Origin of the sequence: Thalassotalea euphylliae (assembly GCF_003390395.1) — a bacterium.
Taxonomy (GTDB): Bacteria; Pseudomonadota; Gammaproteobacteria; order Enterobacterales; family Alteromonadaceae; genus Thalassotalea_F; species Thalassotalea_F euphylliae_C.
Window position 1 is genome coordinate 2076172 of sequence record NZ_QUOV01000001.1, and the last position, 57671, is coordinate 2133842.

General features: G+C 41.8%; 43 protein-coding genes (2 of these 43 only partly in view). 30 read left to right on the forward strand and 13 right to left on the reverse strand.

Annotation, left to right across the window (positions count from 1 at the left end; all coding sequences use genetic code 11):
- The 4 genes from DXX92_RS09235 to DXX92_RS09250 form a co-directional block, all read right to left on the reverse strand.
- On the reverse strand, positions 1 to 385 hold the 5' portion of the coding sequence (locus tag DXX92_RS09235; protein WP_220347643.1) for a CsgG/HfaB family protein. Its footprint begins 368 nt before the window's first position; the window shows 385 of its 753 coding nt (coding positions 1–385); its start codon is at positions 383 to 385; its stop codon lies off the left edge, out of view.
- 549 nt (positions 386 to 934) lie between these two features.
- Entirely contained in the window at positions 935 to 2305 is a 1371-nt protein-coding gene (locus DXX92_RS09240; RefSeq protein WP_116000193.1) for an alkaline phosphatase, read from the reverse strand.
- Between the two features lie 12 nt (positions 2306 to 2317).
- Complete coding sequence (locus DXX92_RS09245; protein ID WP_116000194.1) at positions 2318 to 3493, reverse strand: endonuclease/exonuclease/phosphatase family protein; 1176 nt, start codon at positions 3491 to 3493, stop codon at positions 2318 to 2320.
- Between the two features lie 10 nt (positions 3494 to 3503).
- Positions 3504 to 4136, reverse strand: coding sequence for a TetR/AcrR family transcriptional regulator (locus DXX92_RS09250; protein ID WP_116000195.1), 633 nt, complete (start codon positions 4134 to 4136; stop codon positions 3504 to 3506).
- 510 nt (positions 4137 to 4646) lie between these two features.
- On the opposite strand from DXX92_RS09250, the gene DXX92_RS09255 reads away from it, so the two are divergent.
- The 4 genes from DXX92_RS09255 (at position 4647) to deoA (ending at position 13355) form a co-directional block, all read left to right on the forward strand.
- Complete coding sequence (locus tag DXX92_RS09255) at positions 4647 to 7778, forward strand: TonB-dependent receptor (protein WP_116002367.1); 3132 nt, start codon at positions 4647 to 4649, stop codon at positions 7776 to 7778.
- A gap of 397 nt (positions 7779 to 8175) precedes the next feature.
- Positions 8176 to 11334 (forward strand): TonB-dependent receptor, encoded by a 3159-nt coding sequence (locus tag DXX92_RS09260; protein WP_116000196.1) that lies wholly within the window; start codon positions 8176 to 8178, stop codon positions 11332 to 11334.
- A 240-nt stretch (positions 11335 to 11574) separates the two neighbouring features.
- Complete coding sequence (locus DXX92_RS09265) at positions 11575 to 11979, forward strand: cytidine deaminase (protein ID WP_116000197.1); 405 nt, start codon at positions 11575 to 11577, stop codon at positions 11977 to 11979.
- Positions 11980 to 12041: 62 nt separating this feature from the next.
- The gene (gene deoA, locus DXX92_RS09270) at positions 12042 to 13355 is read left to right on the forward strand and encodes a thymidine phosphorylase (protein WP_116000198.1); all 1314 of its coding nucleotides are present in this window, start codon (positions 12042 to 12044) and stop codon (positions 13353 to 13355) included.
- A 146-nt stretch (positions 13356 to 13501) separates the two neighbouring features.
- Here the strand turns inward: deoA and DXX92_RS09275 are convergent, their stop codons facing one another.
- From DXX92_RS09275 to udk, 4 genes are read right to left on the reverse strand one after another with little or no spacing between them, the layout of a single operon-like run.
- A complete protein-coding gene (locus DXX92_RS09275) occupies positions 13502 to 14077 on the reverse strand; it encodes a thymidine kinase (protein WP_116000199.1) in 576 nt (191 codons plus the stop codon).
- Between the two features lie 34 nt (positions 14078 to 14111).
- Entirely contained in the window at positions 14112 to 14897 is a 786-nt protein-coding gene (gene deoC, locus DXX92_RS09280) for a deoxyribose-phosphate aldolase (protein ID WP_116000200.1), read from the reverse strand.
- 15 nt (positions 14898 to 14912) lie between these two features.
- On the reverse strand, positions 14913 to 16157 hold the full coding sequence (locus tag DXX92_RS09285; RefSeq protein WP_116000201.1) for a NupC/NupG family nucleoside CNT transporter: 1245 nt from the start codon (positions 16155 to 16157) through the stop codon (positions 14913 to 14915).
- Between the two features lie 8 nt (positions 16158 to 16165).
- Positions 16166 to 16819: a uridine kinase gene (gene udk, locus DXX92_RS09290; RefSeq protein ID WP_116000202.1), complete on the reverse strand. Its 654-nt coding sequence runs from the start codon at positions 16817 to 16819 to the stop codon at positions 16166 to 16168.
- 384 nt (positions 16820 to 17203) lie between these two features.
- Here udk and DXX92_RS09295 point away from each other — a divergent pair, with 384 nt between their 5' ends.
- Together DXX92_RS09295 and DXX92_RS09300 are read left to right on the forward strand one after the other, a co-directional pair.
- Complete coding sequence (locus tag DXX92_RS09295; RefSeq protein WP_116000203.1) at positions 17204 to 18418, forward strand: phosphopentomutase; 1215 nt, start codon at positions 17204 to 17206, stop codon at positions 18416 to 18418.
- 93 nt (positions 18419 to 18511) lie between these two features.
- The gene (locus DXX92_RS09300) at positions 18512 to 20773 is read left to right on the forward strand and encodes a TonB-dependent receptor (protein ID WP_116000204.1); all 2262 of its coding nucleotides are present in this window, start codon (positions 18512 to 18514) and stop codon (positions 20771 to 20773) included.
- A 278-nt stretch (positions 20774 to 21051) separates the two neighbouring features.
- Here the strand turns inward: DXX92_RS09300 and deoD are convergent, their stop codons facing one another.
- The 3 genes from deoD to add all read right to left on the reverse strand — a co-directional run bounded on the left by deoD (position 21052) and on the right by add (position 23055).
- Positions 21052 to 21756, reverse strand: a complete 705-nt coding sequence (gene deoD, locus DXX92_RS09305; RefSeq protein WP_116002368.1) for a purine-nucleoside phosphorylase — start codon at positions 21754 to 21756, stop codon at positions 21052 to 21054.
- A gap of 111 nt (positions 21757 to 21867) precedes the next feature.
- Positions 21868 to 22038 carry a XapX domain-containing protein gene (locus tag DXX92_RS09310; RefSeq protein WP_116000205.1) on the reverse strand — a complete coding sequence of 57 codons (171 nt, stop codon included), beginning with the start codon at positions 22036 to 22038 and terminating at the stop codon, positions 21868 to 21870.
- Between the two features lie 21 nt (positions 22039 to 22059).
- Entirely contained in the window at positions 22060 to 23055 is a 996-nt protein-coding gene (gene add / locus DXX92_RS09315) for an adenosine deaminase (RefSeq protein ID WP_116000206.1), read from the reverse strand.
- A gap of 304 nt (positions 23056 to 23359) precedes the next feature.
- On the opposite strand from add, the gene aroG reads away from it, so the two are divergent.
- The 4 genes from aroG (at position 23360) to DXX92_RS09335 (ending at position 28781) form a co-directional block, all read left to right on the forward strand.
- Entirely contained in the window at positions 23360 to 24409 is a 1050-nt protein-coding gene (gene aroG, locus DXX92_RS09320; protein WP_116000207.1) for a 3-deoxy-7-phosphoheptulonate synthase AroG, read from the forward strand.
- A 140-nt stretch (positions 24410 to 24549) separates the two neighbouring features.
- On the forward strand, positions 24550 to 25476 hold the full coding sequence (locus tag DXX92_RS09325) for an AAA family ATPase (protein ID WP_116000208.1): 927 nt from the start codon (positions 24550 to 24552) through the stop codon (positions 25474 to 25476).
- A gap of 155 nt (positions 25477 to 25631) precedes the next feature.
- Positions 25632 to 26618, forward strand: coding sequence for a DUF58 domain-containing protein (locus DXX92_RS09330; protein WP_116000209.1), 987 nt, complete (start codon positions 25632 to 25634; stop codon positions 26616 to 26618).
- A gap of 6 nt (positions 26619 to 26624) precedes the next feature.
- Entirely contained in the window at positions 26625 to 28781 is a 2157-nt protein-coding gene (locus DXX92_RS09335) for a transglutaminaseTgpA domain-containing protein (RefSeq protein WP_116000210.1), read from the forward strand.
- A gap of 7 nt (positions 28782 to 28788) precedes the next feature.
- Here DXX92_RS09335 and DXX92_RS09340 read toward each other — a convergent pair whose 3' ends face one another.
- Positions 28789 to 29454 carry a DUF2982 domain-containing protein gene (locus tag DXX92_RS09340; RefSeq protein ID WP_116000211.1) on the reverse strand — a complete coding sequence of 222 codons (666 nt, stop codon included), beginning with the start codon at positions 29452 to 29454 and terminating at the stop codon, positions 28789 to 28791.
- Between the two features lie 133 nt (positions 29455 to 29587).
- On the opposite strand from DXX92_RS09340, the gene DXX92_RS09345 reads away from it, so the two are divergent.
- The 6 genes from DXX92_RS09345 to DXX92_RS09370 all read left to right on the forward strand — a co-directional run bounded on the left by DXX92_RS09345 (position 29588) and on the right by DXX92_RS09370 (position 40580).
- The gene (locus DXX92_RS09345; RefSeq protein WP_116000212.1) at positions 29588 to 29929 is read left to right on the forward strand and encodes a DUF4870 domain-containing protein; all 342 of its coding nucleotides are present in this window, start codon (positions 29588 to 29590) and stop codon (positions 29927 to 29929) included.
- Positions 29930 to 30107: 178 nt separating this feature from the next.
- Positions 30108 to 33638, forward strand: coding sequence for an exodeoxyribonuclease V subunit gamma (recC, locus tag DXX92_RS09350; RefSeq protein WP_116000213.1), 3531 nt, complete (start codon positions 30108 to 30110; stop codon positions 33636 to 33638).
- 50 nt (positions 33639 to 33688) lie between these two features.
- A complete protein-coding gene (recB, locus tag DXX92_RS09355) occupies positions 33689 to 37294 on the forward strand; it encodes an exodeoxyribonuclease V subunit beta (RefSeq protein ID WP_116000214.1) in 3606 nt (1201 codons plus the stop codon).
- Positions 37294 to 39327 (forward strand): exodeoxyribonuclease V subunit alpha, encoded by a 2034-nt coding sequence (recD, locus tag DXX92_RS09360; RefSeq protein WP_116000215.1) that lies wholly within the window; start codon positions 37294 to 37296, stop codon positions 39325 to 39327. Before recB ends, recD begins: the two co-directional genes overlap by 1 nt.
- A gap of 93 nt (positions 39328 to 39420) precedes the next feature.
- The gene (locus tag DXX92_RS09365) at positions 39421 to 39942 is read left to right on the forward strand and encodes a DUF3087 family protein (protein ID WP_116000216.1); all 522 of its coding nucleotides are present in this window, start codon (positions 39421 to 39423) and stop codon (positions 39940 to 39942) included.
- A gap of 56 nt (positions 39943 to 39998) precedes the next feature.
- Complete coding sequence (locus DXX92_RS09370) at positions 39999 to 40580, forward strand: GNAT family N-acetyltransferase (RefSeq protein ID WP_116000217.1); 582 nt, start codon at positions 39999 to 40001, stop codon at positions 40578 to 40580.
- A gap of 115 nt (positions 40581 to 40695) precedes the next feature.
- Here the strand turns inward: DXX92_RS09370 and DXX92_RS09375 are convergent, their stop codons facing one another.
- Positions 40696 to 41502, reverse strand: a complete 807-nt coding sequence (locus DXX92_RS09375; RefSeq protein ID WP_116000218.1) for a crotonase/enoyl-CoA hydratase family protein — start codon at positions 41500 to 41502, stop codon at positions 40696 to 40698.
- A 231-nt stretch (positions 41503 to 41733) separates the two neighbouring features.
- On the opposite strand from DXX92_RS09375, the gene DXX92_RS09380 reads away from it, so the two are divergent.
- From DXX92_RS09380 to DXX92_RS09445, 14 genes are all read left to right on the forward strand, one after another.
- The gene (locus DXX92_RS09380; RefSeq protein WP_116000219.1) at positions 41734 to 42870 is read left to right on the forward strand and encodes an isoaspartyl peptidase/L-asparaginase family protein; all 1137 of its coding nucleotides are present in this window, start codon (positions 41734 to 41736) and stop codon (positions 42868 to 42870) included.
- 88 nt (positions 42871 to 42958) lie between these two features.
- Positions 42959 to 43375: a CBS domain-containing protein gene (locus DXX92_RS09385; protein WP_116000220.1), complete on the forward strand. Its 417-nt coding sequence runs from the start codon at positions 42959 to 42961 to the stop codon at positions 43373 to 43375.
- Between the two features lie 325 nt (positions 43376 to 43700).
- Positions 43701 to 47615, forward strand: a complete 3915-nt coding sequence (hrpA, locus tag DXX92_RS09390) for an ATP-dependent RNA helicase HrpA (protein ID WP_116002369.1) — start codon at positions 43701 to 43703, stop codon at positions 47613 to 47615.
- 85 nt (positions 47616 to 47700) lie between these two features.
- On the forward strand, positions 47701 to 48000 hold the full coding sequence (locus DXX92_RS09395; protein ID WP_116000221.1) for a PilZ domain-containing protein: 300 nt from the start codon (positions 47701 to 47703) through the stop codon (positions 47998 to 48000).
- A gap of 572 nt (positions 48001 to 48572) precedes the next feature.
- Positions 48573 to 49061, forward strand: a complete 489-nt coding sequence (locus tag DXX92_RS09400; protein ID WP_116000222.1) for a DUF2878 domain-containing protein — start codon at positions 48573 to 48575, stop codon at positions 49059 to 49061.
- A 46-nt stretch (positions 49062 to 49107) separates the two neighbouring features.
- A complete protein-coding gene (locus tag DXX92_RS09405; RefSeq protein WP_181901732.1) occupies positions 49108 to 49608 on the forward strand; it encodes a chalcone isomerase family protein in 501 nt (166 codons plus the stop codon).
- Positions 49609 to 49675: 67 nt separating this feature from the next.
- Positions 49676 to 50227, forward strand: coding sequence for a DUF3833 domain-containing protein (locus tag DXX92_RS09410; protein WP_245961446.1), 552 nt, complete (start codon positions 49676 to 49678; stop codon positions 50225 to 50227).
- 194 nt (positions 50228 to 50421) lie between these two features.
- Positions 50422 to 52608 (forward strand): fasciclin domain-containing protein, encoded by a 2187-nt coding sequence (locus DXX92_RS09415; protein ID WP_116000224.1) that lies wholly within the window; start codon positions 50422 to 50424, stop codon positions 52606 to 52608.
- Positions 52609 to 52993: 385 nt separating this feature from the next.
- Complete coding sequence (locus DXX92_RS09420; RefSeq protein ID WP_116000225.1) at positions 52994 to 53587, forward strand: LON peptidase substrate-binding domain-containing protein; 594 nt, start codon at positions 52994 to 52996, stop codon at positions 53585 to 53587.
- Between the two features lie 68 nt (positions 53588 to 53655).
- Positions 53656 to 54291, forward strand: a complete 636-nt coding sequence (locus DXX92_RS09425) for a sigma-70 family RNA polymerase sigma factor (protein WP_116000226.1) — start codon at positions 53656 to 53658, stop codon at positions 54289 to 54291.
- A complete protein-coding gene (locus tag DXX92_RS09430; RefSeq protein WP_116000227.1) occupies positions 54284 to 55006 on the forward strand; it encodes a ChrR family anti-sigma-E factor in 723 nt (240 codons plus the stop codon). Before DXX92_RS09425 ends, DXX92_RS09430 begins: the two co-directional genes overlap by 8 nt.
- Before the next feature lie 15 nt (positions 55007 to 55021).
- On the forward strand, positions 55022 to 55987 hold the full coding sequence (locus tag DXX92_RS09435) for a YbgA family protein (RefSeq protein WP_245961447.1): 966 nt from the start codon (positions 55022 to 55024) through the stop codon (positions 55985 to 55987).
- Positions 55988 to 56061: 74 nt separating this feature from the next.
- Positions 56062 to 57441: a cryptochrome/photolyase family protein gene (locus DXX92_RS09440; protein WP_116000228.1), complete on the forward strand. Its 1380-nt coding sequence runs from the start codon at positions 56062 to 56064 to the stop codon at positions 57439 to 57441.
- Positions 57442 to 57498: 57 nt separating this feature from the next.
- A protein-coding gene (locus DXX92_RS09445; RefSeq protein WP_116000229.1) for a nuclear transport factor 2 family protein crosses the window boundary here: on the forward strand, positions 57499 to 57671 show its start. Its footprint extends 286 nt past the window's final position; the window shows 173 of its 459 coding nt (coding positions 1–173); its start codon is at positions 57499 to 57501; its stop codon lies off the right edge, out of view.

Sequence of the window (57671 nt, forward strand, 5' to 3'; positions counted from 1 at the left end):
AAAATTGAATAGAAGGGGATAAGGTATAATCAGCGGCAACCATCTGGCCTTTACCAAAATTACTACCGCCGCGGGACTCACCAGATGACATTAGTTCTCGTTCTGCTTTCATTGCCGCCATTGCTGCCCCGCGTTCAACCACAACAAAACAGTTAGATTGTTGGATCATCAATCGGATAACAGGCACTGTACTGCCTAAGTCAGGTGCTCTGCGTTGATACATTGACCACCAAGGTAGACTGCGATCTTCAAAAACTGACATAGTGCCAAGGGTTTTATCACAGCTTTCAAGTTGGCTGTTTCTATTGTCCGTGTTTGCGCCACCAGCGCCGCCAGTGATAGTACCACCACCTTGGCCACCGCCCATTTTGGGATCTGTACTCATACAAGCGCTTAACATAGTGACAGCGCAAGCCACTGTACTAAAGTATAAAAAGCCTTTTCTCATTATTTTTCTCCCGTTTTTTTAGCTATTGAATTGCTCAATAAAAGTGTTTGCTAAAAACAACTAAGCAAATTTAAACAATGCCTGTTTTCCAAAAAGCACAGTCAAAAAGCGTTGTTGAAACGGCAAGAAACAGCCTAAAGTCCGTTTTCAAAAGGCCACAGCTATTTTTCTGTTAGGAAAAATTCACTATTTATAAACCTTAGTCGGGGATGCAAAAGTTGGCAATAAAATGAGGGAATTAAGGCATTGGTCTGTGGATGAAGGCATTTAAAGGCTGACATTGGTGAAAAACGCTATGCTCGACATAGGGTACTTGTAACAGTGTAACCTTGTAACTTAATTTGTTAATTTGGCTAGCAAGGTTAGGAAGGGGCTGGCTCGGCGCTGAAGAAAGAACGACGATAAAATAAAAGCTTTTAGAAAAACTATGCCAGGACAAATTAAACCAGAGCAAGTTATGCTCTGGCTTATTAGTTACTATTTTCGCTATTTGTTGTATTTGTCTAATAACTTAAATACTTTCTTAGCGATTTGAGTGTTGTCTTGATGGCCAGCAAATTTTTCTGCGTATTTACCAAGTGCAATAACGGGCACATCTATTGCGGTATGACCGCCTGAAGTCCAACCGGTATTTGAACGTGTATCGAGTAATTTCTTAATTGTTTTAGCAACAAGTCTAGAAGTATTAGGTTTACGTGATTTAGCTTGCTCTTCCTTAGACAGCTGTTCAAAGGCGGTTAATTGTTGCTCTGCGTTAACTTTTGCTTTTAAAAGCGCATCGTATTCTTCTTGAGTAAGCGCTAGGTTGAAGAGTTCATCTGCTTGCTGTTTAGTGAATGACTTTTCCAGTAACACTTTGGCAATATGGCCAGGTGAATGTAATTGCTTTTTAAGCACATCTGGCTGCCATTTGTACTCACCGTGAGCCGCAAGCGTTAAACCACCAGTACTGTGATCCGCAGTTAGAATAACTGTGGTGTTAGGGTGTTTTGCAACATAACCTTCCAAGTATTCAATTGTTTTAGCGAGATCATCCATTTCTGCCATGGCTGCACTAATATCATTACCGTGCCCCGCCCAATCTACTTGACTAGCTTCAACGAGTAAAAAGTAGCCTTTATCTTGATTCGCTAGCAAGTTAGTCGCCGCTTTCGTCATTGTCGATAAGCGGTGACGATCTGTATCGTCGAGCGCGTGCGGTAGGCCGACATCGGCAAACAAACCTAATGCCGGTTGCTTGTTGTGTAAGTCTGATAATTGTTGGTAGGCATCAATGTATTGAACACCTTGTGAAGTAAGCTCCTCCACTAATTGGCGATCGTCACGAATAAAATACTGCCAACCGCCACCAAACAGGACATCAAATTTGATTTTACCTTTGATGCGATCGTCAACGTAACTATCGGCAATTTCATTGTAATTTCGTCGATATTCATTATGTGCAAGGTATGATGCTGGCGTTGCATGGTTAACTTGTGAAGTCACCACGGCACCAGTTTTCATGCCATAGTGCTTAGCGCGTTCTAAAACAGTTTCTACTGGCTGTTTGTTAACGTCCATGCCAATGGCACCATTGTAAGTTTTAATCCCTGCTGAAAGAGCAGTTGCGCCAGCGGCAGAGTCAGTAACGTAGCCTGAGACAGGCGCAGGGTAGGTTGACGCCATACCCACTAAGTATTTATCGAAAATTGTCGGTTCAACCGCTTTCGTGCTCGGATCGTCATTATAATAACGGTAACCTGTGGTGTAAGCTGGCCCCATGCCATCAGCTATCACCATAATAATATTGTGCGGTTGTTCTTTTGCTGCAGCACTACATGCTGCTAAAACACATAAAGAAGAGAGTAATTTGCGCATTGTGATTCTCAATTATTTTAACGAAAGTTCGACCCAAACGAGGCGATGATCTGAAGAAGCCGCGCGACTATCAATTAAGCGATATAGCGGCGAATCGTTAGTTGGCCAGAAGACGCCGCTATCTGTTAGTTGCCAACCAAACGTTGATGGCAATACATAGTCGGCGCGCATCCCCCAATGAGCAGTGTGGTATTGTGCATTTTGGTTATCTGGCTTGCTTTGCTCACCACCTTGACTGCTAGGCGCAGGATCGTTAACGCTAGCATGTGCGAGTAAATTACCTATGCCGTCTTTATTGGCATCGCCATCAGTTGTCGAGGCATTTAAATCACCCAAAATAACAAATGGTGCATCAGGGCTTAATGGACCTTTTACGCCTTTGTCATCATAAATGTAGCTGCCTTTAGTACCTGAGATGTAATCTTGCCAAAAGCGTATTTCATCGTGATTACGTTTGCCGTTTCTATCTTCAGGGCCATCAAATACCGGTGGTGTCGGGTGACTAGCTAGTACGTGCACAACTTTGCTGTCGATAATTACAGGCACGTCCCAGTGTGATTTGGATGACAGTCTTAGTTGTTGCCATACCTCATCAGCGTAGTAACCTTTATCTGACTCTGGTTGCATTGGCTTTAATGCATTTGGCATATCTTGCCATTTAAAATTTTGAAACGTTCGAATATTGGTGTGATCAATAGGGTACTTTGATAACAATGCCATACCAAAATGTCCAGGGAAGTAACCAAAGCCATAAGTATCTTGCGGCGTTGTGATCTTACCATCGCCATTGATATCAATCGGCGCTTTTACACCCGTATTAACAGTACCTTGGTAATAGTAGGGGTAGCTAATAGCAGCTTGACCTTGTTGACTTTTAGCTAGGTAATCAGTCAAAAACTTTTGCAATGCAATGGCATTATTGTCGGTACGGTCAAATTCGTTCAACAATAAAATGTCAGGATTAACTCGCTGAATAATTTCGGCGATGTTTTTGATTTGCTGATGTTGGCTAGCCAAAGCTGCCGTTAGTTCGCTTCCTTTTGGGGTTACTTGGCCGCGCTCACCTCTAGGGAGGTAATTAAGTGCTTCCATGCTAACGTTAAAGGTGGCAATTTTGATTGTATCAGCAGCCATAGCCGTCGCCATTGTTGATAGTATTAAGCCAGTACCGGCAAAGAGTTTTTTCATAGATAAGTTCTTATTTTAAGCCACAACCACGAAGTACAAAATCGGTTAAAAACGCAATCACTTGCTGTTCATCTTCTTCTTCGTAGTCAGCCTGATTCATCACCGTTAAGATTTGTGTTTCAAAATCTGCGTAGTGTTGAGTCGTTGACCAGATGGCAAAAATTAAATGATACGGATCAATATCAGCCATTTGGCCACTATCAATCCAATGTTGAAATAATGCAGCTTTTTCTCGAACCCACTTTCTCAAATAGGTTCTTGCAAAGTCTTTTAGATGCTGCGCACCTTGGATAATCTCCATGGCGTAAATTTTTGATGCGCCAGGGTGTTGAAATGACATTCTAACTTTAGACGCAATAAATTTTTCAATCGCAGCAGCAGGTCCATCTTGTGGATCAATATCACCGATGCCTTCGTCCCACATATCTAATGTGCGTTCCAATACGGCATGATAAATATTGTCTTTATTTTTGAAGTAATAAAGGATGTTAGCTTTTGGCAGTCCAGCTCGATCGGCGATTGATTGCACCGTCGCACCTTTGAAACCTTGTAAAATAAATTCCTCTTGCGCAGCTTCGAGGATTTTAGCTTCACTTAAAGCGCGAATAGTTCCTTGTTTTGATTCTTTTTTTGCTACATTCATCCTTTACTAACCAATATTTGACCAATTATTAAAATACGATTTGATTTAACTTGTTAAGTTTACAACAAAAATTGAGCCCAAAATAGAGTTTAACCAGATAGTCAAATTATACGAAGAATAATTTAAGTTGGTCTATGGGGTTATTTTAAACTTTTGTGAACTCCGTATGACCACCTACAAAATGTTCTATTTTGTAAAAATCTCGCAAATCATACCGCAACATTTCGCTCGCATAGCTGAAATATTTTTGTTTATTTAAACAGCATAAAATTCCTCTCAAAGTCACTAGAAATCAGGACTAACTGAGCAATTTAAAGGGGTTAGCTATCTTTTTGGAGTGTTAACAAGTGGTTGTTAGTGCATCAAAAGGCACAAAAAACAACCTGACCAAATAGACAAATTGTAATTAAATTGTAAAATAAAGATGCTTTAATGATGCCAGTCATAAAAGTGTAACAAGTGTTTAGTCGTGAACTTCACATGAGCATTAAAAATAAAACCAAGGAAAATATGATGAAAAGTCATCGTCTCTCACAAATAGCTGGTGCGGTAGTTGTCGCGCTTGGCTTATCAACATCAGCAATGGCGGCTGATACAACATCTGCGGGTTTACGTGGTAATGTTGTGTCGCCAGCAGGTGAATTAGTTTCTGGCGCAGAAATTACTGTGTTTGATACTCGTACCGGTAGCGTTAAAACATTAGTTTCTAACGAAACAGGTAGCTTCAACTTACGCGGCTTACCAGTAGGTGGTCCATACATCGTATCAGTGAAAAGTGGTGCGGGTGATAAAGTTATCGAAGATGTATATCTTTCACTAGGTGATACATTAAACCTTAGTTTAAACCTACAGCAGTCTTTTGAAACGATTCAAGTGACTGGTGCACGCATGCATCAAAGTGCCGGTGAAAAAGGTCCTTCGACAAACTTTGGCTTAGCTGATTTAGAAGCAGCGCCAGCTATCAACCGTGATATTAAAGACTTAGTTCGTATCGACCCTCGTATTTACATTAACGAAAGTCGTGACGATGGTATTCAGTGTGCGGGTGCAAGTTCACGTTTCAACAGCTTCACGGTTGACGGTATCCGTACTAATGATAACTTTGGTCTAGGTTCGGGTGGTTACCCAACAATTCGTATCCCGTTCTCTTACGATTCAATTTCACAAGTTAACGTCGAGCTAGCGCCATTTGATGTTCAGTATGGTGGTTTCACAGCTTGTAACATAAATGCTGTTACTAAATCGGGTACCAATGAACTTGAAGGTGGTTTCTTCTACGATTACACCAGTGATTCACTGCGTGGTGACAGCCTTGAAGGTGAAGATATCGCAACCGGTGACTTTGATGAAAAACGTTACGGCTTTAATGTAGGCGGCGCGTTAATCAAAGACACATTGTTCTTCTTTACTTCATATGAAAAATTAGAAGGCTCTGATTTGTTTGACCGCGGTACAGCAGATTCAAATGCAGCGGTACCAGTAGCAGGTTTATCGCAAGCGCAGTACGAAGAAATTTTAGATATTTCTCGCAATGTATACGGCTATGAGCCAGGTGATTTAATCACCAGCTTGCCAGTTGAAGATGAAAAAATCATGGCTAAGCTTGATTGGGTAATCAATGAGCAGCACCGTGCTTCAATTGTTTACAACTACAATGACGGTAACACCATTCGCGAATCAGACGGCGATTCAAACGAATTTGAATTCTCAAACCATTACTATGATCAATACGCAGAGTTTGAATCATATGTAGCCTCATTAAATTCAGATTGGACCGATAACTTCTCAACTGAGATTCGTATTGGTACGGCTGATTTTGAACAAAGCGTAACACCACTTGCAGGTACTGATTTTGGTGAAGTACAAATTCGTACGGAAAACAATGGTTCACGTGCCACTGTATACTTAGGTGCAGATGACTCTCGTCATGCAAACCGTTTAACTTACGATACAGATACATTCAAAATTGCTGGTACTTATTTAGTGGGTGACCACGTAATTACTGGTGGTTACGAGCAAGAGCGATTAGACGTATTTAACTTATTCGTTCAGCACACTGAAGGTGAGTTCCGTTTCGATTCAATCGACGATTTCCGTAACGGTTTAGCTGCACGTGTTTATTACTATAACGCCACAGGCACAAATAACCCTGCTGATGCCGCTGCTGAATTTGGTTATGAGATTCATACCGCTTACATTCAAGATGAGTACTTCTCATACGAGCATGACTTAACCGTTACCTTCGGTTTACGCTACGACTGGTACACAAGTGATGACTTCCCAGAAGAAAACCCACTAATTGAAGAGTTATATGGCTTCTCTAACCGTCAAAACTTCGATGGTGAAGGTTTACTTCAGCCGCGTTTAGGTATCAACTGGCAACCACGTGAAGATCTAGAAGTACGTGGTGGTATTGGTCTTTACTCAGGTGGTAACCCGAACGTTTGGTTAGGTAACAACTACCAAAACAATGGTGTTGTACAAACACAAACGCAATTCCGTGGTGTTGAGCTATTTAATACGCCTCACACTGGCGATGGTCGACCAATTTGGAACGTACCACAAAATCAATTCGATGCAGTTGCTAACGGCGAAGGTGGTGCTGGTGGTATTAACATCTTAGATCCGGACTTCGAAATCCCGTCAGAGTGGAAATACGCAATTGGTGCAACTTTATACTTGCCAAACGACTACGTATTGATGGCTGACTACTTGTACACAGATGTGAAAGATGCTGCGATTATCAGTGATATCACGCGTCAAGACACAGGTGTTGACGCACCAGATGGTCGTCCAATCTACACTAGTTCAAACGGTCGTAGCCAAGACTTCATGCTAACGAATGTGAAAGGTGACTCTGGTTACCGTAAGTCATTCTCTCTTGCACTATCTAAAACCCACGACTGGGGCTTAGATTGGACGCTTGCTTACGCGTACACAGCAACAAAAGAAGTTAGCCCAATGACCAGTTCGGTAGCTTTCTCAAACTACTTGAACAACACGTCAGATCCAGAAAACCCAGGCTTAGGTACGTCTAACTACGAAATTCCTCATCGTTTCACATTAAAAGTGAACTATACACATGAGTTCTTCGAAGGTTACGAAACTAAGTTCAGCGTGTTTGCATCAGCTAACGAAGGTCGTCCATACAGCTACACCTTCGACGGTGGCTTCCAGTTTGGTGACTCTGTTGGTTTCATCGACCGTCACTTACTATACATTCCAGACGGCGCAAACGATCCTAACGTAGTATTTGGTGATGACTTTGACCAAGATGCCTTCTTCGCATACTTAGATAGCGAGGGCTTGAGCAAGTTTGGTGGTCGAATCATGCCACGTAACTCGATCAACAGCGATTGGTGGACTAAGTTTGATATCAAGATCTCTCAAGAGCTACCAGGCTTAATGGATGGTCATAAAGCAAGTGCTTTCATCGTAGTTGAAAACTTCGGTAACTTATTAAATGACGATTGGGGCGTGTTGTACGAAACTAGCTTCCCACGCGCTCAAGAAATGGTTGCTGCATCAATCAACGATAATGGCCAGTACGTATATGAAGAGTTTATTCAGCCACAAGGTCAAACACGTGTTGCTGATGCATCTCTTTGGGAAGTTCGTGTAGGTGTTAAGTACGACTTCTAATCGACTTCTAGTATAAATTTACAAACCGCACGCCATGTGCGGTTTTTTTTGACCAAACAATTTTACTGCAAAGCCTTCTAGTTTATAAATATGCTCAATTAACAACCTACCAAGTGGTCAGTTCGGCTGAAATTGGCCTGTACAAACATTCGCCTAATAATGTACAAAATAACACCGTAATTCACTTAAGATATTGAAAATAAATAGTATGTGTGTTTTTTGCTCAGTTGGACTGCGCTTAATTAATTGTAATTATCTCTCTAAAAAATACTTGTCCAAATAGACAAAATGTAATTAATTTGTAAAATACACATGCTTTCATGATGCCAGTCATAAAAAGCATAACAAGTGTTTAGTTTGTATTTCACGAACACCAAATAAAACCAAGGAAAAATTGATGAAAAGTCATCGTCTCTCAAAAATAGCTGGTGCGGTAGTTGTCGCACTTGGTATGACAACTTCAGCTATGGCTGCGGATACTGCGTCGAGTATTCGCGGTACTATTTACGGTCCTAGCGGTAACGTAGCGCCGAATACAACTATTGTTGTAATCCACGAGCCGACAGGCACTCGTAAAACGGTAACAACGAATGACAGCGGTAGCTTCTTAGCGAAAGGTCTGCGCGTTGGCGGTCCTTATAAAGTTATTATCGACTCTGATGAATACCGCGACGCAGAAGTTAAGAATGTTTATCTATCGTTGGGCGAAACGCAACGCGTAGATCGTCAACTAGAAAGTGACAATGTAGAAACTATCGTTGTTACTGGTAGCCGTGCATTATTTAACTCGAACGCTAGCGACAGTTACTTCAACTCTGAAGATATCACTTCAACACCAAGCTTGAATCGCGATCTTAAAGACGTGGTTCGTAACAACCCGCTAGTTGTTATTAAGCCGGGTAGCGAAAGCCAAATGACTATTGCTGGTGCTAACCCGCGTACTAACTCAATCAGTATCGATGGTATTCCGTTAAACGATGACTTTGGTCTAAACAACAACGGTTACCCAACACAACGTAACCCATTCCCATTAGATGCACTTGATCAAGTAACAGTAAGTGTTGCGCCAACACATGCAAAATCAAGTGGTTTCACTGGTGGTGCTGTTGATGCTGTATTCAAGTCAGGTACGAACGAATTTCACGGCAACATGTTCTTCGAAAGAACAAGTGATGCTTTAGCGGGTACGCCAAAAAATGATGGTGTTGACGTTCCAATTGAGTTCGAAGAAGAGAACTATGGCTTCACGTTAGGTGGCCCAATTTTAGAAGACAAATTATTCTTCTTTGCTGCCTACGAAAAATATGACTCACCACAAGTATTAGAGTACGGCCCGGCTGGTTCTAGTAAAGGTGCTAACAAAACAACTGCAACCGTTGGTGATGTAGCGGCAGTGCAAGAAATTGCTAGCCGAGTATACGGTGTTTCTGAGATTGGCTCTGCTGAAAGTCAACCACAACTAGAAGATGAAAAATACATCATCAAGCTGGACTGGAACATTAACGATGATCACCGTGCTAACTTCGTTTACATGTTCAACGAAGGTAACGACACGCGTAACACAACGACCAGCGAGCGCGAGCTACGTTTAGACTCTCACTGGTACAACAATACACAAGAGCTAAAGAACTACAGTGCTAAGCTTTATTCTGATTGGACGGCAGATTTCTCATCTGAGATCAGTATCACTCAAAAATCAGTAGAAACAGGCCAAGTTTCACTTCGCAGCGAGCTAGGCTTGGGTGATATCACTATCAACAATATCGATACTGATAATGATGGTGAAACCGGTTCAATCGCTTTCGGTTCTGACCAATTCCGTCACTCAAACTCGTTAAGCAACGACCTAACGATTTTGAAGTTTGACGGTACGTATTTATACGAAGATCACGCAATCGATTTTGGTATCGACTACAAGATCTTAGAAGTTGAAAACCAATTCTTACCTAACTCTCGTGGTACAACGACATTTGATTCACTATCTGATTTCGAAAATCGTTTAGTGTCTGAGTACACGTACGAAAACGGTTTAGGTAATGACCCGCTAGCTGTTGCAGCTAACTTCGAGCGTAAAGATTTAGCGCTATACGTGAACGACACTTGGGACATTACTGACGAGTTAACGTTATCTTTCGGTCTTCGTTATGAGCGCTTTAGCTCAGATGACAAACCTACCTTTAACCAAGGTTTACTTGACCGTACAGGATTCGACAATACTTTCAACCTAGACGGTGTTGACATTGTATTACCTCGTTTCGGTTTCACTTACCTATACAACGATGATGTTACTTTCCGTGGTAGCGTTGGTCGTTTCGCAGGTGGTAACCCGAATGTTTGGATTTCAAATTCATACTCTAATGATGGTGTAAGTGCACAGCGCTTTGGTCAACGTGACTTTGAAGCGCCAGCAAATATCTTAACGACACCAACACCTGATGCGATCGCAGCTATTGATAGCGGTACTCGTGGTAGTGTGACTAACTTTATCGATCCTAACTTCGATATCCCGTCACAGTGGACTTACATGCTTAACTCAGACGTGACGTTAAACATTCCTTACTTAGGTGATGGTTTCGCTTGGACAACAACAGCAATCTACACTGAGAAAGAAAACTCTGCAGAGTGGATTAATGCTGCATTGCTTCAAGAAGGTGACGTAGTTGGTTCAACGTTAAGTGGTGCACTTCCATTCTACGACACACGTGAACTAGAAATTATGCTAACCAATGCGGATCGCGATGGCCGCTCAGTTATCTTAAGCACAGGTATTGCGAAAGAGTGGGATAACGGTTTTAGCTTCGATATGTCTTACACAAACCAAGACATTACAGAAGGTAACCCAGGTGGTTCTTCGACTGCACGCAGTAACTACCGTTTCGGTCACTTCTTAGATCACCAAGAAACGCAAATTGGTACTTCACCATACGAAACAGAGCATCGTTTTGTGCTTAACTTAGGCTTCAAAACTGAGTTCTTCGAAGGTTATGCAACACGCTTTAACTTATTCTTCGAACGTCACTCAGGCTCTGCGTACAGCCACTTAGTTGACCTAACTAACCTACAAGGCGGTCGATTCTTCAACCAAGACTTGATCCAACCTTCTGGTTTCTTCACAACATTTGGCGGTAACTACTTAGCATACGTACCAACGGCTAACGATCCTAACGTAAGATACGAAGGTGTTACTGAGCAAGAAGTACTAGCTCACTTCGATAGCTTAGGCCTTTCTGGTTTTGCTGGTAGCCACGTAGATCGCGGCCAAGCGCAATCTCCATGGGTAACTAACTTAGACCTATACGTATCACAAGAATTACCTGGCTTAATGGATGGTCACAAGGGTGAAGTTTACTTCGTAGTAAATAACTTATTAAACCTAATTGATTCATCAAAAGGTAAAGTGTACCGTCAGAACTTCGATACTCGTGAAGTTATCGAAATGGACATCGACGCTTCTACAGGTCAGTACATCTACGGTGATATCTTAAGTGATGACTTCACTTTTGAAGCACGCGATTCAGCATACCGCATTAAGATTGGTGTTAAGTACACTTTCTAAGGTAATCTGTATGTAAAGCGTTAATGCTTTAAAATGATAAAAACCGCGCTAATTAGCGCGGTTTTTTGTTTTTGGCTACTTTGTTTTCAACTAGATATTTGAACTAATAACTTTTAACTAGTAATTATGCAAACAGTCATTTATTATGTAACCTGACCATATGGTCAGTTATTGAGTTAGTCAAACTAGCACAATGAGCCCCGTAATCTAATACAAAAACACAGCAAGTGGTACACAACAATGACAAAAGAAACTTGGCATCAATTAAAGCAATCAGCCAAGCTAGGTTTTGACCGCGCTTACGCCCCGTATAGCAAGTTCCACGTTGGCGCAGCGGCACTAGACAATCAAGGTAACGTATTCTTTGGCTGTAATGTAGAAAATGCATCTTACGGCTTAACCGTTTGTGCAGAGCGCAATTGCATTGCGCAGGCAGTGATTAATGGCAGCCAAACACTTAATCAATTAGTGGTGTATACCGAGCAAGAAAAACTTACGCCGCCATGTGGTGCATGTCGCCAAGTTATTGCTGAATTTATGGCACCAGAGTGTGAAGTTAAGGCAATGAATCATCTAGGTAATGAGAAAACATGGACGGTAGCGCAGTTATTACCTGATGCCTTCACGCCTAAAGACCTTTTGTAATTGACTCAAACTGAAGCAAGTAAAATTAAGCAAACAAAATTAAGAATTTAAAGGGAATAAGTATGTTACTTCCTCAAGAAGTTATTCGCGTTAAGCGCAATGGCGGCGAATTATCAAAAGAACAAATTCAGTGCTTCGTTGATGGCATCACCAATGGCCAATTCAACGATGCACAAGTTGGCTCTATGGCAATGGCCATTTTCCAACAAGGCATGGCAACGCAAGAAATTGTTGCATTTACTCAGGCGATGATGCACTCAGGTACGGTATTAAGCTGGCCAGAATTAGATCGCCCAGTGGTAGATAAACACTCTACCGGTGGTGTAGGCGATAAAGTTAGCTTTATGTTGGCTGCAATTGTTGGTAGTTGCGGCGCATATATGCCGATGATCGCTGGCCGTGGTCTAGGGCATACAGGTGGTACGGTTGATAAATTGGAAGCCATTGCTGGCTTTAACACACAGCCAACGATTCCTGAATTTAAAGCATTGGTGAAAGAACTGGGTATCGCGATTATCGGTCAAACTAACGACTTAGCACCGGCCGATAAACGCCTTTACGGTATTCGTGATATTACCGCAACCGTAGAATCTATTCCGCTTATTACCGGCTCGATTTTATCGAAGAAGCTTGCCTCAGGTTTAGATGCGTTAGTAATGGACGTTAAAGTGGGCAATGGCGCCATGATGCAGAACATGGATGATGCTATAGCACTTGCACAAAGTATTGCCAATGTTGCAAATGGCGCGGGTGTAAAAACCCAAGCAATTATTACCGATATGAATCAAGTCTTAGGTAACAGTGCTGGTAATGCGGTAGAAATTATCGAAACAGTCGATTACCTAACAGGCGCATACCGTGAAGAGCGTTTGCACAATGTGACTGTTCGTCTTGCGCAAAGCATGTTGATTAACACAGGCATTGCTGACAATGAAGCACAGGCACTAGAAAAAATTAACCATGCATTAGACTCTGGCGCAGCGGCTGAATTATTTAGCCGTATGATTCATCGCATGGGCGGCCCAGCTGATTTGCTTGAATCACCTTGGCAGTCGATGACAAAAGCGAATGTTATTCAAGACGTAACTGCACCAGTAGATGGTTATATTGCTGGTATGGATACTCGCGATATCGGCTTAACGATTGTTGGCATGGGCGGTGGCCGTACAGCGAACGATCAACAAATTGATCACAGTGTTGGTTTTGATCAGATCAAACCTATCGGCACTAAAGTAGCAAAAGGTGACGTGATTGCTCGCGTTCATGGTAAAGATAAAGCACAAGCCGACTCAGCGAGTCAGCAGTACCTTGCGGCGTTTAGCTTTAGTGAGCAAGCTGTTGAAACTTCACCAGAGATTTATCAAGTTATTGATTAAAAAATAAAAGTTGATAAGGCTTTTAGTTTAATTAGCAATTTGAGCAAAATAAAAAACGGTCACTTAAAAAGTGACCGTTTTTGTTTTAACTAGTTAAAAAACTAGGTCAAAAGTTAACTGAGATGCAGTAACTTTTGAAATTCGATTTACCAAACCAGTGCTTTAAAATGCTTACGACATAACGACTCGTATCTGTCGTTACCTCCCACTTCAACTTGCTCACCAGCGGTAACGGCCTTGCCAGACTCGTCGATTCGAGCGACAAAGTTTGCTTTTTTACCGCAGTGACAAATGGTTTTTAATTCAATGAGCTTGTCAGCCCAAGCGAGTAGGGCAGCGCTTCCTGTAAAGGTATTGCCTAAAAAGTCGGTGCGAATACCATAGGCTAAGACAGGAATTTTTAACAAATCAACTACATCGGTCAGCTGCTTAACTTGTGCCTCGGTTAAAAACTGTGATTCGTCAACAAGCAAACAATCTACTTTTGCCGTTTCATTTGCGTGACAAAGTGCTTGATATAAATCGGTTGTTTCATCGAACAACTGTGCATCGGCATCAATACCTAGACGCGATGTGATTTTTCCTTGCTGATAACGGTCGTCAAGTTTAGCGGTAAACAATACACATTGCATACCGCGCTCATTGTAGTTATAGGCTGACTGCAATAAATGAGTAGATTTACCCGCATTCATCGCAGAATAGTAGAAATAAAGTTGTGCCATAGCGTTAACTTACAATTACTAAAAATACTAGCGCTTAGTAAGCGCTAGTTGATGTAGTGCTATCGTCGCTATGCCCAAGCGTGGCTAGCAGGTTGTTAAGCAAGCCGCTTGCGCCAAAACGAAAACGTTCTGCATTAACCCAATCTTCACCTAACAGTGATGATGCCATATCAATGTACACTTTCGCATCTTCTGCGCTGCGCACACCGCCAGCGGCTTTAAAACCAACCTTAGGATTTGTTGCTTGGATTGCTTCGAGCATTACTTTTGCAGCTTCTGGTGTTGCGTTAACGGCTACTTTACCGGTTGATGTTTTAATGAAGTCAGCCCCTGCGTTGATGCAAATTTCACTAGCTTTGCGAATCAGCGCATCTGTTTTAAGCTCACCGCTTTCAATGATCACTTTTAAAACAACATTTGCTTGTTGGCACGCTGCTTTACAAGCCTTTACCATGTCAAAGCCAATCTGCTCATTACCAGAGATTAATGCTTGGTATGGAAATACCAAATCAACTTCATCTGCGCCGTACGCAATCGCTGCATTTGTTTCAGCTACCGCAATGGCAATGTCGTCACCACCTGTTGGAAAGTTAGTGACTGTGGCAATTTTAATGTTGGCTGCACCGAGGGCCGCTAGCTTCTTTTTCGCGTGTGGAATAAAGCGTGGGTAGATACAAATGGCTGCGGTGTCACCGGCAGCGCTATGTGCTTGCTCACATAGATGTTCAATATCAGCAATGGCTTCGCTATCGGTTAAGCTGGTTAAATCCATTAACGCTAAGGCTTTCTCTGCGTATGTATTTAGTGTTTGTTCGCTCATTGTAAAACTCTTTAATTATAAACTGATAAATACACCGGCAATGGCGGCGCTCATTAGGTTGGCTAAGGTTGCAGCAATCATTGCACGAACACCTAAGCGGGCAATATCAGGGCGTCGACTTGGCGCCATTGAACCAATACCGCCTAATAAAATGGCAATCGATGACAAGTTAGCAAAACCACATAGTGCGAAAGTAATAATAGCTTGTGTGGTAACACTTAAACTTTCTTTAACCTCAATAAACTGTGCATAAGCGAAAAATTCGTTAACGACAATTTTTTGCCCGATAAAGCTACCGGCTTGCAGCATTTCATCAACAGGTACACCAACGATAAATGCGATAGGGGCGAATAAATAACCTAAGATCCACTCAATCGTTAAGCCTTCAAAACCAAACAATCCGCCAATGCCTTGCACTATGCTGTTAAGTAGGGCAATTAACGCAATAAAGGCAAGTAGCATTGCACCCACATTCACCGCAAGTTTTAACCCTGATGCAGCGCCTGATGCCGCGGCATCGATAACATTCGCTGGCTTTTCTTCACCATCATTAAAGGCAACATTTTGCTCTAGTTTTTCGCGTGATTCAGTTTCTGGCATGATGATTTTAGCCATCAATAAGCCGCCAGGTGCTGCCATAAATGATGCTGCGATCAGGTATTTAAGTTCGACACCTAAACCGGCATAGCCAGCCAAAACAGAACCAGCTACCGAGGCTAAACCGCCAACCATAATGGCGAATAGCTCTGAATTGCTCATGTTTTTAATGTATGGACGAACAACTAGCGGCGCTTCGGTTTGACCAACAAAAATATTTGCTGTTGCCGATAAAGACTCAGGCTTACTGGTGTTGAGTAACTTTTGTAGGCCGCCACCAATAACTTTAATCACTTGCTGCATAATGTTTAAGTAATAAAGTACGGCAATTAGTGAAGAGAAGAAGATGATGACTGGTAACACACGAACAGCGAAAACAAAACCGACACCATTCTCAAACATGGCGTCAGTACCTAACCCGCCGAATAAGAAGTCGATACCGGCTTTCGCTGAATCAATTACATGTTGAACACCATTTGACATTGATGCCAAAACATCTTTACCAAACGGAATGTAAAGTACAAAAGCACCAAGCAACACTTGCAAACCGAAAGCTAAGCTAACAGTTCGCCAATTAATGTCTCGACGTTTGTATGACAGTGCATAGGCAATTGCGAGCAGCGCAACAATACCCAGCACGCCACGCAGTGCTGTTAAATCCATAAATTCCTCTAATTATTGTTATAGGTAAGTTGGCGAATCTTGGCTTTTAATACTTCTATTGCCATTCTGTTTTTTCCGCCACGGGTTATGACGATATCAGCATGAGCCTTAGCTGGCTCGATAAACTGATAATACATAGGTCTTACTGTTTCCAGATATTGGTTAGTAATTGAATCAATGCTGCGACCACGCTCTTGGGTGTCTCGCTTAATACGACGAATCAAGCAAATATCCAATGGCGTGTCCATGTACACTTTAATGTCAAAACTTGAACGAAGTTGTTCATTAGTCAACAACATAATCCCTTCAATCAAGATGATCTTGGTTGGATTGATCGTTACTGTCTCTGCTGTACGGGTATGGGTTTTATAGCAATAGGTAGGGCACTCAATTGCTTTACCTGCAGTTAAATCACTTAAATGTTGATGTAATAACTCATGTTCAAACGCATTGGGGTGATCGTAGTTAGTACGAATACGCTCTTCCATTGGCAAATCATCTTGCGATCGGTAATAAGAATCTTCCTTAATAATAGAGATACCTTGCTCTCCTAGCTCAGGTAATAGTTCATCATATATGGTTTGAGCAAAAAGTGTTTTGCCTGAGGCCGATGCACCAACAACAGCGATAATAGTTGGTTTTGCTAATTGATCAGCATTCACTTGGTTAGAAATCCCACTAAAAAGAAAGTTTATGGCAGCTATAAAAACTACTCTGTTAATTGTCGCGTATTTTGACGCTTTTTTCTCAATTTTGATAGAGCTTGAAGCGTCTGTTATCAAATTCGAACAACTATTTTGTCATTTTGATTGAAAACTAAGCGATTAGCGCAATATTAAACTTGTCTTTGCTTAAAAAGCTGATAAATTACCACATCCTGACCAAACGGTCATGTTTATTTGGTTTTATTACGTGAAATTTAAAGCAAGACTGGCTGCTTTAAACTAAACACATTTTATTAATGTTTATCTTCGAAACGGATATAATTTAAACATTAAATTTCTTTAATGCCCACGTTTGGGATTTAACACAAAGTTGAGGTTGTAATGGCGCGCGTCATTTTAATGGTCATTGATGGTTTTGGTGTAGGTCATGCACCTGATGCTGAAAAATTTGGTGATGTAAGTGCTAATACATTTGCTAATTTAGCACGTGAATTTGAGGCACAAGAAGAGCGTCCATTACATTTACCTCAATTGGCGAGTATGGGCTTGCTGGAACTGGCAGAGCAAGCAAGTGGTGCTCGAGTAAACCACGCAACGGTTGAACAAATTAACGGTGCCTATGGTTACGCTGCGGAATTAAGTACTGGTAAAGACACGCCATCAGGTCACTGGGAAATGGCAGGTGTACCTGTACTTTTTGATTGGGGCTATTTCAGTGATAAGCAAAATAGCTTCTCTGCTGAGTTAATGGCAAAAATTAATGAAGCGACAGGTTTTGAAGGCATGTTAGGTAACTGTCATGCCTCGGGTACTGTGATTATTGAACAGCTAGGTGAAGAGCACGTTAAAACTGGCTTACCTATTTGTTACACCAGTGCTGACAGCGTCTTCCAAGTGGCTGCACATGAAGAGCATTTTGGCTTAGACAACTTATATAAGTACTGTGAAACAGTACAAAAAATTGTTGAACCAATGAATATTGGTCGTGTTATTGCTCGTCCGTTTGTTGGCGATGATGCAAAATCATTTACTCGCACAGGTAATCGTCGCGATTATTCTATTTTACCACCGGCACCAACCATGCTTGATAACATTACTAATGCCGGCGGTACGGTAATTAGTGTTGGTAAGATTGCTGATATCTACGCCCACCAAGGTGTTTCAATTAAAACAAAAGCCACGGGAATTGATGCATTAACAGACGCTACGATTGAGCATATCAATACTGCAGAAGACAATTCATTAATCTTCACTAACTTAGTAAATTTTGACCAAGACTTCGGTCATCGTCGTGATCCTGTAGGATACGGTAAAGCGCTTGAAGCGTTTGATAAACGCATTGCGGATATAAAAGCGGCAATGCAACCGGATGATTTGCTCGTTTTTTCAGCAGATCATGGTTGTGACCCAACTTGGCAGGGTACAGATCATACTCGCGAATATGTGCCAGTTCTTGCTTACCACTCTTCAATAAATTCAGTAAATCTGGGCGAAAGAACAACATTTGCTGATATAGGCCAAACAATAGTTGAAATATTTGAGGTCAAAAAACTTTCCTACGGGACAAGTTTTTTAGACGAATTAAAATTTAGCTAGTAGAATGTTTACTCGAAGTCGGGGCTCGCGCACAAAAAAATAACAGCTAGTCCCGTTTTTGCTTATTACTTACGCAACCTTCGGGAGAATATAATGAAACTGTTGAAGCAGTCTTCACTCGCACTTTGTGTGCATGCCGCTCTTTTTTCCACCACTGCGATTAGTTTTAATGCTCAAGCTGAAGAAGCTGAAGCAGAAAAAGTCGTCGGTGTTGAAGTTATTGAAGTAACCGCTCGTAAAAGAACTGAAAACGTAAAAGACGTTCCAATTGCGGTATCAGCATTAACGCCTAAAAAACTAGAAGTGTTAGGTTCATCTGGTATGGATGTACGTGCACTTTCAGGTAAAGTACCAAGTCTACTTATCGAATCTTCTTTCGGTCGTACTTTCCCGCGTTTTTATATTCGTGGTTTAGGTAACACGGATTTTGATTTACTAGCCTCTCAACCTGTTTCTTTAGTTTACGATGATGTTGTACTAGAAAACGCATTAACTAAAGGTATGCCAATGTTTGACATTGAGCGTGTTGAAGTTTTGCGTGGTCCACAAGGTACACTTTTCGGTCGTAACACGACTGCGGGTATCGTTAAAGTTCAATCTAAAAAGCCAACGCAAGATTTTGATGCTAACGTGTCTGCATCATACGGTACCTATGGTTCAACTGACCTACGTTTAGCAGTAGGTGGCGGTTTAACTGATACATTATCTGGCCGTATTGCACTTCTTCAACAAGATCGTGACGATTACATCGACAACGAAGCGCCTGGTTTTGAAGCGAAAGATCAGCTAGGTGGCTACAGCGAAACAGCTGGTCGTGTTCAGTTACTTTGGGAACCAAACGACGAGTTTAGTGCGTTGTTTAACTACCACTTCCGCGATGCTGAAGCAGATGCTCGTATTTTCCGTGCTAACATCATCAAGCCAGGTACTAATGACCTGATTGACGGTTTTGATCGCGACACTGTTTTCCAAGATGCGGCAAGCCGTAACGAACAAACTGTTGACATGAAAGGCGCAAGCTTAAAGCTTGAGTACGACATGGGCGATCACACATTAACTTCTGTTAGTGGTTACGAGTCTGCAGAAATTTTCTCTGTTGGTGATATCGATGGTGGTTACGGCGCTGCGTTCTTACCTAGCGGTTCTGGCCCAGGTGTTATTCCATTCCCATCAGAAACTGGCGCAAGAATGCCAGATCACAAGCAATTAACGCAAGAACTTCGTATTTCAAGCAATGAGCTTGGCAAGTTAGATTACCAATTTGGTTTATTCTACTTTGACGAAGACTTAACCATTAACAACTTAAGTTTCGACACCTTAGGTGGCGGCGCTCAAAATGGTATTGCTGTTCAAAACATGGAAACTACAGCATGGGCGGTATTCGCTTCTGTTGATTACGAAATTTCTGACCGTGTAAATGTTAACGGTGGTATTCGTTACTCTGACGATGAACGTGAGTGGGACGGTACTTTAGTTCAATCTCCATTTGGCGCACCAGGTTTTAGCGAAGCTACAAGTGTTGATGACTCACAAGTTTCAGGTGACTTAAGCGTTAACTACCGTTACAGCGATGAGACTAACTTATACGCACGTATCGCTCGTGGTTACCGTGCACCGAGTATCCAAGGTCGTAACTTATTGTTCTCTGGTAATGCAACAACAGCAGACTCAGAAACTGTTGCGTCAATTGAAACTGGTTTCAAGTCAACGACTGCTGACCGAATGGGTCGTTTAGACGGTTCTGTATTCTACTACGAAGTTAGCGATCAACAATTAACTGCGGTTGGTGGTACTGGCAACTTAGCATCACTATTAAATGCAGACAAAGCAGTTGGCTACGGTTTTGAATTAGACGGTGAATACTTCATCACTGCTGATTTAGTCGTTGCTGGTAGCTTGAGCTACAACAACACTGAAATTCAACAAAGCGATTTAGGTGTAGCACCTTGTGGCGCAAACTGTACTGTTAAAGATCCAATTAACGATCAAGGTTTCGCGCTAATTGATGGTAACTCATTACCGCAATCTCCTGAGTGGATCAGCAACTTATCTGTTCGTTGGTCTAAAGAGCTAGGTGAAGGTGAGCTATACGTTTACTCAGATTGGTCATACCGTAGTGAAGTAAACTTCTTCTTATACGAATCTGTTGAATTTGAAGGTGATGCATTACTTGAAGGTGGCGTTCGTGTAGGTTACGAATGGTACGGTGACGATGCAGACTACGAAGTAGCTGTTTTCGGTCGTAACATTACTGACGAAGAGCAACTAACTGGTGCAATCGACTTTAACAACTTAACCGGTTACATCAACGAAGGTCGCTTCTGGGGTGTTGAGTTTAAAGCGAACTTCTTCTAAGTTTTACATTACTTAGTTGAGCAGCTTTTACGTTTGATAGTTTGTGTTCATAGCTCTTTGGACACAAACTTAAATGGATACAAACCCAAATAAACTCAAAATAAATATAAAACTGCTCTAGATAAACAAAAAAGCCGAACATTTAGTTCGGCTTTTTTGTTTGCTAACTTTTTTATGTGTTAACTTTTTTATTTGCTAACTTTTTTAAGTGTTAACTTAACACGTGCAAACAGATGTTAGCTTAAAAGTTTAGTCAAAGACAAAACCGTCTTTATCACTTAAAGTACGCTTTCCAACGTTAATTCCATCATATCTTTAAAGGTGTTTTCACGCTCATCGGCGGTGGTTTCTTCACCAGTTTTGATGTGATCACTAACCGTTAATACAGTTAATGCTTTTTTACCGTACTCTGCTGCAACGCCGTAAAGGCCAGCTGCTTCCATTTCTACGGCTAAAATACCTAAGTTTTCCATTTTAGCGAACATTTCTGGTTTTGGTGTGTAGAACAAATCAGCAGTAAAAATGTTACCAACGTGAACATCTTTGCCTAGTTTCTCTGCTGTATCTACAACATTTTTTAATAAACCAAAATCAGCCGTTGCTGCAAAGTCACAATTGTCTAGGCGATTGCGGTTTACATTTGAGTCTGTGCTTGCTGCCATACCAACAACAATATCACGAACCTTAATATCGTCACGTACTGCGCCACATGAGCCAATACGAATAATTTTTTCTACGCCGTATTCTTTGTATAGTTCGGTCGCGTAAATTGAAATTGATGGAATGCCCATACCAGAGCCCATCACAGAAACTCGCTTGCCTTTGTATGTGCCGGTAAAACCGAACATGTTACGTACGCGAGTGACGCATTTTACGTCTTCTAAGAAATTGTCTGCAATAAACTTGGCGCGTAGTGGGTCGCCAGGCATTAGTACTGTTTCGGCGAAGTCGCCGACAGCAGCTTCAATATGTGGTGTTGCCATAATAAAACCTTGTGTTGATGAGGTTTCAGTAAGTTTCAAGCCAGAATCGGTTCTGCTATCAAGGATTTTTTACTGAAGCGTTTAAAAAATAATAATGTGCTTTGTTATTTGTTAGCTAAAGAATCGTTCGACAATCCAGTGATAGCCAACGCTGCCTAAGTAAATACCAAAAATACCTACAATGCCTGAAATTACTGGTGGTGCAGGTAATGGTAGCTTAAACAGGGAAAAAATTACCCCAACTAAAGCACCTGTGCCTAAAGATAAAAGCACTTCACTCATAAATGCTCCTTAGCGCATAGTTTACTTTGTACGCAGTGCTCGCTTTTCACTGTCGGAAAGAAAACTCATGGTAATGGCGTTTTCTTGCAGTTTGGTGAACTGCTCAGCGGAAAAATCAAACAACTGCTTCGCTAACTCGAACTCATGCTTAATTTCTATTCCTTCAACAGCTGGATCGTCAGTGTTCAAACACACTAAATTACCATTTGCTAAGAAAGTAGTAATAGGGTGTTGACGTAAATCACTGACCGTACCTGTTTGAAAATTAGACGTCAGGCAAGATTCGAGGCCGATATTATACTTGGCCATATGGTCAAGTAAATCTTTATCTTGATAACTGTTCACACCATGGCCAATTCGTTCTGCGCCTAATAGGTTGATTGCTTGCCAAACGCTCTCTGGGCCTTGGGCTTCACCCGCATGCACAGTAATCCGCATGTCTGCGTTACGCGCTTGCTTAAATAAATCAACAAACATTTCGCAAGGAAAATTGGTTTCATCACCAGCCAGATCAATGCCGGTAATGTGTTGCTTATGAGTAAGTAGGGCGTTTAACTCAGTTGTACAGTGTTTAATGCCAAAGGTGCGACTGAGGATACCGAGTAAATTAATTTGAATGTTGTAATCTTGTTGACCTGATTTAATGCCATCGACGACTGCAGCAACAACGTCTGCCACCGGCAGCTTATTGGTCATTGCCATATAAAAAGGAGAAAATCTAAGTTCGGCGTAACTCAACCCTGCATTGTAAGCATCTTCAACATTTTCATAAGCAACGCGTTTTACGTCATCTAATGACGTTAGCACTTTTACCCCCCAATCCAATTTAGCTAAGAACGAGAGTAAATCAGGTTCACTTTCTTGGATTTGTACATGAGGTAAAAAGTCTTGGAGGTTTGCAGCAGGCAATTGAATATTGTTTTGCTGAGCAAGTTCCCAAGTGGTTTGCGGACGAATGTTACCATCGAGATGGCGATGCAGATCAATAAGTGGCAGGTTTGGGTTGTAGCTGGTCATATTTTCCTTATTTTTATCAGTACTTAATAGGTACGTAAGTGTACTTGGCTATGGCTTAGCAAATGATGATTGTAGGTTGCTAATTAGCCAGTCTGTTATGCAAGTTGCAATTGCTCAACATTATACCGCTTTTTTCGTAGTGAATGGGGGATTTTCGTTTGGTTATTGCAGTTATTCCTGCTAGATTAACTGCGGGATTAATTATTTAGGCGTCTAGACGTAGAAATAGTAATTAAAATAGACAAAGACGTTAAACAAAAGTTTGTTTCAAGCAAAGCAAACGTTAAGTAGTAAGAGAATACACATGTACCAAACCGACGATATCCGCATTAATAAAATCAAAGAGTTATTACCACCAGTAGCGTTAATCGAACGATTTCCAGCTACCGAGCAAGCGTCGGCAACGGTATTTGAGGGCCGACAAGCAATAAGTAATATTTTTAATGGTAAAGATGACCGTTTACTTGTCGTTATTGGTCCATGTTCTATCCACGATACAAAAGCGGCAATTGAATACGGCCAACGATTAGTTAAGCTTCGCGAAAAGTATAAAGCTAATCTTGAAATTGTGATGCGAGTTTATTTTGAAAAACCGCGCACAACGGTTGGTTGGAAAGGGCTTATTAACGATCCATACCTCGATAACAGTTTTAAGTTAAACGACGGCCTGCGCATGGGGCGAAAGTTGTTGCTTGATCTTAATGATATGGGTTTACCCACTGCCGGTGAATTCTTAGACATGATCACCCCGCAATACATGGCCGACTTTATGTGTTGGGGAGCCATTGGTGCTCGTACGACAGAAAGCCAAGTTCACCGCGAATTAGCCTCTGGCCTGTCGTGTCCGGTTGGTTTTAAAAACGGTACCGATGGCACTATCAAAGTTGCCGTTGACGCCGTTGGTGCAGCAAGTGCTTCACACCACTTTTTGTCAGTGACTAAATACGGCCATTCAGCTATTGTTGAAACTGCAGGTAACCCTGACTGTCATATCATCTTGCGCGGCGGTAAAGAGACTAATTACGATAAAGACAGCGTTAAAGAGGTAACAGACCAACTAGCGAGTGCTAAGCTGAACACTAAAATCATGATTGATTTTAGCCATGCTAATAGCAAGAAAAAGTTTGAAAATCAGATGCTAGTGAGCGATGACGTCGCTGCACAAATTGCGCAAGGTAACCAAGATATTTTTGGTGTTATGGTAGAAAGTCATTTAGTCGAAGGTCGTCAAGACTTAGTTGATGGTAAAGCTGCTAACTATGGTCAAAGTATTACTGATGCTTGCATCGGTTGGGAAGACACGGAAAAGCTGCTTGCTCAACTAAATGATGCGGTTGCAACCCGTAACAAATAGATTGCCAGTTTTTATTTTTAAACAATAACATTTACTATCTCTAAAAAGCCGCTAACTTGAACAGGTAGCGGCTTTTTTTGTGCTTGTCTAATAATTCTGCGATAGTGTGCACAAGCTTTAATCGTTAAATACATAGGTATATGGATCAGTTAATTAATCAAGTTATTAGCCAAGTAAATAGTGTGGTGCTAGGCAAAGACAAAGAGGTTCGCCTTGCAGTAGCGTGTTTGTTAGCTAAAGGGCATCTGTTAATTGAAGATTTGCCGGGCATGGGGAAAACCACGCTTGCTCAAGTATTAGCTAAAGTATTTGGCTTAAGTTACCAACGTTGCCAATTTACCAGTGACATGCTGCCATCCGATGTAACGGGTATTTCTATTTTTGACGCTGAGCAAAAGCAATTTGTACTTCATCATGGTCCTATATTTAACCAACTCGTGCTCGCCGATGAAATTAATCGGGCAAGCCCTAAAACACAATCAGCACTTTTGGAAGCGATGGAAGAGCATCAAGTGAGCATTGATGGTGTTACTCATGAATTACCTTCGCCATTTTTTGTGATCGCAACACAAAACCCACTATTTCATGCCGGTACAAACCCATTGCCGGAATCTCAGCTTGATCGATTTATGATGCGCTTATCGCTTGGTTTTCCTGATGTTGAAGCAGAAAAACAAATATTGTTAGGGGAAGGGTTAAAACAAAAAGTCGAACAAGCAGATTGTGTACTTAATCATCAGCAACTAGCTGACATCCAAAAAGCAGTTAATGAAGTGAGCGTGTCGGAAGCTGTACTGGAATATATTATCGCGCTCAGTCATGTATCACGCTCAAGTGATTTTAATGCCAACCCTTTATCACCTCGCGCTGGTAAAGCCTTGCTCAATGCAGCTAAAGCTTGGGCTTTTATCCATCAACGTAATTACCTGTTACCCGAAGATGTACAAGCGGTTTTTACTAGCGTATGTGAACATAGATTAGATGCAGGTGTCACTGAGTTGGCGCGCGATGGCGGTTTAGCGTTAGAAGTGATGAAAAAAGTAGATGTACTATCACCATTATCGTGACCATATCAGTAAGCATTATTAGTTAGTGTCAAAGATCAGGTTATTAAATTTGGTGTTGCGACTAATGAAAAGTTTAAACCAAGTTGATTAATAACCCTTGTTAATTAATAGCTTGAGTTAATTAATAGCTTGAGTTGATCTATAAGCGTAGCTAGATGATAAATACCTTTAAACAATACTGGGCAAATAAGTTCAATCAATGGCTGACAGTGCGAGTGCCTGTCGCAAGTGAATTTGAATTATCTAATCGTAATATTTTTATTTTTCCTACTCGTTTTGGCTTAGTTTATATCCTTGTTTTATTGATACTTTTCTTGCTTGGGACGAATTATCAAAACAATGTCATTATTTTGCTGAGCTACTTAATGGGCAGCTTTTTTATTACGGTAAAACTGACTGCTTTTTTTAATTTAAAAGGCTTAGTGATACGAGCAGAGCGCTATGCACAGGGCTTTCAAGGGCAAGATATACCGGTAAAAATAACGCTTGATGCCAACTCAGCAAAATATGGCTTGACGCTCGGGTTTAAAGATCAATCAACCACACAGGTTAAATACGCAGGTAAAACATCAAATTCAAACCCTCAAGACCGTCAAACAGAGGTCACCATTTACTTTCATGCAAACAAGCGCGGCATCATCTCACCTGGTCGTGTAAAGATCTTAAGCGAACATGCGTTTGGTCTGTTTCGGGTTTGGTCTTGGCTAGACTTTGGTCATGAGCTAGTGGTTTATCCTCACCCTAAAGCGATAGCCAGCAAACATTTATTGGAAATGCCAAGCGTGGCTGAAGATGGTGAGCTGGCAGTGAGTCATCGTGAGGGTGATGAGTTTAAAGAATTGGCATCATTCAAGCCGGGCGAGTCAATGTCACGTGTCGCTTGGAAACAGTTAGCACGCGGACAAGGCAAACTTACTAAACACTATCATCAATTAACTGGGCAACGGCGACATTTGTCATTAGACATGCTACCACCGGTATCAATAGAGCAAAAACTGTCCTATTTATGTTACTTGGTGTTGCAATATAGCCAAGCCAGTTACTCTTTTGGTCTGTCGCTTACACAAAAGCATATTAACGCCGATCACGGTGAGCAACATAAACAGCAATGCTTACGCGCATTAGCTGAGTTTAATGGGTAGTGGCTAATGTTGGACTCAATCGTCAAAACTAACCCCAACAAACGACCAAAAAATTTAGCGCAACTTGTAAATGAAAAGCGCGTGAATTTTTCGGTATTTGATTTTAAAAATCGCTCAGGTGCAGAGCATTATCAGTTAAGTTTGCTTAATTGCTGGCTACTTCTGTTAGTTCAAACCTTAACATTAGCCTTGTTCGTTACCGAGTTAACAACTTGGATGCTAGCACTTATCGCACTAAGTCTATTATGGCAAGTTGCCCGAATTAGCGCAGCTAAACATCAAGCTAGTCGCCTAGTTAGAGGTCAGGGTAGGCAAGGAAAAATACAAGCAACGCCTCGACTGATAGTTGCGTTATTTGCTTTAACTGGTGCAGGGATCATTATTCTTAACGGTCAGTCGTTGGGGCTACTGTCAAGCATGGTGCATTTAATTTGCTTTGCTTATGCCATCAAAGCTTTTGAAATTCGCAAGCGGGCTGACTTCTTTCAACTGATTCTCATTGGTCTTTTTTTACATGCATGCGCATTAATTTTTACGCAAAACATTTGGTTCGCAGCCCTTGTTGTCATGTTAGTAACCTTAAATTTCGCGTTGTTATACCGAGTCTTTGCCAGCGCTATTGGCATCCCTATCGCTTATCGCGAAACGGGTAAGCTGCTATTGCTAAGTATTCCACTTGCCGTTGCGCTATTTGTTTTTTTCCCGCGTTTGTCACCATTTTGGCAAGTACCGCTAGCAAATACGGCTAAAACTGGGTTGGGTAGTGATGTAAGGCCTGGTGATATTGCGAAACTCGCGTTGTCAGATGAGTTGGCATTTCGTGTCCAGTTTGAAGGCGCGATACCCGCCAAAACACAAATGTATTGGCGCGCGATGACTATGCCATTTTATAACGGTCAACGATGGAGCCGAAGCCAAAATAACAAACCACCGCTTTATTTAGCCAGTGAGCCTGAATATCAGATATCTTCGGATGATCGGCGCGCTTACACTTATCAAGTGATGGCAGAGCAAAGCAATCAACATTGGCTATTTGCCCTAGATACAGCTTTGGCGCCGGGAAACGATGCTAGGCAGCTTAACGATTTTTCGCTAATTAATAATCAGCCATTAACCAAAACAAAATCTTATCAGGTAACTAGTTTTCCGAATGCGATACGTGAGCCTGAAATGTCTGAGGCATTTCAACGTTTCTATAAGCGCATACCTGATGATGCTAACCCGCAATTACAAGCGCTAGGACGCGAGCTGGCAGCGCAATACCAAAATCCGCAAGCGCTTATCAATCATGTCTTAGCGCAATTTCGAGAGCAAGCGTATTTCTATACGCTAAGCCCGCCGTTACTTTCGAATAACAGCCTTGACCAGTTCTATTTTGATACCCGATCAGGTTTTTGTGAGCATTATGCGAGCAGTTTCGCCTTTTTAATGCGCTCAGCGGGTATACCAGCGAGATTGGTGACCGGATATTTAGGTGGGGAACGCAATGAACAGGGTAATTATTACGCCATTTATCAATATGATGCACACGCGTGGACAGAGGTGTGGCTTGAAGGTCGTGGTTGGGTAGCGGTTGATCCAACCTCTGCGGTAAGTCCAGATAGGGTCAGTGATAATATGGCTGACGCCCTTAGGGAACAACGAATTAATTTAGCAGGCGCATTTAGTTGGCAAGCATTTTCAAGTGCTGCGTGGTTAGCCAATATTCGCATGCAAATAGAAGCAATAGATTACCAATGGAATCGCTTGGTACTGAGTTACAGTGTGGATAAACAATCACGTTTTCTTCGCGAATTACTCGGTAGCGGCAGTTTTTGGAAATCAACCGCCATTGTGATGAGTGTGTTTCTATTAATGTTTTTACTGCTCTGGTTGCGGGGTATATATCAGCAACCATCAGTTAAATTGCCTCGCTGGCAACGGCAGTTTAACAAGTTGTTAGTGAAATTAGCCGAACAAGGTGTGGAACGAGCACCTCATCAGGTACCTAACAGCCTAGTACCGCTAATTGCGGCTCATCATAATGAAGCGAGTATCTTGTTCGCTAAGCTTTGTAAGTTACATGATCTTCTAAGTTATCAAACGCTGTCTCATAATGAATTTAAAACGCAGGAAAAATTGTTTATTCGGACTTGTCGCGAGTGTAATAAAAAGCTTGGCTAAACGTTTGTTATGGCGAGTATTGATGACGGTGTGCTTGGCATTGCTTTAATAATTGTATAAATTCTTCGCCGCTTCGGTCTAATGCAGACAGTGGTAAATACACATGATAGCCATACGCTTTTGCAAGTGCTTGCGTGTGGTGCATGTATAACGCAATTGGCCCTTTAAGTAAGTCGTCATGATGCTTATAAGGGGAAAAATTAATTTGTGCTTGTTCAATAGTTAACAGTGATTGCGTTATTGCCATGGTTAACAATGGTCGCTGCTCATGAGGAAGTCGGCTTGCCAGCCTTGGGGTAATTGATTCAACTAAACTGTCGCAATTGCTTAGCCTGATGCCTATGTAGGGTAAAATTCGGCGGTCTAAACCAACTTGCACATTGAGTTGGTCAAAACGCAATACATCAGTCCACGGCAGTTTCCAACCACCATATTTGTGCGAAAACTTGATGCCTTGCGGCGATATTAACAAGCTGTACTCAGGTTCAAATCGCTTTGTTAAGCCAATAAATAAAGTCACTAAACTTGCCAGTAATAACAAGGTGAACACTAGCCTTAACTCACTCCAAAAGTGATGGCTAATGGCTATTGTTACGAGTAAACCTATGACCCCGACTAGGGTTAAAAACTGCCCATGATTGTTGGCTATCGGTTTAATTTTTATTTCTGGCATAAATTGCGAATAAATTCAAAAAACTAAGGTTAAATTAACAAAGCAAGTAGCGATTAGCACTTATTTTTGGCTTGTCGCCGAGTTATTTTCTGACTAACTTTAAAGGTGTAGCAGTAGTAACAGGAGCTTAGTTATGCATTTGCACACCAGTACTCATACGGACCATGATTATGCGCGGATGATTGCTTTTTTAAGTTATATCACGATTATTGGTTGGCTCGTTGCCATTGTGCTATACGGGCAACACAAGCAAGGTATCAACAAACGCCAATTTACCAGTTTTCATTTACGCCAATCACTAGGGCTCATTATCACGGCAGCGATTTTGTCGTTTATTCCTTTGATTGGTTGGATGATGAATCTAGTTGTCGCAGTGTTTTGGCTGATTAGCGCTTTTTATGCGTTTAAAGGGGAGTATTATCGGGTGCCTTGGCTCGGCAATGAATATCAAAATCAATTGCGCTTTATCACCTAGTATAAGCGTACAGGCTCAGCATAATTCGACTCCATTTGCTCTAGGTACATTAGTTGCTTGAGTTTAATAGAGGATTTATCAAAAATTGGGCAAACAAACATCCCTAACAAAATTAGACTAGTGTTAGCAGGTAGCGTGTGATTAAATTTAATCATCATCGGTTACCTGCGATAACACATTGATTTATATCTATCCTGCTAACAAAATGGAAAATTTGTTAGCGCTGTTTAACAAAATCCAACAAGTTTCTCCGCTCTCTCTTTTTGAACAAGAGCACATCATTGTCCAAAACGCTGGTATGCAACACTGGCTTAATATGTCGATTGCCCAATCGCGTGGCATTGCCATGAATATCGAATTTGCGCTGCCTGCTCAATATTTATGGAAATTATTGAGAGAAATAGCCAGTGAAGATGAAGTACCAGAGCAATCTTTGTATTCAAGAGAAGTGCTGGTATGGCGAATCTACCAGTTACTAAGTGACGATATCATTGCGTTAGATCCCACGTTTGAACAGGCAACACAATACTGGCAAGCAAGCAGCAATGCTAGCGAACAGCAGCAAAAACGCTATCAACTGGCGATGAAAGTTGCTGACTTATACGAGCAATACCTTATTTTTAGACCCAATTGGATAGACAATTGGAGCCAACAAGACTTTGTCTTTGCTGATGAAGATAATGTTTCAGACGATACCACAAAGCAAACCTATTATTGGCAAGGGAAGCTTTGGTATTTGTTGCAACAACGTCAAGAATATAACCCTGTTGCTTTGATGTCTGCAGCAGCGCAGCGAATTGCAGAAAAGGCAGGGCAGTTACCCAAACGCGTTTCATTTTTTGGCATTAACGCGCTACCACCAATGTGGATAAACTTTTTAGAGATGCTAGGTGAGCATATCGATATCCACTTTTTTCACCTTAACCCTTGTGCTGATTATTGGGGTGATATTCAAACAGAAAAGCAATTTGTTAAACAGTTGTTTGATGAGCGCTTAAGCCAATGGACCGATGAAGTTGAGAACCTTGCCAGTGCGGTCGGTAACCCGTTACTTGCCAACTGGGGGCAGCAAGGTCGTGAGTTTTTAGCTCAGCTACAACAAGTTAGTACCGTCAATATTGATGTTTTTGAACAGCACACACCAGATGAACAGTTTGTCGATAACGATAAAGGCTTGCCATTACTAACGCAGTTACAACAAGATGTGCTGAATTTAGCTGATGCAAGACAAGCACCGAGTCAACTGGTAGATGACAGTTTAACTGTGACTAGCTGCCACAGTGCGTTTCGGGAAGTGCAGGCCCTGCATGATTGGTTATTGCATCAGCTAAACCAAGATCCCTCGCTAACACCAAAAGATATTTTGGTGATGTGCCCAGAAATAGAACAATATGCACCATTTGTTCATGCGGTATTTACTCGAGGCTGGCAAGACCTAGCGGATGATGTGCCACCGCTCCCATGCTCGATAGCCGATCGCAATGTGCACAATGCTGATCCGCTAGTCGCAACATTTGTCGATTTACTCACGCTGCCAGACAGCCGTTTTCACGTCACCTCTATTATCGCAATGTTGCGCCTTGAAGCCGTGCAGCAACAGTTTAACTTAACCAGTGAAGACGTCGTTAAACTAAGTGCTTGGCTAGAACATGCTGCCGTTCATTGGGGGTTATCGAAAAATCACAAAGAACAGGTGCTTGGTGCTAGTGGCTTAACCGATGCATTTACTTGGCAACAAGGCTTGAGCAAATTATTGCAAGGATTTGCTTATGGTGATGAATTAACGGTTGCTGGCGAACAATTACTCCTGCCAGATGTTGAAGGCCAAGACGCCTTTATTCTTGGGCAGCTAATGCTCTTTCTTGAGCATTTAGCAGACAGTAGTCAACAATTAAACCAACCTAAAACACCTGAAAAATGGCAACAATATCTCGCAGAGTTAGTTGCTGAACTTTATCACCCAGCAGCCGCGCAAAGCATTGATATTATTTATCAGGCACTTGGTTTACTAACTGAATACACGCATACCGCCGAATTTAACCAAGCGTATAGCACAGGTAAAGGCGTACCAGAAACACTGGATTTACTTGTTGTACGTGAATTCTTAACCGCTCACTTTTCAACGCCAGACACTGGCCGACAATTTATGATCGGGCAAGTAACGTTTTGTTCTATGTTACCTATGCGTAGTATCCCTTTTAAAATCATTGCGGTACTTGGTCTTAACGATGGCGAATATCCACGTCAGCGCCAACCACTGGCATTTGATTTAATGAATAGCACACCAGCCAAACTCGGCGATCGTTCAAGGCGTGGTGACGACAGATATTTATTTTTAGAAGCGCTAATTTCAGCCCGAGACAAGCTGTACCTAAGCTACCAAGGGCGAAGTGTACAAAATAACAAGGTGCGTGAACCTAGTATTATCTTGCAAGAGCTTTTTGACTATCTAACGGCGGGCTATGGTTGGCAATGCGATCTAAAAACCGGCAGCCATATTCGTCAAATGCCGTTGCAAGCATTTAGTTTAGATAACTATCGCGGCCCATATCCGAGTTTCGATGCCCATTGGCTTAAATTGGGTTCAGCCAATACAACTAAAGTTGAAGACACTGTACCTTCAAGCCTTGTCGGTAAATGGGATGTTACTGGTGATAACGAAAAGAGCTATGACAACGGCGAGCAAATGCTGCAACTGTTAGAAGAGGACATTGAAATCGAATTAAACGATTTGATCCGCTTCTATCAACACCCGAGTCGTTGGTATGCGCAACGGGTATTAGGCATTTATTATGAACAAACAGAGCCAGCACCAAGTGATGTTGAGCAGTTCAGTTATGACCGTTTAGCAAGTTATCAGTTAAAACAAGCGCTATTAACGGCGAGCTTATCTGAATCTAGTGAATTAGCGAACGAGGAAAAAGCGCAAGCGTTAACTGCAACGGTAAATGATGTAAGAACACAAGCAAGGCTATCTGGTCGATTTGCTGACACGCCACTTACCGCTCAGTTGTTTGACAAATGGCAAGAAGACAATGATGTATTTAGCCAAGCGATTGTTGACGCAGAGCTTGGCGACACAGAGTTAACGGCTTTTTCGCTACCGACAACAATTGATATAACACTAGGGCAATTAAAATCCCAAGAACAGACTAATGTACAATTCCTAGAAAAAGAACAAACCAAGCTAAATTGCATTATCCGAGGTAGCTTGCCGACAAATGAACAAGTGATTGGTTTTTATCGACCATCAACAGCTAAAGCCAAAGACTTATTCAGCTTGTATTTGGCTCGAATTATTTCAACCATTGCTACTGACAATGGACACCTTGAATTTGAGAACAAACCCGTAATTGGGCTTTATTTCGATACTAAGCAGCAAAAGGTCAGCCAGTACCTATGCCAAAATAGCCAACAGATAAATGATGCCAAAGCACAACTAAATAACATTGTTAACTTTTACCTGCTTGGTCAGCAAAAACCTTTGTTGATCAATGCAGATATTGCGCACAAAGCGTTCAATGCGCGCAAGTTTGAGCAAGCTCAACTTGAAAACTATTGGTACGATGAAAACAACATGCTTGCGCCTGGCTATGACCCTTATATGCAATTTTTCTGGCCTCAGTGCCCAGCTATTGATGACATGATGCCAATGCTCAACACTATTTATGAGCCCATGTATCAAGTGCTATCTAAATCAAAACGATAGTGAAAATGCTCTAGTTAGCGCACAGAATTTAATGAAAAGAATTTGATGTAATGAAGCTACAACCATTATTTGCAGAGCACCTTCCGCTGTCTGGGCGACATTTAATTGAGGCCAGTGCAGGAACAGGTAAAACCTTTAACATCACGCGAATATACTTGCGGTTGTTATTGGAAAAAGGTCTAACCGTCGAACAGATTCTGGTAATGACGTTTACCAAAGATGCAACGGAAGAAATTAAAAGCCGGATAGGGCAAACGTTGCGAAATACCATTGCTAAGTGGGATGAGTTAACAGCGACAGAGCCGTTTTATCAGGAAGTCGCTAAAGATTTAGTTAAAACAGAAGCAATGGCAAAACTGCATCGCGCCTTGTTGTTTTTGGATGATGCGGCAATTTTTACCATCCACGGTTTTTGTAAGCGGGTATTGAGCGAGTTTGCCTTTGACAGTGGCTTGTTGTTTAACTTAGTGATGGAATCAAGCTGCCAAGAGCAGACGTTAGAAGCGGTGCAAGATTGGTATCGTTTGATTGCGAAACAAGATCCTGATAGCTACTTAACCATCGCTGAATTTTGGCCTGAACCTGAACAATTTGTACAAGTATTCTCTGGGGCGATTGATAAGCACCATAGCATTACTACGCCATCTACGGCAGAACTTTGTCAGCAGATAAATGCACTAGCAGTTGATGCAGCGAATTCGCTCTCAAGCCACCAATCATTTTTGTTTGAGCATTTAGTCAACAATCAAAAAGGGGCCAAAAAAGAGGAACGTATTAGCGAGTATGAACAGTTAGCTTCTTGGCTAAACAATGCAACTACTGCTGAATTATCACAATTACTGGCAATGCCTTCAATGCCTGCAAGTTTTATTGATGGCCGCCGCTTTGGTCGTTCAAAAGCAAAAGCCGAGATAGTAGAAATCGTTTCGCCAGTTAATGAATTAAAACCAGTGATTGTTGATATAGCAGGACAAGTTAAACGAATTCAGGCTTATGAAATTATTGCGCGCAGCCTTAAATCGATTGCAGATGCTGTGGCCGAGAAAAAACAGCGTCTAGGCCTATTAAGTTTTGATGATCTGATTGCCATTTTAGCCCAGCAACTATCGTCGGGTGACGCTGGTCGTATATTGGCTAACAAGCTTGCAAAGCAATATCCCGCGGCCATGGTTGATGAATTCCAAGATACCGACCCCAATCAATTCGATATTCTTACGAATATTTACCAAAACACTGACAATGCAGCCTTGTATTTAATTGGCGATCCGAAGCAAGCGATTTATGCGTTTCGAGGTGGTGACATTTTTACCTATTTATCGGCACGAGATTTTTGTCAGTACTTTTGGGTAATGGACACTAACTGGCGATCTAGCGCTGAAATGATCCAAGGTTACAACCGCTTGTTTTATGGCACGGCATTAGATCAGAGCGCAAAGCACATTTTTGGTAAAAACATCCCTTATTTTCCTGTAGCGGCGTCAAATACGGTTGAGCCCGTGGCGCTGGCGGACAATGATTTACCGCTACAGTTTGTACACTTTCCATTTGATGATGAATCCGCAACAGCTAAACCTGCCCAACGCGCTGAAATGGCCCAGTGGTTAGCGCAAAAAATTGTTTCATTGCTCAATGACAACCAACAGCAAGTATCAGCATCAGATATTGCCATTCTAGTGCGAGATGGAACAGAAGCCGCCATCGTTAAACAAGCATTAACCGAACATCAGCTTGCCAGTGTTTATTTAAGTAACCGCAGTAATTTATGGCATAGCGAGCAAGCTCAACAGTTATTATTGGTGCTTAAAGCAGTCTTGTTTTTAGAGCAAGATCGCTACTTTAACGCCGGCTTGGCTTCGGGCTTGTTAGGACATACGCCGTCTAGTTTATTGGCGCTGTCGGCAAACGAGCTAGCATGGCAAGAAGTTAAATTTTCGTTTAAAGCTATTCGTGACGAGTGGCAGTACAAAGGCTTTATTTCTGCCGCGCTCAAACTACTTCATGAACACGTTGCAGTAAATGGCGAGCACAAAGAAAGGGCACTGACGAATTTATTACATTTGTTTGAATTACTGCAAGCGGCGAGCGCTCGTTACCATCAACCGCTGGAGTTGCTTTATTGGTTTGAGCAACAAATTAGCACCGATAGCACAGAATCAGACGCTGAGCTTAGATTAGAAAGTGATGAGCAGCTAATTAAAATCGTCACCCAGCATGGTTCGAAAGGGCTTGAGTATCCTATCGTTTTTGTTCCTTTTGCTTCGCGTCATAAAAATCCGAGTAAGATTGGCAATCGCAACGTTACCGTAATTGAATATCACGATGAACAAGGGCAGCTTCACACCAGATTATCTGGGAATAAACAGCAAGTTGAACAAATGGCAGAAGAAGCATACGCCGAATCTATTCGCTTGCTTTATGTGGCGGTAACCAGAGCTGTGCAACGTTGTTATTTACTCGTTGCCAATTTTGATAAGGTTGAAAATTCTCCGTTGGGTAAAACTTTAACTTGGTCTGCTGATGTCGTGATAAGCGGTGAACTACAAGCCCTGTCTCAGCAGTATCCTAACGCCATAGGTTACCGTGCCATTGGACACAGTGCCTTTGAAAAAAGAGCGATTGCTGATGATAAGATTGGTGAACAAAACACTGAAATCGCAGCCATAAATAATGTGGGCGCTAATACTAACATTAACGCTAACGCAAAAGCCTCCCCCGAGCTTGCTACTTTCACCAGTAAAATCGAGCGTGACTGGTGGCTAAGTTCGTTCACCGCCTTGAGTAAAAATTTACGCCATGGTGGTGTTTCCCTGCCTGATAGGGATTTAGATCAGCCAATGGCAGTTTCAGCTCCTGGGGTTAATCGCATAGGGTTTGATTTAGCCAAAGGCGCACAAACAGGTAACTTATTACACGATTTGCTTGAACAAGGAGACTTTCATCAAGGTGATTGGCGTAGCTTGTCTGCGGCGATGAAAATAAAATATGCTGCTTTGCTTGAGGGCTGGTCTGGCGAGGAACTTGCCGCTTGGTGTGAACAACTTGTCACTTGTGAAATCGCTGAAGATCTAAGCTTGGCGAATATCGCTCCCAAGGCAGTATTAAAAGAGCAAGAATTTTATTTTCCGATGGAACAAGCCAGCAGTCAAAAACTCGCGGTATTGGTGTATCAGCACCGACAACGACTACTCGCACGTTCAAACTCCCAGTCAAAAGCAGTTAAACTGCCCGCTTATCAAGCATTGAAAGGCATGATGCACGGCTTTATTGATTTAATTTTCGAATACGAAGGCAAATATTACGTTTGTGATTATAAATCAACGCACTTAGGTGATTCATTTGAACATTACCATGGTGAGGCATTGCAGCAAAACATTGCAGACAACTATTATGATTTGCAGTATTTTATCTACTGTTTGGCGCTGCATCGTTTATTAAAAAGTCGTATTGATGATTACGATCCAGCGCAACACTTTGGCGGCGTATTTTATTTATATTTACGAGGTATGAAAAACAAGCAAACAGCGGGTGAACGTACCGGTGTATTTTTTAGTGATATTAGTAGTGAGGAACTTGATGAACTCGACGCGCTATTTTCAAACCACGTATCTTTAAACCAAGCAACTTCAGACCAAGTATCAGTACAGAGTGTTGAGTGATGAGTGCAGAAATAGATAACAATCAAAAGCTAAGCTGTCAAAGGCCGATCCGTCAAACAAAAAGCTATCGAAAATTTTCTGAGGCAGCAGCACGTATCTCAGGTATCGCGCCAATTGATTACTTTTTTGCGAACGAACTTAGCTCGGCGACAGCAGCGAATGAACTGACTGCTGATGAAAAAGAGGTTTGGTATCATTTGCTAATCGCGCTTAGCGCTTCAGTGCGCGATGGTCACACTTGCTTGCCGCTAACGCATGTTGCAGGTCAACAATTTGGCTTGGCCAGTGACGACAATGTAATTACTCATCATGGTTTTTCCTTTCCGAATGAAAAACAACTACACACTTTGCTCGCAAAAATTCCTTTCTTAGCGGCTTCGGAGCTAGGTGTAACTAAACCAAACATCTCAAACGCTGAAAAAACGGAAATAAATGTTGGTGGCACGTTAGCCGTGGTATTTGAGCATAACTGTTTGTATATGCGTCGCAACTATCAATTTGAGAAAGAACTGCAACTAGCGTTAGTAGAAAAAACACAGCTAACGCTCGAGTATTCGCAAGCGGCGATAACTGATGTTGTTGATTCGTTATTTCCAGAAAACGAAGCTACAGAACCTACTCAAGCTAGCCAACCTCATCAAGTTCCGGAAGTTGATTGGCAAAAACTAGCGGTGGCAAACAGCGTAAATAAAGGGCTTAGTATTATTGCTGGCGGCCCTGGTACAGGTAAAACCTATACGGTCACAAAATTGTTAGCAGCGCTATCAATGCTTAGCCAATCGCGATTAGACATTGCACTAGTCGCACCAACAGGTAAAGCGGCGCAGCGATTATCTGAATCGATTCAAAATGCCGTAACCGGTTTTCGAGGCGTTATCGCAGACAATGTGCTTGATGTTATTCCAAGCAAAGCACAAACACTGCACCGTTTGTTAGGGGTGATCCCAAATCAAGTGAATTTTCGAAAAGGAAGCGATAACCCCTTAGATTACGACGTTATTATTATTGATGAAGTCTCAATGGTGGATTTGCCGCTTATGGCTAGGCTATTTCGGGCAATCCCCGCTAAGTGTCAAGTGATAATGCTAGGCGACGCCGATCAATTGCCTTCTGTTGCACTTGGCTCGGTATTAGCTGATATTGCACTCAGGCCTCATCTTGGCTATAGCAAAGCAAACCTTAACTACCTAGCAAAAGTATGCCAACTATCGAGCGAACAAGCTAAGCAATTACCAAAAGCAAAAAAACAGGTTGCTGATCATTTATCAATGTTGCTTAAGAGCCGTCGATTTGACGGTGAAGGCGCCATCGGTAATATCGCAATGGCAACAATTGCGGGTGAAGCGCTGCAAAGTTGGCAGTATATTAGTGTTAACAGCACAAGTCGTGACGATATTACGTTATTGCCACCTGTGATGACTCAATGGATCAATCAGTATGTTAAACGCTACTATCAGCCAGTATTGGAAGCTGAAAACATTACACAAGCATTTGAGCGAATGAGTCAGTTTCGTATTTTGTGTGCCACAAGAGTTGGAAACGAAGGTGTTGAGGCAATTAATCAGCAAATAATCTCGCTGTTAAAAGGCAATTACCAGCAAGATAAGTTGTTCAATGGCTTACCTATTATGATCAATGAAAACCATTACGGGCTTGGGCTGTACAATGGTGATATTGGTATTATTTGGAAAAATGCGCAGGGACATTTAGTGGCGTATTTCGAGGATACTGCGGTAAGTGAAGGAGGCGTATCTTCGAACAACCGAACGCCTGGTTTCAAAACCATTATTCCGTCACGTTTACCGAGTTTTGAACCGGTCTTTGCCATGACCATTCATAAAACACAGGGCAGTGAATTTGAACATGTTGCAATGGTTCTGCCCAGTAAAGCTGATAATCAGCTACTGACGCGTGAGCTAATTTATACTGGCGTTACCCGCGCAAAGAAAAAGTTAAGTTTAAGTTGTAGCGAGCCAATTTGGTATCGAGGTGTTGATGCTAAAGTTGAACGCTACTCTAATCTTTCAATCTGACAATACAAGTCAATGCACATTTAGATTGATTATTGAACTATTTGTGTAGAGTTATTTTAAGAACTATTTATTAAGAATTATTTATTAAGCACTATGAAAATCCAATCTGTAAACAAAACTGATTACCGTAAAAAGCTAAATCAATTCACCATCGCTTTTGTTATTGCATTTGCCTTATTGGCACTTATTTTTGGTAGCCTATTTATCGCGTTATTCGCGGCGCCAATCGTGGACCCTGAAACGCAAAGCAATTTTCGTTACAACTTAGGTGGCGTTATCCTAGCGCTTGTTACCATGGCGATGATAATCAACAGTATAAAAAAGCATGAGTTTTTAAAAGATATTTACTATGTTTGGCAACTCAAACAAGTGCACAACTCTATCTATCGTAAACTTGCTAAAATCAAAGCGGCACAAGCCGAAGGTGACGAAAATACACATGTTATACTCGCATTTTACTATCAAACACTTAAGCAGGTTTATGAGCTTGACGACAATACGTTAACGATTAACAACGTAAATTTAGAAATTGATAAATTGAAGCAGAAGTTAGGCGATGAAACGTATGAACAGCATGTTCATCAGTTCGAAAAAAACATGCTAAATGCTTATTAAGTAAAACTGCATTCAAGTTGCCGAATTTTTGAATAAGAATAACAAGGAGGTTTAATATGCTAGAAACAACAACTTTAACGTCTAAAAGCGTAGTACTTGCGCCGCTTGGTGTTGAACATAAAGATGCGCTACTCGACGCTGCGTCAGATGGTAATCTATGGGAGCTTTGGTTTACTTCGGTACCAAACAAAGCAACCATTAATAACTATATTGAACAAGCACTCGCTCAACAGGAAAAAGGACTTTCGCTGCCTTTTGTCGTCATTGAAAAACACACTCAAAAAATTATCGGCACGACACGGTTTTGTAATGCAGATAAGGTTAACCGACGACTTGAAATTGGCTTCACTTGGTATGCAAAAAGCTATCAACGCACCTCAGTAAACACCGAGTGTAAACTGTTGTTACTAACTCATGCGTTTGAGCATTTAGATGTGATAGCCGTTGAGTTTAGAACTCATTGGCATAACTTAAAGTCGCGCAACGCCATTGCGCGCTTGGGAGCAAAGCAAGATGGGGTGCTACGAAACCACCAAAAGATGGCCGATGGCTCTTATCGTGACACAGTTGTTTTCTCGATTACTAATACAGAGTGGCTAGCAGTTAAAAACAACCTTGTGTTTAAGTTGAACACTTAACCTTTGCTCTTAGTAACCTCAGCTCTGAATAACCAATGTGCTTTTAGCGGCTATTTTTGACCAGAGCCTGAGGTTAAATAAGGGAAAAGCACAGTAAGAGTTAACTTTGTTAACACTACCATTTACCGCGCATTTTAAACGGTTTTTCACTGCTCGGGTTCATTTGGTTGTAGGTTTTTATTCGCTGGTTTTTGCCTGCGATTATCTTAATTTGGTACCAAGACTCTCTGGCAAGCGCAAACGCTTTGCTATGCCACCACGCGTTTTTGTATAGCTTCTTAACTGCAGCAACCGCATCGGGTGATTGCTGACTAATTTCTCTAGCCAGTGTCATCGCTGCTTCAAACGGCACATCACTGACTTTAGTGATCAAGTTCAGTTTTTGTGCTTGCTTAGCGGTAATTTCTCGCCCCGTCATTGCTAGTAATTTAGCTTTGTCGGTTGGTAGGTGCTCTTTTAGCGCAAGCGTACCGCCCATATCAGGAACCAAGCCCCAACGAGCTTCCATAACCGATAAAATAGCTTCTGGGTGTGCAATTCTAAAGTCTCCACCGAGCGCTATTTGTAAACCTCCACCCCATACTCTGCCGTGCAATACCATAATGACGGGAACAGTGATTTCTTGCCAACCAGTTGATACGTATTGGGCAAGGTTAGCGCTACCTGGGCGCCACTTAAACAACAAGGTCACGAAGTTTTTGGCTGTGCTCATCACCGACTTAACATCAAGCCCTGTACAGAAATCAACACCTTCACCTTGCACAATAACCGCTCGAATCGCTAAGTTTTTCTTGAGTGTTTCTATTGTTGTGCGAATAGCCTTGAACATTTCAACATTCAAAGCATTGTGTTTGTCTGGGCGGTTCAACGTCACAATCGCGATATTTTCTTCAATACTGGTGGTAACAAGTTGCTGATTCATAGGCGGTTTTAATTGTTGTTAAGTTAAAGATGACTTATTTTGTTTTATTTAAAGTTCGAAATCATCAGGTAAGACCACTCAACATTAACTAAATCATGTCGCTAAGTAAATCATGCGATAAGTTAAATATAACTAAACCTTAGGATACCGGAGCTTGTGAAGTTAGATTATTAGGTGTAAAACCTGATAACTACCGTACACACTGCGATGATGCATTATTTAGGAATGATTATGCGAGCGAATAAGTCAGTTCATGAGTATATTAATCAAAAAACAACGACGAATACCTACGCTAGCAATGCCACTAGCAATAAGCCCAACGCCTCAAACGTATATGGCAGGTTAGCTAAATACTTTCTTGTAGCGGCAAGTTTGAGCGCTGTGCCAACAACTTACGCCTACGCAGAAAAACCCATAGCAATTGCCATTCACGGTGGTGCAGGCACTATCGATAAGTCAAAAATGACGCCACAAAAGCGCGCACAATATGACGCTGCTTTATCCGCAGCTGTTAACAAAGGCTACGAATTATTAGCACAAGGTAAAACGAGCCAGCAAGCCGTTATTGCTGCTATTCAAATACTTGAAGATTCGCCGTTGTTTAACGCTGGTAAAGGGGCGGTTTACACGTTTGATGAAACGCACGAACTAGATGCATCTATTATGCATGGCAGAACACTCAATGCTGGCGCGGTTGCTGGTGTAAAAACGGTAAAAAGTCCAATAGCGCTAGCACAAGCAATAATGGAAAAGTCTGTCCACGTTATGCTGTCAGGAGAAGGGGCAGAGCAATTTGCTAAATCACAAAACCTAATGATGGTTGAAAACAGCTATTTCGACACAGAGCACAGATACAAAGCGTTGATTAGGGCGAAACAAAAGTTAGCGAAAAAAGAGCAAGAGCTTAAAGACTTTCAAGCAGCTCACCACGTATTAGATGCTGAGTATAAATTTGGTACTGTAGGTGCCGTCGCTTTGGATAAGTATGGTGATTTGGTCGCTGGCACTAGTACTGGCGGTATGACTGCTAAACGCTACGGTAGAGTGGGTGATGCGCCAATTATTGGTGCTGGCACTTATGCCAACAATGCGAGCTGCGCCGTATCAGCAACCGGTCACGGTGAATATTTTATTCGCTATCACGTTGCCGCTGATATATGCGCGCGAATGCAATATCAAGGGGTAAGCCTCAAACAAGCTTCAGATACAGTGGTCAATAAAGTGTTGGTAGAGGCGGGTGGTGATGGCGGTGTTATTGCGATTGATCGCAATGGTAATATTGCCATGCCGTTTAATAGTAAAGGTATGTACCGAGCAAGTCGTAAGCATGGTGAGCAAGCAAAAGTTGCTATTTTTAAAGATGAATAAAAATCTTCTGATAATGGTATGAAATCTTGAGTTTTTATGTCTAAAGTTAAAGTGAAACTAGGAAGTAATTACGCAAAGAAGGTCAGTTATGGAATCAGTACAAATAAAAGAATATATGAACCATTACCCCGTGACATTCACTCCAGATATGGTGATCGAAGAAGCATCGTTTAGGTTATTAAAAACCAAACAGCTTGGTGGGCCTGTTGTTGATGAGACTAAAAAGTTAATCGGTTATTTATCTGAAAGCGACTTGCTCAAGAATATGCTGGCATCAAGCTATCATCGAGAGCATATCGCTAACGTTGCCGATATCATGCAATGTGATGTGTTATCGGTAAAACCTTATGGCAGTGTGGTCGAACTTGCTCAGCAAATGCTTGATGAAAAGCCTAAGATTTACCCTGTAGTTGACGACGACGGCATTTTGCTTGGTACGATAAGCCGTAATGATGTATTACAGGCGGTAGATCGTCATCTTAGGGTTATCTACGCTGCCAGTTAACGGCTCTAACAAATAATTAAAGATAAATCATAAAAGCGGGAACCTAGTTCCCGTTTTTGATTTTGATGCCATTTCAGGTTACTAAAGCAATTTAGCGCACACTTTGGTACTATCGCTTCCCAGTAAACAATTCGATAGTAAACGTGCCGAACGCCATTGACTAATTTAACCTAGTGTTAAGCTAAAATGGCCAACTAAACGCTAAGAAAATACTTAGTTTTGCACAACAAATATAATTCAAACTCAGCAATTCAGATTAATGACCAGCAATAATCACTCGAAGCCCAGTCAGTCATCACCGAATCAAAAATCGCCTAATCAATCGATGTCTCAACTGCACAGTCAGCTACTGACTCAACTTGACCTTGTAAAACTTGCCGACAAAGGCAGGCTAAAAAAACGCATTTTTGGTACCAAAAAAATCAAAGATGTAAGTAAACGAGAAAAAGCGCTAGAAAAAATCTCGCATGCAATTGAAAAATCGATTGCCAGTAAGCAAAACAAAATAGCGAACAGGCCACAGATTAGTTATGCCCAAGGTTTACCTGTTTCTGAGTCCGTTGATGAAATTTCACAGGCAATTGAACACAATCAAGTGGTTATTATCGCCGGTGAAACCGGTTCTGGTAAAACTACTCAAATTCCCAAAATATGTATGGCCTTAGGTCGAGGTGTCGAAGGCATTATTGGACACACCCAGCCACGTCGAATAGCGGCCAGAACCGTGGCCAGTCGAATTGCGGAAGAGGTTGGCTCTGAGATTGGCAAAGCCATCGGTTATAAGGTGAGATTTAACGATCAAGTCAGTGACGATAGTTACGTTAAGCTGATGACTGATGGTATTTTGCTTGCCGAAATGCAGCAAGATCGCTTATTGCGCCAGTACGATACAATCATTATCGATGAAGCACACGAGCGAAGCCTAAATATTGATTTTATTCTGGGCTATCTAAAGCAAATATTGCCTAAGCGCCCTGATCTTAAAGTGATCATTACCTCAGCTACCATAGATCCTGAGCGTTTTTCTAAACACTTTAATAATGCTCCCATTATTAGTGTATCTGGTCGTACTTACCCAGTAGAAATGCGCTACAGACCACTTGTAAGGGGTGATGAGTCAATTGATGTGATTTCAGGCATTATCGATGCCGTTGATGAAGTCTCAACATTGAGTAACGGCGACATACTCATATTTCTCAATGGCGAACGAGAAATACGAGATACTGCCGCTGCACTAGAAAAACAAAATTATCGCAATACCAACGTACTGCCCCTTTATGCGCGATTAACGGTAGCAGAGCAAAACAAAATATTTCAATCCCATGCCGGACGAAATATTGTGTTAGCGACTAACGTTGCTGAAACCAGCTTAACTGTGCCAGGCATAAAGTATGTGATTGACCCTGGTACTGCCCGTATTTCTCGATATAGCTATCGAACGAAAGTACAACGATTACCGATTGAGCCGATATCGCAGGCCAGTGCAAATCAGCGCGCTGGTCGTTGTGGTCGTGTATCGGCAGGTGTATGTATACGCCTTTATTCAGAAGATGATTTCCTTTCAAGGGATGAATTTACTGATCCAGAAATACTTCGTACAAACCTAGCAATGGTTATTTTACAAATGTTGTCGCTTGATTTAGGTGATGTTCAAGACTTTCCATTTGTACAAGCACCTGACAATCGCAATATCAATGACGGTGTGCGTTTGTTAGAAGAGTTAGCCGCTATTTCACCTGCGCCCAAAGGGGCTAGTCAACGCAAGTTAACCAAAACGGGGCAACAACTAGCACGTTTCCCTATAGATCCGCGTTTGGCAAAAATGGTGCTTACCGGTATTGAACTTGGCTGTTTAGAGCAAGTGTTTGTTATTGTAAGTGCACTGAGTATTCAAGACCCGCGCGAACGTCCTCATGAGAAACAGCAAGCTGCTGACGAAAAGCACAGCCGTTTTAAAGACAAACAATCTGATTATAAATCGCTTCTAAATTTATGGCGTTATGTACAGGCGCAGCAGCAGGCGTTATCAAATAACCAGTTTCGTAAACTGTGTCAGAAAGAATACCTTTCCTATATTCGTATTCGCGAGTGGCAAGACATCATAGCTCAGCTAAAACAAACAATTGCTGAAATGAATGTATCGCTAAGCCGCATTGATGAAGAAGACGAGAGCCAAATGGCGATAGTCCATCAAGCGCTGCTTTCTGGGCTGTTAAGCCATATCGGCCAGTTAGACGAAAATCGCGAATTTAAAGGCGCACGAGGCAGTAAGTTTTATATATTCCCGGGCTCGCCACTTGCGAAAAAGCCGCCTAAATGGCTAATGGCAGCCGAGCTAGTAGAAACCAGTCGTTTATTTGGTCGCATGGTGGCGAAAATTGACCCGACTTGGCTTGAATCTATGGCTGACCACTTGATTAAGCGCAGTTATAGCGAACCGCACTGGGAGAAAAAACAAGGGGCTGTTATGGCCTATGAGCAAGTATCACTTTATGGTTTGGTCATTGTGCCAAAACGCAAAGTAGTGTTTAACCAAATTGAGCCCGACACTTGCCATGAAATTTTTATTCGCGAAGCGTTAGTTAATGGTGATAGCACCATCAAAGCGAAGTTCTTAGTGGCTAACCAAAAGCTGGTTGAAGAAATTGAAACGCTCGAGCAAAAAGCCCGTACTAAAGGCTTTTTGATTGACGAACAGCTCATGTTTGAATTCTACCAAGCGCGCATTCCACAAGAGGTTATTTGCCAGCGCAGTTTCTTGTCTTGGTGGAAAAAAGCAGAGCGTGATAACGACAAACTACTGAACTTTACCAAAGCATTTTTATTGCAAGAAGACGAAAGTAAAGTCTCTAAAACACAGTATCCTGATGTTTGGCAGCAAGACAACCTGATCATGCCGCTCACTTACCACTTTTCGCCGGGCGAAGAAGATGATGGTATTTCGGTGCACATTCCGATTGGTATATTAAATCAGGTTCAAGCAGTAGGGTTTGATTGGCTAATTCCGGCGCTGCGTGAAGAACTTGCAATAGCGATGATCAAGGCGTTACCTAAAACGCTAAGACGAAACTTTGTACCAGCGCCCAATTACGCACAAGCAAGTTTGGCGAATATGGATGCCAATATGCCGAAAAATCAGTTAAGTTTCGCTGATTCTTTAGCGAAACAATTGCTACGTATGACGGGTGTGCGTCTGCCTGAAGATGTTTGGGAACAAGTTCAACTGCCTAAGCATTTAACTATGAACTTTAAAGTGATTAGCGATAAAGGCAAGTTGATTAAGCAGGGGCGTGACTTGGTAGAGTTACAACAAGCACTGCAAGGAAAAGTTAAATCAACAATAAAACAAGTGGCAGAGAAGGGAATAGAGCAGGCTAACTTAACCGAATGGGATTTTGGCGATCTACCGACGGGTTATGAAAAGAAAATGGCGAATATCACTGTTAAAGCCTTTCCCGCACTCGTTGATAAGAAATCTTCCGTTGCTATTGAGTTATTCGAACAACAAAACAGTGCCGAGCAAGCCATGTGGTTAGGGGTGACTCGATTGGTGTTAATCAACATACCGTCGCCGATAAAATATTTGCAAGAAAAGCTGCCAAACAAAGCCAAACTTGGCCTGTACTTCAATCCATTTGGTTCAACTGCCGATTTACTGCAAGATTGTATTCAAGCGACGGCAGGGTATTTGATCAAGCAGCACAAGATTCCTCGCTCACAACAACAATTTAATGAACTACGTGATATTGTTCGCGCAGACATTGCTGATCATGTGTTAGCTGCCGCTATCAAACTAGAGCGCGCGCTGAATCTGCATCACGACATACGAAAGAAGCTAAAGGGCTCAGTGCCGCTTAACATGATACAAAACCATGGCGATGTGAAAGATCAGTTAGATAAGCTTATTTTTAAAGGGTTTGTCACCACATCTGGCATTGATAAGCTGGACGATTTAATACGTTATTTGAATGGCATATTGCGCCGCATGGAAAAAATGCCTATCGATCCTAATCAAGATCGACTAAAAATGTTGGAAGTTGAAAAGGTTGGTAAGGCGTTGGAAGCGCTGATAGCTAAGCAACGTAAAGACCAGCCGCTTGCTCCAAGCTTTATCGAATGTCGTTGGATGATTGAAGAATTACGGGTAAGTTTGTTTGCCCAAAACTTAGGAACGGCTTACCCAATATCAGTGAAACGAATAGAAAATCACCTCAAATCAATAGAATCTGACAATAGCTAAATTGACAGCTATTATCATTAACAAGTATAACTAAACTGCAACTTCGAATATTTACAGAATTTATTTCGAATAAAAGGGAGAACCAATGGTTAATTTTGACGATAAGCGCAATTTTTATCGCATGCTACTTAATAGTGAAGTGAAGGTCACTATTATCGATGACGAAATTAACAGTGAATTTGTGGCGACGTGTCGCGATTTAAGTGCAACAGGCATGGCAATTGAAATGAGTCATCCGCTTGAAATGGGCACTCGTGTTAAAGCGAAAATCGAATCGGCAAATGCGTCAGTTCAAGCATTAGACGTGAAAGGCAAAGTCGTTCGCATCGAAGAAGAAGCAACGGATTTATACTTAGTTGGCATCGCCATTGACGATATGGACTAGCCAGCATCGTCGATATTCACTCAGGAGCCAGCGCGCGAGCCAATCGTTAGCTAAGGCTGTTAACTCATTGTGTTAACATGGTCAGTTAACACAATGAGTTAATGACAAGCGCTTCTGAGTGATTAGATTTTTAGTGTAAGCTTTTTTCAATGGTCTGATATTTGTCGCTGCATTCTAGTGCTAGATCGGCTTGTCACGTAAGTATTTGTTTCGTAAATCACTCAGTAGACACTCAGTATAAAAGTGCAAAGTCACTTCGATTATTATCTACTTTGAGTACTCTTCATTTAACACCTTTCTTTTATCAAATTATAACTATGTAGGCCCAAGTGCCAATTGTTTAGCCTGGTATGGTTCAGTCTAGTAAGTCCTATTGCTGTTAACTCATCTTGAGGGCAGGAAAAAGAACCGCTAGCAGCTCATTAGCCATACAAAACTGAGATTTTGTAAACCCGATACAAATTTTCCACGTAGATACACATACAACTAACGTCGTGCTCTAACGCGCCTGCTTTTTATGCGCTCAGGTTTAACACCTTTTTGTGATGCCTAAGTGAAAGGCATAATTGTTTATGATACTTAACGCCTTGTTATTTAATGTGTGCTGGTTTGGCCTTATCTTTTGGGGCAACTATTTTATACCTGTCGTTTTTATTTGGCTGGCATGGCACTTGAAAAACTGTCCAAATCCCAAACAAGAGTTTCAGTTGATTTTTCAAGTAGCCGCAATCGGGCTGATTATCGACTCATCGTTAATGCATGTAGGCATATTTAGTTTTGAGCAAGAGTCGTTAATTATCCCTGCTTGGCTATTGGTTCTTTGGGCAGCGTTTGCTGCGACTTTGAATCACAGCATCAAACTTATTTGTCGAAATGTCACCATCAGCCGCTGTATCGGAGCGTTTGTGGTCCCGATGAGTTACCTTGCTGGGGAGCGTTTAGAAGCGGTTTATTTCCAATTCTCCTATCTAGCGACTGTCGCTACCATATCCATCGTCTGGATGTTACTTCTCCCATATCTGATGTCTTTGACGGTTGAACAAAAACAAGGCTACGCATAACGCTATGCTGAAAAAATTATTCATTTTACTCATTGGGCTACTAACTATGTTATCGATAGCAAGTAATGCTGCGGCGATGTCTACTCATTCAAATAGCTTCCCACAAGAGCTAACCGAAATAAAACAACCACTCGTACTCGTTGGTAAAGCAAAGTTTAGCGTTTTGTTTTGGGACATCTATGATAGCGCGCTGTTTACTTACGATGGAAAATACCAAGCAGACGAAGCGTTTTTATTTGAGATAAATTACTTGCGAGATATCAGTCGTGACGATTTAATCGAAAGAACTGTGGAGCAGTGGCAACACCTAGGTGTCGATTCTATAAAGTACCAACCTTTTCTAGCCGACTTGGCCAATATCTGGCCTAACATAAGTAAAGGCGATCAACTCGCCATGTGGACAGACGGGCGTTCGACGGCATTCTATTTTAATCAAGCCTTTCGGGGGCAAATAGCTGATCCCGCATTTAGCCAATTGTTTGCAAGCATTTGGTTGTCGCCGCAAACAAGCCAGCCCAAACTGCGCAAAAAATTACTAGGCAACTAATTGCCATCAACTAATCATCATCAACGGCTAGTGAAACCATCTGTGCTCAAATGCTAAGGAATTCCGTTTGAAAATCACGATAGCTAAAACCCTATTTGCCATTGCAACCTTTTCATTCATTACGGGGTGTGGTCATCACATCAAAGACTATGATGCTACTCAGCCAAAGTTTGAGCTCGATACCTATTTTGATGGCTCTGTAACAGCCTGGGGCTTGGTGCAAGACTATACCAATAAGGTAACTCGTCGATTTTGCGTTGAAATAGAGGGTAGTTGGCAGGGCAATAAAGGCACGCTGGTAGAAACTTTTTATTTTAATGACGGCGAGCGAAGCTACCGTACTTGGCAATTAGTGAAAGACGGCGATAATTATCAAGGAACCGCTGAAGATGTGACGGGCACTGCCATGGGAATGACCCAAGGTTTCGCATTTCAATGGCAGTATCACTTGCAGTTGGCCATTGACGGTACAGACTATGAGTTTTTTCTTGACGATTGGATGTACCAAGTTGATCAATCGCGGGTTTTTAACCGTACCTCGATGAAGAAATTTGGGATAGAAGTTGCAGAGCTGACATTATTCTTTGACAAACAACAACCAGTTCGAGGCTGCCAGTAGGCACTAAACGTTAATTTTTATCTACTTTTTCTTGTCAAACATATCAAGACGCTTGGATGCACAATCTAAGGGGATTTCTTTTTCTTTTATATCTTAAATATTTGAATAATAAAGCAAATAGCTGATCAAAAAGTAATCTGTTGTGAACTCGTTGGCGTAACTATGTCGTCACTAATAAAAATGAGGGCATAACATTGAAAGCGTCAACTTTATTAATCACGGCATTTGCCAGCCTACTATTTTTGCAGGGGTGCGACGATGATGACGATCGTCCTAATGTAGTAATCCCTGAACCTCCAGCTGCAGAGCCAAACACCGTAGTCGATGTTGCGGTGGCAGACGGTAACTTCACAACCTTAGTTGCTGCATTACAAGCAACAGGCTTAGACCAAACGTTAGATGATGCAACTGCAAGCTTTACAGTTTTTGCACCCACAGATGCTGCGTTTGAACTGCTAGGGCAAGATACCATCAACGCCTTACTAGCGGATACCGATACCTTATCAGACATTCTAACCTACCACGTCATTGCCAGTGAAGTTGATGCGGCTGCGGCGATAGCGAGTGCCGGCATGAAAGTAGAAATGGTAAACGGTGACCAAGTTGGTTTGTCACTTAGTGGTGATAATTTGTTAGTCAACACTTCAACGGTAACAACAACCGACATTATGACGGACAACGGGATTATTCATGTAATTGACGCTGTACTGATACCCCCGTCAGACCCTGGTATGCCAACGGAAAATATTGTTGATACCGCTGTCGCCGCGGGTTCATTTACGACATTAGTCGCGGCGCTGCAAGCGACTGGATTAGATGCAACGTTATCAGATGAAAGCGCGACATTTACTGTTTTCGCGCCGACCGACGATGCTTTTGCAATTCTTGGTAGCGATGTCATCGCCACCTTATTGGCAAACCCAGATGTTTTATCAAGTATTTTATTGCAGCACGTTGTTGCGGCCAGTGTAGATTCTGTTACTGCTTATACCTTAAACGGACAATCTGCTACGACAGCATCTGAAGCTATGATTGATATCCTTATTAATCCTGACACTGATATGCTGACGGTAGGCGGTGCAAATGTTGTGATGAAAGACATCTACACGACCAATGGCATTATCCATGTCATTGATGCCGTTATAGTGGGAGACGTTGAAGTGCCAACACCGCCAGGCTCAATTGTTGAGGTTGCTGTTGGTGCAGGTTCATTCACGACACTAGTTGCTGCACTGCAAGCAACTGGGCTGGATACTGTATTAGCCGATACTGACACTGATTTTACGGTATTTGCGCCAAGCGATGCTGCTTTTGCAAAATTGGGTGATGCAACTATCGCAGCACTATTAGCTGATCCAGACACTTTATCTGATATTTTGCTGTATCACGTAATATCAGGTAGTGAAATTAAGCGAGATGCTGCGTTAACTGTTGCTCAATCGGCGGATAAAAAAGTTACCATGGCTAATAGCGATATGGCTGCGCTTTCAATTTCAGGTTCAGACTTATTTATCAATGACAGCGTTGTCAGCACTGCCGATGTCATGGCAAGTAATGGTGTTATTCACGTGATCGATTCTGTTATTTTACCGCCTGCTATGCGCGGCGAACCAACTCAGTCGATTGTTGATGTTGCGGTCGCTGATGCAAACTTCTCAACCTTAGTCGCTGCGCTAACAGCAGCAAACTTAGTATCATCACTTGCTGATGAGAACGCGACATTTACAGTATTTGCACCAACAAATGATGCATTTGCAAAAATTGAATCAGGTGTGCTATCCGCATTACTGGCTGATACCAGTGCATTAAGCGCAGTATTACTCAAACATGTAGTGTCGTCTCAAATTGGCTCTGTTGATGCGTTTGCAGCTAATGGCGCTATGGTTGAAACGGTGGGTGGTGATAATGTGTCAGTCAACTTGGTAAATTATGCAAGTTTTACTGATAGTGAAAGTGAAGAAGTTGCATACGATGCCGCTAATCAGCGACTAGTCGGTGGCATGGGATCATCAATGGCAGGAATGTCATTGTATGTATTTAACAATGACCTAGGCAGCGCAGGTAGTAATTGTAATGGTGACTGTGCGACAACCTGGCCACCACTACTGGTAACTGACGGTTCAGTATCCGATATTCCAGGTGTGGGCACGATAATGCGTGATGACGGAAGTATGCAGGCAAGCTTTTTAGGTCGTCCTCTATATTTCTACAGCGGTGATACAGCTCCTGGCGATACAACCGGTCAAGGGCTTGGTGGTGTTTGGTTCCTTGCTGAGCAAAACCAAACGACGCTACAAATTAACGGTAGCAACGTGATAGTAAAAGATATTTACACGACAAACGGCGTTATCCACGTTATTGATACCGTGATCACGAATTAACGACGTCGTAAATGGTTATTACTAGTGGTTTTTACTAGGGATTATTTCTAGTCTTAGTTACCAATAATAACCGATGCAGGCTCACCTAGTTCGGATGAATTAAACCAGAGTTCGGGTGAGTCAAACAAGACTGGGGCATTGAAATCAAGGCGCTAACATCCCTTGTTTCAATGTCCCAGCTTTTTAATTAAGCACTTATCACAATAACCATGTAGCGCCAAATATGCTGTCGCATATAATCTCTATTCCTCGTTAAAAACACCGCGTCAACTTGCATTAAAACTCCTTTTCATACGCCATTACCGTGAGGCTGATCAATAACCGAGAGAGCTACGTAATAACAAACAACAGAATACTTTGTTACTAGAAATATTTGTGACTATAAATGATTTTACCGATTTTTCCTTTGCCTGTTTATTTGTTGCCTAATGGCATTACCCAACTGCGCATTTTTGAACAGCGCTACCTTAACATGGTAAAGAACAGCCAGAATACCCAAGGCTTTGTTATTGTTCACACACTACGTGATGGACAAAAAAGTAAATACAAAACCAATGCCAAAACACGTTTAAGCGAGTGGGGCAGTTGGGTTGATATTGTTGACTTTGACAGTGGTGAAGATGGCATGCTGTTGATAACAGTTCGTTGCAAATCCTTGGTCAATATCGCTGATGTCCATCAGCAAGAAGACAAACTAAATCTCGCGACAATTTTGCCCAAACCACATTGGCAGGCAGAAGTTGAAAATGAGCGTTGTTTATTACTTAAAACGCAACTTGAACGCCTGTTTGATAGCCACGTTGCGTTGCAGAAACTTTATCCAAGTCCTGACTTTGACAGCGATAACTGGGTGTGTGCTCGTTGGCTTGAATTGCTACCTATTGAGTTTTCAGATAAACAGCACTTTTCGCAAGATAACAGTTTTGTTGAAGCTGTAGACTTTCTCACCACTATCTTCGTTAGTGAAACTTCGTCATAATTTAAGTGATCTCCTGTCACTTGCTGCACGTAGTGATTTTTTAGTAATTCTTGTCTTGGAACAATAATATGGGTCAAAGTACCAACTCTGTGTTGCAAAGTGCTAAACCAAGCGCTAAAGCTATACAGATGAATGAGTCAATTGAGCACCAAACCTTAGCCCAGTTTTTAGTCGACGTTGCCGAGCGCAGAGATCGACAATCATTTACTGAGCTTTTCAAATTTTTTGCCCCGAAAATACAGCGTATTGCCGCCAGTAAATACGGCAATGAAGTCTTAGCATCGGAAGTTGTCCAAGAAACCATGACGAATGTCTGGCGCAAGGCACACCTCTTCGACGTTTCAAAAGGGTCTCCAACTACTTGGGTTTACACCGTAATGCGTAACGTCACGTTTGATTTGTTACGCAAAATTAAAGCCAAAAAAGAAGATAACCTTAGCGACGACTTCTGGCCTATGGTGGAAGGTATCGCTGCTGAAGATGAAAAAAGCGTTTTCTCAGATCACCTAGCGTCAAAAGAAGTGCTCGCGTGTATCGACAAGCTACCAGAGAACCAACAAAGTGTAATCAAAGGCTTTTACTTTATGGAAATGTCACAAGAACAGTTGGCTGTTCACTTAGACATTCCTCTTGGCACGGTAAAATCCAGATTGCGTTTAGCCCTTGCCAAATTAAAGCAGCATATTGGAGAGCAACATGATTAAGCATCACCCAGACGATATTATGTTGGGTAAATTTGTTGAAGGTGATTTACCCGCTTCAATTGCTGCAGCTGTCGCAGTTCACGTTGATATGTGCCCTAAGTGCAAGACGAAATGTGAAGCATTAACTGAGCAACAAGCAGAGCATGTGTTTTCATCAAACGGGCATGTTTTTAGTACTCATTCAGAAGAAGGTTCACAATCACATACGAGTGAACATAACGCGTATGAGACTGCAGAGTTTGGTTCAAGTTTATCAATAGAACAAATGATCAGTGAAATAACTGAAAATGATGAAATTGATCTTGCTGTTGAATCAAGGGAAGAAACAATTTCCGTGCAAGGTACGCAGTACAAGCTTCCACGAGCATTAACAAATCTTGCGATGGGTAAATGGACGAGTTTAGGTAATTTAGCAAGAGCTAGGTTAGCACTTGACGAAGAGCCTATTCGCGCAAGCTTATTACAAATACAGCCGGGTGGTTCGGTGCCAGAGCACACGCACAAAGGGTTTGAATTAACGTTATTGCTAGAAGGCCACTTTAAAGACGATATGGGCGAATATGGCCCGGGCGACTTTATCATGTTAGACGGCAGTAAAACGCATAGTCCAATAACTGATGATGGCTGTCTTTGTTACACCGTCGCCAATGACGCTCAACACTTTACCCAAGGCTTGAACAAGTTGCTTAACCCAATTGGCAGTTTAATTTACTAGGCAGAGGTTATTCCTATGAATAAACAACAATTAGCAGACATGGACAAAATAACCATTGGCATAAGTGCGTGTGTTCACGGTGAAAATGTTCGTTTTGACGCAAGCTCAAAACCCTCACATTTTTGCATCAAAGAGTTAGGTGAGTATGTGACATACCAACCAATTTGCCCAGAAGTTGCTATTGGCTTGCCTGTGCCACGCCCAACGATTCGCCAAATTAGCAAAAATGACGTGATTCACGTTTCCAGACCCGATGGCAGCGGTGATGTAACCGAAGCGCTCAGTGAGTATGGGAAAAAAATAGCCAAAATAGCGAAAAATTTCAGTGGTTTTATCTTCTGCGCGAAAAGCCCAAGTTGCGGCATGGAACGCGTCAAGGTTTATGATGAAGCGGGCAAGGGCTCAGTTTCAACGGGTATTGGGGTGTTCGCCGCAGAGATCATGAAAGCTAACCCACTGTTACCGTGTGAAGAGAATGGTCGATTAAATGATGCCGTGATTCGCGAGAATTTTGTTGCTCGTGTGTACGCCTATCGCATGTGGCAAAGTTTATCTCAAGAGCCAATGACTAAGCATAAGCTGATGGAGTTTCACACACAGTTCAAGTATACGGTAATGAGTCATGACTTGGTTGCCTATAAGGAACTAGGGCAATTACTTGCAAGGGCAGATCTTGACGTTGAAACTATGGCTGAGCAGTACATTACTGGCTTAATGACTGCTTTGAAAATGAAAGCGACGCGCAAGAAGCACTCAAATACGCTACAGCATATTCAAGGCTACTTTTCTAACGAATTATCTCCGATGGAAAAACAAGAATTATCAGGTCAAATTGATGAATACCGAAAAGGTTTGGTACCACTATTCGTGCCGTTAACCTTAATAAAACATCACTTGATGCGATTCCCTAAAGCCTATCTGCAAAAGCAGTTTTATTTATCACCGCATCCTGCTGAATTAAAGCTTAGGTACAGTTTGTAGCTTAATCCGTGAGTGCTAGAACAACACATAATGTATTTCTAGCACTTATACCAGTTGTTAATCGAGTATTTTATATGTTGTTATGGTTTCGCAATGACCTTCGACTGACCGATAATCCCGCACTTAACTTTGCAATTGAAAATGGCGTCACCGACGCCATTTTCTTTATCTCTCCTAAACAGTGGCAAGCGCATAATTTAGCGCCAATAAAAATAGATTTTATTTATCGTCACGCCTTATTACTTAAACATCAACTTGCTGAACTTGGCATACAACTTCAATTGATAGAGGCAGCGATTTTTGACGATCAAGTTGACTTTTTAAAGGCTAACGATCATAAGCAAATTATTGTTAATCAAGAGCTAGAACTTAATGAGCAACGTCGTGATGCTGCGCTGCGAGATGCGGGTGTTGAACTTATCGCATTTGAAAGTGATGTGGTGGTGCCAAAAGGGCTGATACTAAATCAATCTGGCCAAATGTTTCGCGTGTTTACGCCGTTTAAACGAGCATGGCTTAGTTGGCTGCGTCAACATGGCTTCAGCATTGAAACTCACCCCGCGATTCAATCATTAGTTTTTGAGGAGAAAGAGCTTTTAGACAAAATTGAGTCTGACAACTTCAAAGCGGGTGCTGAAAAATGGCCAATGTCGTTTCAAGTTGAACAAACGCTTATTCCAATGTTTATGGAAACTAAACTAAATAAGTATCAAGAACAACGAGATGTACCATCAATAAAAGGTACCTCGGGTTTATCCCCTTATTTAGCTATCGGCGCAATAAGCCCAAAGTATTTGTTAACCATATTACTATCAAGACATCCTGACATACTTTCTGAACAACCAGCATCTGCCTTTAGCTGGCTAAACGAATTAGTGTGGCGTGAGTTTTATCGCCACTTATTGTTGCACTTCCCACATTTAATAAAAGGCAGTGTTTTCAACGAGAAATATGCAAATATTCCGTGGCAAACGGATCAAAAATATTTACATGCTTGGCAACAAGGCAAAACAGGTTACCCAATTGTTGATGCGGCGATGCGTCAACTAAATCAAACAGGCTGGATGCATAACCGGCTGCGAATGATAGTCGCAAGCTTTTTAACTAAGCACTTATTAGTTGATTGGCGAGCAGGGGAAACTTACTTCACCGAAAAACTGATTGATTTAGATTTTGCTGCCAATAACGGTGGCTGGCAGTGGTCAGCTGGCACAGGTTGTGATGCTCAGCCATACTTTCGAATTTTTAATCCTATTACGCAAAGCGAGAAGTTTGATCCCCAAGGTAATTTTATCCGTAAATATTTACCAGAACTCGCTGATATACCTGACAAATATATTCATTTCCCACATGAGTATATACGCGCTACAGGACTAAAATGTTACTGGCCTGCTATTGTGGAGCACAAAGCAGCGAGAGAAAAGGCGCTCGCTTTTTACAAGCAGCATTTGTAAAGTAATACAATAAGTTATATTAAATTAACTGATTGTAACGTTTGGACCTAACTCATTATGGAACCTGTCAGCCCGTTGAAAGTAAATCATTTACCCCTTTGGCTAGAGCAGTTTATAGAAACTTATCAAAAATTGGGCACTGACAACTTAGGTTTACTTAGCAACATCTATGCTAAAGACGTTGTTTTCATTGACCCAATGCATCATATATCGGGCTTTGACAATCTAGA

Coding starts and splice junctions, on each gene's coding strand:
- deoA (WP_116000198.1), top strand. CDS start 12,042: ATGTTACTTCCTCAAGAAGTTATTCGCGTTAAGCGCAATGGCGGCGAA.
- DXX92_RS09425 (WP_116000226.1), top strand. CDS start 53,656: ATGGGTCAAAGTACCAACTCTGTGTTGCAAAGTGCTAAACCAAGCGCT.
- DXX92_RS09255 (WP_116002367.1), top strand. CDS start 4,647: ATGATGAAAAGTCATCGTCTCTCACAAATAGCTGGTGCGGTAGTTGTC.
- DXX92_RS09375 (WP_116000218.1), bottom strand. CDS start 41,502: ATGAATCAGCAACTTGTTACCACCAGTATTGAAGAAAATATCGCGATT.
- DXX92_RS09330 (WP_116000209.1), top strand. CDS start 25,632: ATGATAAATACCTTTAAACAATACTGGGCAAATAAGTTCAATCAATGG.
- DXX92_RS09370 (WP_116000217.1), top strand. CDS start 39,999: ATGCTAGAAACAACAACTTTAACGTCTAAAAGCGTAGTACTTGCGCCG.
- DXX92_RS09400 (WP_116000222.1), top strand. CDS start 48,573: ATGATACTTAACGCCTTGTTATTTAATGTGTGCTGGTTTGGCCTTATC.
- DXX92_RS09310 (WP_116000205.1), bottom strand. CDS start 22,038: ATGAGTGAAGTGCTTTTATCTTTAGGCACAGGTGCTTTAGTTGGGGTA.
- DXX92_RS09345 (WP_116000212.1), top strand. CDS start 29,588: ATGCATTTGCACACCAGTACTCATACGGACCATGATTATGCGCGGATG.
- add (WP_116000206.1), bottom strand. CDS start 23,055: ATGACCAGCTACAACCCAAACCTGCCACTTATTGATCTGCATCGCCAT.
- deoD (WP_116002368.1), bottom strand. CDS start 21,756: ATGGCAACACCACATATTGAAGCTGCTGTCGGCGACTTCGCCGAAACA.
- recB (WP_116000214.1), top strand. CDS start 33,689: ATGAAGCTACAACCATTATTTGCAGAGCACCTTCCGCTGTCTGGGCGA.
- DXX92_RS09250 (WP_116000195.1), bottom strand. CDS start 4,136: ATGAATGTAGCAAAAAAAGAATCAAAACAAGGAACTATTCGCGCTTTA.
- DXX92_RS09240 (WP_116000193.1), bottom strand. CDS start 2,305: ATGCGCAAATTACTCTCTTCTTTATGTGTTTTAGCAGCATGTAGTGCT.
- DXX92_RS09405 (WP_181901732.1), top strand. CDS start 49,108: ATGTTATCGATAGCAAGTAATGCTGCGGCGATGTCTACTCATTCAAAT.
- DXX92_RS09275 (WP_116000199.1), bottom strand. CDS start 14,077: ATGGCACAACTTTATTTCTACTATTCTGCGATGAATGCGGGTAAATCT.
- DXX92_RS09245 (WP_116000194.1), bottom strand. CDS start 3,493: ATGAAAAAACTCTTTGCCGGTACTGGCTTAATACTATCAACAATGGCG.
- deoC (WP_116000200.1), bottom strand. CDS start 14,897: ATGAGCGAACAAACACTAAATACATACGCAGAGAAAGCCTTAGCGTTA.
- DXX92_RS09300 (WP_116000204.1), top strand. CDS start 18,512: ATGAAACTGTTGAAGCAGTCTTCACTCGCACTTTGTGTGCATGCCGCT.
- DXX92_RS09295 (WP_116000203.1), top strand. CDS start 17,204: ATGGCGCGCGTCATTTTAATGGTCATTGATGGTTTTGGTGTAGGTCAT.
- DXX92_RS09420 (WP_116000225.1), top strand. CDS start 52,994: ATGATTTTACCGATTTTTCCTTTGCCTGTTTATTTGTTGCCTAATGGC.
- DXX92_RS09395 (WP_116000221.1), top strand. CDS start 47,701: ATGGTTAATTTTGACGATAAGCGCAATTTTTATCGCATGCTACTTAAT.
- DXX92_RS09430 (WP_116000227.1), top strand. CDS start 54,284: ATGATTAAGCATCACCCAGACGATATTATGTTGGGTAAATTTGTTGAA.
- DXX92_RS09440 (WP_116000228.1), top strand. CDS start 56,062: ATGTTGTTATGGTTTCGCAATGACCTTCGACTGACCGATAATCCCGCA.
- DXX92_RS09335 (WP_116000210.1), top strand. CDS start 26,625: ATGTTGGACTCAATCGTCAAAACTAACCCCAACAAACGACCAAAAAAT.
- DXX92_RS09435 (WP_245961447.1), top strand. CDS start 55,022: ATGAATAAACAACAATTAGCAGACATGGACAAAATAACCATTGGCATA.
- recD (WP_116000215.1), top strand. CDS start 37,294: ATGAGTGCAGAAATAGATAACAATCAAAAGCTAAGCTGTCAAAGGCCG.
- DXX92_RS09385 (WP_116000220.1), top strand. CDS start 42,959: ATGGAATCAGTACAAATAAAAGAATATATGAACCATTACCCCGTGACA.
- DXX92_RS09265 (WP_116000197.1), top strand. CDS start 11,575: ATGACAAAAGAAACTTGGCATCAATTAAAGCAATCAGCCAAGCTAGGT.
- DXX92_RS09365 (WP_116000216.1), top strand. CDS start 39,421: ATGAAAATCCAATCTGTAAACAAAACTGATTACCGTAAAAAGCTAAAT.
- DXX92_RS09260 (WP_116000196.1), top strand. CDS start 8,176: ATGAAAAGTCATCGTCTCTCAAAAATAGCTGGTGCGGTAGTTGTCGCA.
- hrpA (WP_116002369.1), top strand. CDS start 43,701: ATGTCTCAACTGCACAGTCAGCTACTGACTCAACTTGACCTTGTAAAA.
- DXX92_RS09340 (WP_116000211.1), bottom strand. CDS start 29,454: ATGCCAGAAATAAAAATTAAACCGATAGCCAACAATCATGGGCAGTTT.
- DXX92_RS09325 (WP_116000208.1), top strand. CDS start 24,550: ATGGATCAGTTAATTAATCAAGTTATTAGCCAAGTAAATAGTGTGGTG.
- DXX92_RS09380 (WP_116000219.1), top strand. CDS start 41,734: ATGCGAGCGAATAAGTCAGTTCATGAGTATATTAATCAAAAAACAACG.
- DXX92_RS09285 (WP_116000201.1), bottom strand. CDS start 16,157: ATGGATTTAACAGCACTGCGTGGCGTGCTGGGTATTGTTGCGCTGCTC.
- aroG (WP_116000207.1), top strand. CDS start 23,360: ATGTACCAAACCGACGATATCCGCATTAATAAAATCAAAGAGTTATTA.